Raw genomic sequence first — 57,671 nt, forward strand, 5'->3', positions numbered from 1 at the left:
GAAACACAGATATAGCAGTTAATCTCACAAGCAGATTAGTTGCTTTTTTTGTAATAAAAACTATGCTTATAAAGAAAGACTAATGTTGTATTGTAAAGTCAGCCACTAAGAATCAATCTATTTGTGAAAAATTTATTTGTCATTATTTCGATTTTTTTTAACGCTGTTTTATTACTTCAGACAACTTTGCGAATTTCTTTCGAGTATAAACAACGAGAAATGAGGGAGAGCAATGGATATTGTGACACTAGCACGCATTCAGTTTGCGATGACAACAGTGTTTCACTACTTTTTCGTACCATTTTCGATTGGTACGGGATTGATCGTAGCCATTATGGAGACGATGTATGTTATTAAGAAACAAGATATTTATTTAAAAATGGCGAAATTTTGGGCGAGTATTTTCTTGCTAAGTTTTGCAGTTGGTGTTGTAACCGGCTTAATCCAAGAATTCCAATTTGGAATGAACTGGTCAGACTACTCTCGATTTGTAGGAGATATTTTTGGGGCGCCTTTAGCAATTGAAGCGCTACTTGCTTTCTTCTTGGAATCAACTTTTATTGGATTATGGTTATTTACGTGGAATAAAGTCAGTCCAAAACTACACGTTACTTTCATGTGGTTGGTGGTTTTTGGAACATTTATGTCTGCTTTTTGGATCTTAGTAGCCAATGCCTTTATGCAACATCCAGTCGGTTATACGATTAATAATGGGCGTGCAGAAATGACCGATTTTGTGGCGTTAATTACCAGTCATCAAGTTTGGTATGAGTTCACTCACGTGATTTCAGGTGCGATTATTATGGGTGGTACAGTGATTGCAGGTATGGCAGGTATTCAATTGTTAAGACAAAAAACAATGAGTGAAATCACACGCGATATTTATAAAAAATCAATGCGTATTGGTTTTATCGTTGCGTTAGTCGGTTCACTGGGTGTCTTAGGTACTGGTGACTTACAAATGAAAGCGTTGGTTGAAGATCAACCAATGAAATTCGCTGCAACAGAAGGATTATATGAAGACTCGGGTGATCCGGCTGCTTGGACAGTCATTGCTTGGATGAATACACATGAGAGAGAACGCGTATTTGGGATCGAAATCCCTTATATGTTAAGTATTTTATCTTATAACAAGCCATCGGGTTATGTTAAAGGGATGAATACAATCGAGGCAGAACTGGTTGAAGAACATGGTGAAGGAAACTATTTCCCACCAGTTAATACCTTATTCTGGACATTTAGAATTATGGCCGGGATTGGCATGTTAACATTACTTGTTTCAAGTGCAGGACTATTCTTTACAAGGAAGAAAAAACCAATCCTTTATGAAAAACGCTGGATGTTATGGGTGGTTTCATTAATGACTATCACGCCATTTTTAGCGAATACTTCTGGTTGGTTAGTGACTGAATTAGGTCGCTTCCCATGGACGGTTTATGGTTTATTTAAGATTGAAGACAGTGTCTCACCGAATGTTTCGGCGACGTCCTTACTGATTTCGAATATCACTTACTTCACGTTATTCTTAGTTTTAGGTGGTGTGATGATTTACTTTGTGAATCGTCAACTACATAAAGGACCGGAACATGCGGAAGAACTTGAAGCAATCGAAAACCAAGCAGCAAAAGATCCATTTGATGGAGGTGGCTACTAATGAGTGGTTTACAATTATTTTGGTTCGTTTTAATCGGTATTTTATTTTCAGGCTTTTTCTTCTTAGAGGGCTTTGACTTTGGTGTTGGAATGTCGACAAAAACATTGGCATTTAATGAAGAAGAAGAAAATCAAGTGATTGCGACAATTGGTCCAGTTTGGGATGGAAATGAAGTTTGGCTAGTCACTGCCGGTGGCGCGATGTTTGCATCTTTTCCGTTTTGGTATGCGTCACTCTTTAGTGGTTATTACTTAATCTTATTATTGATTTTAGTTGGTTTAATTATTCGTGGTGTTTCTTTTGAATTCCGTGGGAAAAGTCAAAAGCATAAATCACTATGGACATGGACGTTAGCCATTGGGAGCTTTATGGTACCATTTTTCTTTGGTATTTTATTTACGAGTTTAATTCAAGGCATGCCAATCGATGCAAATGGTGATATGATGGCAACCTTTACGGACTATATTAACCCGTTATCACTAGTCGGTGCGATTGCTTTAACATTGCTTTCATACTTACATGGAATGAATTACTTAGCGCTTAAAACAACAGGTCCTGTCCGTATTAAAGCAAAAAATCATGCGCAAGCATTGTATTGGGTTTTATATGCAGGCTTAGCCTTGTTCAGTATTTTATTGTACTTCAATACTGATTTCTTTGAAAACAACTTCATGCTAACAACGGCTTTCTTGGTTGTGATGGTTGCTTTAACAGTGATTGCGAATGTGGCGCTTAACCGTCACAAAGAGCTCTTAGCATTTATCGCAAGTGGTTTTACGATCGTTGCGTTAGTCGCATTACTTTTCACTGGTTTATTCCCACGTGTGATGATTAGTTCCATTTCGCCGGAATATGATATCTTGATTCAAAATGCGACATCGACACCGTATACTTTAAGAATCATGAGTATGGTTTCGTTAACGATATTACCGTTTGTACTAGGCTATATCGCATGGTCTTACTATATCTTTAGAGGGCGTATCAGACATGATGAGCCAATGGAGGAGCATTATTAATGATGGATAAAGCTTTAATGGGCTTATCCAAGATTAAACAAATAATGGGGATGCTTGCAGGACTAGCCGTTTTGCAAGCTCTCTTTATTATTGGACAAGCTTATACGTTAGCAACAGTGATTACCCACCTATGGGAAGGCAACAGTATGCAAGGACAAGGTATTTGGTTAGCAAGTTTCTTCGTCATCTTTCTAGCGCGTCATGGCGTGACTTGGATACGAAACCACCTGTTAGATCAATATGCAGCGAAACAAGCACAAGTGTTGCGCAAGCAATTATTAGAAAAGATATTTCGTGTGGGTCCAAGTATTGTACAAGATAAAGGTACAGGAAATATGACGACAATGGCACTTGAAGGTGTGAATCAAGTCGAGAATTATATTCATTTGATTTTAGTTAAAATGATGAATTTAATGATTATTCCCTGGATTATTTTAGCCTTTATTTTTTACTTAGATATTCGCTCAGGCGTGATTTTAATTTTTATTTATCCGCTAATTATTTTATTTATGGTTATCCTAGGCTACGCAGCACAAGCCAAAGCGGATCGCCAATACGCGTCTTTCCAAATTTTGGCCAATCATTTCATTGATTCATTACGTGGAATGGATACGTTAAAAATGTTTGGTATTAGTAAACGCTATGGTAAAAGTATTTATAAAACAAGTGAGGCTTTTCGTAAGTCCACGATTAGTACTTTAAAAATTGCTATTCTTTCGAGTTTTGCCCTCGACTTTTTCACGACACTTTCCGTAGCGATTGTGGCGGTTATGTTGGGCTTGCGCTTATTGAATGGTGTGGTCTTTTTATTTCCGGCACTAACCGTGTTGATTTTGGCACCTGAATATTTCTTGCCGATTCGTGATTTCTCTGCGGATTATCATGCAACACTCGATGGGAAAAATGCGATGGCCGCGATTCGTGAAGTGTTAGAGACACCAGAAACGGTGACTGAGCCAATTGAAGTCCCTTTATGGGATGAATCCTCAACATTAGGACTGGAGCAAGTGAGTCTGGATTATGATGGACAAAAAGCGCTTGAATCGATTCAATTTACAGCAAAAGGCTATCAAAAAATTGGCGTCATCGGGATGAGTGGTTCCGGGAAATCAACGTTGATGAATATTTTAAGTGGCTTTTTAATGCCAAAATCAGGCAGTGTGATGTTGAATGACCAACCATTAGCGAATTTTGCACAAGAAGATTGGCAGAAACAATTACTCTATATTCCGCAAAATCCTTATATTTTCCAATTATCTTTACGTGAAAATTTAACGTTTTATACCCCAGATGCAACGGACGCAGAAGTGCTACAAGCCGTGGAAGTCGTTGGGTTAACCGCATTGGTAGCCGAACTACCAGATGGTTTGGAGACGCAACTCGGAGGTGGGGCTCGAACATTAAGTGGTGGGCAAGCACAACGGATTGCTTTAGCGCGTGCTTTTTTAGACCACTCACGTAAAGTGTTAGTTTTTGATGAACCGACTGCTCATCTAGATATCGAGACAGAGATTGAAATTAAAGAAGGAATGTTACCTTTGATGGAAAATCGCCTCGTATTCTTTGCCACGCACCGTTTGCATTGGATGCATCAGATGGATCAAATCATCGTTTTGAAAGAAGGTAAAATTGTAGAAATGGGAACGTTTGACGAATTAGTTCAGCGACAAGATCACTTCTATGATTTAACGAAACAAATGAGGGGGGATAGCGATGTTTAAAATTCCACTCCGTGAGGCTTTTGCCCAAGATACATGGGTGAAACCTTTTATGAAAAAGTATAAAAATGCGCTGATTTTAGCATTAGCTCTTGGATTTCTAACATTCTTGAGTGCCGGTGGTTTGATGTTTATTTCAGGTTATTTAATTACTCGAGCCGCTTCACGTCCAGAAAATATTTTGATGATTTATATTCCGATTGTCTTTACACGTGGGTTCGGAATTAGTCGCCCAGTCTTTCGTTATTTAGAACGTTTAGTGAGCCATAATTGGGTTTTGAAGATGACCTCGAAATTACGTTTGAAATTGTATCAAACGCTTGAAACCGATGGTGTGTTCTTTAAACGAAATTATCGTATGGGTGATATTTTAGGTATGCTAGCGGAAGATATTAACCATATTCAAGATCTTTATTTACGGACGATTTTCCCAACGGTTATCGCCTGGCTGTTGTACATTGCGATTGTGATTGCTCTAGGATTCTTCTCGTTATGGTTTGCGTTAGTGATGGCGTTGTTATTATTCTCTATCGTGGTAGTCTTTCCACTATGGTCATTGATCATCAATGGCGCACGACAAGAAAGAGAAAAACAATTAAAATCAGCACTTTATAGTGAATTAACGGACAACGTATTAGGTGTTTCCGACTGGATTTTTAGTCAGCGGGGCACAGAGTATGTGGCGTTACATGAAGAAAGTCAGGCACAATTACTTAATCTACAAGAGAAAGTTCGACGCTTTAATAATCGTCGTGATTTCTTAGTTGAAAGTGTTTTTGGTGTGATTGTTGTTGCACTCGTACTTTGGACGAGTCAAACATTTATCGGAAACCATGGTGGTCCGGCCAACTGGATTGCAGCATTTGTCTTAAGTGTCTTTCCTTTAGTGGATGCCTTTAATGTTCTACCCTCTGCGGCAGAAGAAACGAATCGTTACAAAGACTCGTTGGTACGCTTGAACGAGGTGCCAACGAGAACAGAAGCACAATTAACAGAAACGTTTAATGGTATACCAGAAATTCAAATTCAAAATGTTTCTTATACCTATCCAAATACCACAAAAAAAGTTTTAGATAATTTAAGTCTTCGTTTACCAGTTGGTCATAAACTAGCTATCTTAGGTCGTAGTGGCTCTGGTAAAAGTACGTTAGCAAGCTTAATCCGTGGTGATTTAGCACCAAGTGAGGGAGAAATCACACTTGGTGGCATCGAAACGAAAGCATTTGGTGATGCCATCTCTGAGCAAATTGGTGTAATTCAACAAACCCCGTATTTATTTAATACAACGATTTTAAATAACTTACGATTAGGTAACCAAAAAGCCAGTGAAGAAGAAGCTTGGGATGTTCTTGAAAAAGTCGGATTAAAAACACTCGTTGAAAGCTTACCAGAAGGTTTACTTACAATGGTTGATGAAGCCGGCTTACGATTTTCAGGTGGTGAACGCCATCGTTTAGCATTAGCGCGTCTATTATTAAAAGAAACGCCAATCATTTTATTCGATGAGCCAACAGTCGGACTCGATCCAATCACAGAACAAGCCTTAATTGACACCTTCTTTGAAACACTAAGTGACAAAACCATTATTTGGATTACTCATCATTTACAAGGAATCGAAAAAATGGACCAAGTCATTTTCATTGAAGACGGCCAATTAGAAATGTCCGGCAACCCAAGAGAACTCGCAAAAACCAACCCAAGATATAAAAAACTAAAAACGATAGATGAAGGAAGGTTGTAATTGAAGCGTTCAGTGTCGAGTAATAAGCAAGAAAGTGTTTGAAAGTGTTCTTTACTTTCAAAAAACTTTTAGCTTATTACCGAGACGCTGCTTTAATTGCACCGTTTATCTCAGAGGTTGTAATTGAAGCGTTCAGTGTCGAGTAATAAGCAAGAAAGTGTTTGAAAGTGTTTTTTACTTCCAAAAAACTTTTGGCTTATTACCGAGACGCTGCTTCAATTGCACCGTAAATCAGAGGTTATAAAAAGAGTGCTCAGCGATAAGCGATAAGAGAGCATTAGAAAAAATCGCTTTTTGATTTTATTCTAGTGATCACTTATCTCCGCCATCGCTACTCTTTTTTCACTGTTACAAATAGTAAAAAATCCCACGGCGGAAATTTCCGCCATGAGATTAATAAGTACGTATTAAGAGTTGTGTCGTTAATTTTTTTAAGGCTTTGCGTGTATCGCTTTTTGGTAAACGATCAATGCTTTCCAGAGCATCATTGGTATAGCGTTGGGCGTATTTCTTTGCCTGTTTTACACCACCATGCTTGATAACCAGTTTCATGACTTCTTCTGCTTCTGCCAAAGTCACTTGACTGCCTTTTTCAAAGTAAGGTGAAAAGACGTCAGGTTGTGCTTCTTTGGCTAGGAGTAGCGGTAATGTGTAAACCCCTTGGACAAAATCTTCCAAGACCGGTTTTTTGAGTTCTTTTTTATCAGCAGTGTAGTCTAAGATATCATCAAATATTTGAAAGGCCATACCGATATTTCGGCCAATCTCAGATGCTTGCGTGGCAATTTCTGGTGACGTTTGTCCAAAAGCTGCACCTTCTAAACAAGCGAGTGAAAAGAGTTCAGCGGTTTTGCCATTAATATTATTTAAATAATTTTCGACGGAACCCTTACTGTTATAACGGCTAGCCATTTGATTTAATTCACCGAGCAATAACTGTTTCATTGCTAAAGCGTTAACCGCCATATACTCTGAAGCATTCATTGTTTCAATAATTAAATCAAAGAAAACCGTAAATAGTAAATCACCTGTATAGACAGCAATGTCTTTTCCAAAGCGTGATTGAATCGTTGAGACGCCTCTGCGTAAAGGAGAGTCGTCAATAATGTCATCGTGAACAAGTGTGGCCATATGTAAAAGCTCTAAAGAAGCAGCAATTTTAATCAGTTGGTCGGAATCTTGTTTTTCGGGATTTCCTAGATCCGAAAAGAAAAAGAAAAAGGCTGGGCGTAAAAACTTCCCACCTGCTTGAGTCATTTCGATCAAGGCGTCTTGAATATCAGGGTTTTCAACTTTTAGACGTTCCTCAATTAATGAGCAAACGGTTTGGAGTTTATTTTGAATCGTGGGATAATTGTTCCAGTAAGTAAGCATCAGATGTATCCTTTCTTAAAAGCATTCTTTATTATTTTAACGCATCTCATAGTAAAAAGGCAATCTTATGCCTTCCAAGTAAAGGAGTTCACATGTCAATTAAGATTTTTTTCGAATTAGTCGAAATAAAAGCCAAAACAGCGAGCGTCCTACCCTTTTTAATCGGCTTATGTTACAGCTATTATCACTATGGCATCCTACATTTAGGTTATGTAACGATTTATTTTATCGCGATGTTCATTTTTAATATGGCCGTCGATATTTTAGATAACTATAATGACTACTTAAATGCGACCGATGTCCATGATTATAAAGATAAAACCAATGTCATTGGGCGCGAAAATTTATCCTTGTCTTTGATTCGCTGGATGATTACACTAATGGTAATTGTTTCAGCAGGAATTGGTATTTGGTTAGCTTCACAAGTTGGCTGGCCATTACTTTGGATGGGGCTGTATTGTTATTTAGTCGGTATTTTTTATTCTTCGGGTCCAAAACCCTTATCCAGTTTACCATTGGGAGAATTTTTCTCCGGTTTTACAATGGGTATGATGATTGCGTTAATTACCGTTTATCTCAATGCATTTGAGGTATTCGAATGGCAAGCACAAGAACTACTGAATATTGCAGTGATCGCCTTACCGAATACGATGTGGATTGCGAATCTTATGTTAGCGAATAATATTTGCGACCTAGAAGAAGATCGCCATAACAAGCGATATACGTTAGTCCATTACTTAGGGAAATCAAAAGCACTACAGCTTTTTATCGTCCTTAACATCATTGCATTTATTAGTATTGGTGCGTCCGTTGTACTTGGAATTGCACCCAAAACCGTTTTACTTAGTTATTTAATTGTGCCATTTGTTTGGAAACAAACGACGATTTTTTTGAAAAAACAAGAGAAACTAGTCACTTTCCAAACGGCCATTAAAATATTAGCAATTGGTTCCACCGTTCAAGTATGTACCTATTTTTTAGGTATCATTATTTCCAGATAAAAAAGAAAGAAGATGACAATTATGAAAAAAGTAATGATTTTAGGGGCAGGTTACGCAGGGTTACGAGCATTACGAGAATTACAGAAAAAAACTGAAGGTTTTGAAGTAACCATTGTTGATCGTAATAGTTATCACTTTGAATCAACAGATTTACATGAAGTAGCTGCAGGAACACAACCCTGGGAAAAAATTACTTATGAAATTAGCGATGTGGTGAATCCACGTATGACTACATTTATCCAAGATGAAGTGTTAAAAATTGATACTGAAAAACAAGAAGTACAATTAGAAAAAACAGGGACTCACAGTTACGATTATTTAGTCGTGGCATTAGGTTTCCGTTCAGAAACATTCGGTATTCCTGGGGCAGAAGAATTTGCATTAGAAATGGTTGATATTGTTTCTGCGAGAAAAGTTTATGACCATATTTTAGCGTCAATGGATAAATACAAAGAAACAAATGACCGTAAATACTTAAACATTGCTGTCTGTGGAGCTGGTTTTACAGGTATCGAATTAGTCGGATCACTTGTTGAAAATAAAAAAGCATTTGCCGATCGAGCAGGTGTCAAAAAAGACGACGTAACGATTTATTGTGTCGAAGCAGCACCAAGTATTTTGCCAATGTTTAATGATGAATTACGTAAATATTGTTTAGATAATTTAGCAAAATGGGACGTTGAATTAATGACCGGTAAAGCGATCAAAGGGCTAAAACAAGACACGGTTATTTATGCTGACGGTGAAGTTGAAAAAGAACTACACGCCGGTACAATTATTTGGACAACGGGTGTTAGCGGAAGTGAAATTATTGGGAAATCTGGTTTTGAGGAGCGTCGCGGTCGTGTGATGGTAAAACAAAACTTAACTGACCCAGCGCATGATAATGTGTATTTAATTGGTGACGTGAGTGCAGTAATGGATCCAGAAAATAATCGCCCATACCCAACAACCGCACAAATTGCTTTAAAAATGGGTGCTCATGCAGGTAGAAATATCTTACTACAGATCGCAGGACAACCAACGAAAGATTTTAAATTCCAATCATTAGGATCTGTGGCATCAATCGGTAATGCCCATGCATTCGGCTTAGTTGGTAAAATGAACGTTAAAGGTTACCCAGCATCATTCGTTAAAAAAATGATCATGAACAAATCGTTAATGGATACCGGTGGCGTTAAAGAAGTCATGGCCAAAGGCAGATTTGATTTGTATAGATAGAGGTTATGAGGTGAGCGTTTAATGACGAGTAATAAGCAAAGAATCGTTTGAAAGTGTTCTTTACTTTCAAAAAGATTCTGGCTTATTACCGAGTCATTGCTCATATCATACCGTTTGGATAGAGGTTATCAAAAAATCGTTTAACGACGAGAAATAAAGTGAAATCTGGAGTAAAATGAAATGGTTGTTTCATTTTATTCCAGATTGTTTATTTCCGAGTCGTTGATTTTTTCATACCGTTTAGATAGAGGTTATAAGGGGAACGTTTAGGCACGAAAGATAAGAAAATCCTACGAAAAAATGGCTTTTTCATTTTTATCGTAGGCGTCTTATCTCTGAGTGACTGTTCATCTTATACCGTTTAACTAGAGGTTATCAAAAAGAACTTCCAAGTAACAGATTTAACTGTTACTCGAAAGTTCTTTTTTGTTATTGAATCGCTTGATCTAAGTCAGCAATTAAATCTTCAATGTCTTCAATCCCACAAGAAAGGCGGACGAGTGTTGGTGTTACGCCCATTTTTAGGCGTTCCTCTTCTGGCATTGCCGCATGCGACATCAGCCATGGTAGAGACAGAATCGACTCGACACCACCGAGACTAACGGCTACGATTGGGACTTTACAGTTTTTAAAGAGCGCTTCGACTTGGTCTTGAGTCTCAAGATCAAAGGAAAGGACCGCGCCACCATTTTTAGCTTGTTGCTGATGAATCGCATAACCAGGGTGGGTCGGAAGTCCTGGATAATAAACGTGCTTCACTTGTTTTTTTGTTTGTAGAAATTCGGCTAATTGTTGCGCATTTTCAATCGAGCGTTCCATACGTAAGCCCATCGTTTTGACGCCACGCAATAAGAGCCAACCTTCCTCGACGGCTAAAACACCACCAAGTGCTTTTTGGTGAATTTTTAATTGTTTGTGCAACGCTTCATCGTTCGTTGCTACCAGTCCAGCGATGACATCGCTATGGCCATTAATAAACTTGGTACCGGAATGAATCACAATATCAATGCCGATTGGTAATGTTTCTTGTCCAAGTGGTGTCATAAAGGTGTTGTCACAAGCCACAAGAATATCATGTTGTTTCGCCAATTTTGAGACCGCTTTTAAATCAGTAATGGTCAAAAGTGGGTTAGAGGGTGATTCTAAATAAATCATTTTAGTATTTGGTTGAATCGCAGCTTCCCAAGCGCTTACATCGGATTCGTCAACCATTGTATATTCAATACCGAATCGGACGAGAAACTCCTGGATTGTTTGGAATGTACCACCATAAATATTTTTTGCTAAGATAAAGTGATCCCCTTGTGAAAGTAAAAAAAGGACCGCATTAATTGCCGCCATTCCAGAAGAAAAAGCAAGCCCATATTTTGAATCTTCCAAGGTTTTAATGCATTCTTCAATTGCTGTAATGGTTGGATTACCAAAGCGAGTATAATTATAACCCTCGTGATTAAAGGCATCCGGTTGATGGAATGTTGATGCTTGGAATTTAGGAATGGATGAAGCGCCTGTTTCTTTACAAATAACAGGATATGCATGTAATAATTTTGTATTCATTTTCATGATAAATCCTCCAGGTTGTCCATATTCAAAAAAAATATAATAATATAATAACGTATCGCAAAAGTAACATAGTTTGAAAGGGCTTGTCAATTAGTGTTTTTAGAAAGAGAAAGACAATATAAAAAAAGTTTTATTTTGACGAGTTATAAAATATCTAAATAAGAGTTAGATGATAAATAACAAAAAAGAATTGACGGAAAGGAGGGGAAATGGTAAGTTTTTGGTGTCATATGCCTGTATGACTTGTTCTTTTGGATAAAATGACAGCGTTTCCTTTTTTGTTTTTTAATGAAATTGTCCAAAAAAAGAGGAATCTTTTCCAAAAAACAGTAAGAAACGGTACAATAAAAAAAGTGGAAAATAACAAGGGAGGAAATTAAATGGAAATAGTCATCATTGGAGGAATTGCGGCTGGAATGAGTGTCGCAGCAAAGGCTTCACGTACGAATAAATCAGCAAACATTACTGTCATTGAGAAAGAAAAATTTGTTTCTTTCGGCGCATGTGGGTTGCCGTATTATTTAGGTGATCAATTTGATGATCAAAGAGAGATGTTTGCTCGCACGCCAGAACAAATCGAAAAAAGTGGGATTAATCTTTTCTTAGAACATGAAGTGACGAACGTTGATTTTACAAACAAGGTCATTACATTTACGGATTTAACGAGTGGAGAAAGCAAAACAAAGCCATACGATCGTTTGATGATTGCCACGGGTGCCAACCCAATCGTGCCACCAATTCCAGGAATCGATGCGAGTAATGTCTACACGATTACCAAACCTGGACCAGTTGCAGAACTGAAACATCGTTTACCTGAGATTCAAAACGTTGTGGTCATTGGCGGAGGATTCATTGGTGTCGAGGTCGCAGAGCAATTGAGACACCAAGGAAAAGAAGTCACATTAATCGAAGCCGATACGAAAGTAATGGGCGGTCCTTTTGATGCTGAATTCTCAGATAAATTAGCGATGGCAATTGAAGAAGCCGGCGTTCAAGTGAAATTGGAAGAACGTGCTGAACAATTTGTAACAACGAACGATCAAGTAACAACGGTCAAAACGAATAAAGGCGAGTATGCGGCAGATGTTGTGATTGTAGCAGTCGGTTTTAGACCGAACACGAAATTCTTAGGTGAACAACTAGAAATGCTTGGAAATGGTGCGATTATCGTAGATGCCTATGGTCAAACATCGATTCCAGACGTGTTTGCAGCAGGCGATTGCGCGAGTGTTCCGCATCGTTTAGCCGGAGACGTTTACTTACCATTAGCCACAGTTGCCAATAAAATGGGGCGTTTAATTGGAACGAATATCGCCGTTGAAAATCCAGAAGAACGTTTAGCATTCCCAGGTGCACTCGGATCAAGTGCAATTAAAGCTGGCGAATATGAAGCGTTCAGTACAGGTGTAACCGAAAAACAAGCGACTGCGTTAGGTTTTGATTTCAAAACAACAACGATTGAGACGTATAACCATTCCAACTATTACACGGTGCAAGAAAAAATTATGGTAAAACTGATCTATGATGCAAAAACATTTGTCTTATATGGCGCTCAAATGTTTGGTAAAAATGAAACAGTCTTACGTGGAACCGGCTTAACGACGGCCATTCATGCAGGAATGACAACAAAAGAATTAGGTTTTGTCGATTACGCCTATGCACCACCATTTGCTTCGACTTGGGAAGTAATCAATGTGGCAGCAAATACGGCTAAATAAAGGGGAGAAAGCAAATGATTGATTCAGCATTTTTTACGCAGTTTTTAAAAATTAGTAACTTTTTTACTTTGATTGCTATTATTGTTTTTATTGGCGCATTAATTTTCTTAAAAGTATTAAAAGATAAACGAGTAAGTTTCTCACAACGAATGATTATCGGTTTAGTCATTGGTTTAATTTTAGGAATTAGTATTGATTTAATTGGTAGCTCGAATCCGATTTTTGTCGATTATGGACGGACGGAAATTTCGGTTTGGTACGGTTTAGTCGGAACCGGTTTCCTAAAACTGGTTCAATTACTTGCAGTGCCAGTCGTTTTCTTATCGATTATTAAAGTGGTTGTTGATGTTGAAGGCGACCGAATTAAGAGTTTAACTGGTCGAACATTTGCAACATTATTAGGAACAACAGCGATTTCTGCTTTAGTTGGTATTTTGGTGGTTAAGCTATTTAACTTACAAGGTGCAAGCTTTGCGGCAGATTTAACCGATTCAAAAGCGGACTTCATGGGAAATATTGCGGCTCAAAGTTTCCCAGAGTTTTTCTTAAAATTAATTCCAAGTAACATGACGCAAGTAATGAGTGACAACGGCAGTATCGTTTCGGTTGTAATCATCGGTGCGATGTTTGCGAGTGCGATTCGTTTCTTGAAAGTCAAAAAGCCAGCAGAAGTGGCACCGTTTGTGACATTACTTGAATCATTAAAAGTAACCATTAACTCAGTGTTAACAAACGTTATCAAATTAATGCCTTATGGTGTAACAGCGTTAGTTGCGAATACCATCGTTTCAAACGGTGTAGCGGCGATTATGGGAATGTTAGGCTTTATCTTAGCACTTTACACAGGTGTGATTATTATGTTACTCGTTTATGTGGTGATGTTAGTCGCAATGGGCTTAAACCCAGTGACATTCTTTAAAAAATCCTTTACGACATTAGTCTTTGCCTTTTCTTCACGTTCAAGTGTTGGGACATTACCATACACTTTAAAAACGTTGCAAGAGAATTTAGGTGTTTCAGGTGAAACGTCTAACTTTGTTGGAACGTTAGGAACGTCAATCGGAATGAATGGTTGTGCGGGTGTCTTTCCAGCGATGTTAGGAACATTAATCGCAGGTGCCGTTGGTGCTGAATTAAACCTTTCATTCTACGTATTAGTAGTCGTTGTTGTAACAGTTGGTTCAATCGGGATTGCCGGTGTACCAGGAACTGCAACGGTTGCTGCAACAGTGACATTGAACGGTTTAGGTTTCGGTCACACAATCTCAAGTATCGGTGCGATCTTCGGAATTGACCCAATCATTGATATGGGTCGTACAATGTTAAACGTTGCCGGTGCAATGGTATCAGCAATTGCTGTTGACCGTTGGGATGGCACATTTAACCGTGAAGCGTACGATGCGCCAATGGTTGCGAAATCAGACGACGAATAATTTATAATAATGAACCTTTCTTTACTTTGGTGAAGAGAGGTTCATTTATATTAGCGGGAGGAATGATTTTGAAAAAAGATCAAATACTATTAGTTTTAACAGAGAACTGGAATGATTGGGAAGCCAGTTATGCGATTGCGGTAGCTAATTCTTTTACTGACTATAAGGTACAAACAGTGGCGATTGACAAGATGGATAAAGTTTCAATGGGTGGAATCCGTGCTAGAGTCGATTTGACTATGAATACTTTTAATAATTTTACGGACTTAGCAATGGTAATTTTACCTGGTGGACTTTCGTGGATGGAAAAAGATTACCATGAAATTGCTTATTTTTTAAAGAAAGCCAGTAAACAGGAAGTCCCGATTGCAGCAATTTGCGGAGCGACAGAGTTCCTATGCAAGCAAGGATTTTTAAATAATATTAATCATACAGGAGATTCATTGGAACAATTTCAAACAATTAAAGGTTACACTGGAGAAGAACACTATGTCCAAGCACAGGTAGTTGTCGATCAAGGTTTTATTACGGCTAATGAAACGGCAGCTGTAGCATTTGCTTATGAGATTTTCAAAATATTAGCAGTCGATAGTGAAGAAGAAATGGCGGAATGGTTTGATAATTTCATACACGGTGCGATTCGTTGAGGAGTGAGGATAGATTGATAAAACAAATAGGAACTTTAAAAGTGGTTCTTATTTCTGGGTATTTCAAAATCATGGAACATTTAACTATGAAATCTATGGTATATTCATCGTTATGAAACCCGACGATAATCAATCAAAGGAGATCAATATGAATAAGAACAATGAAACTGCTAGAGCGATTTATTTAACAGGCTCATTTTTTATGTTTTTGTGTATTCACTATTTATTTAGCATCAATTCTAGTGCCTTCTCGTGGGGACTTTACATCTTTCCTATCACTTTATTCGTTTTAGGAATCGTGGTAAATAAAAAAAGCGATGAGAAACAATAAGGAATTTGTCTAATGCTCCACAACAGAAGCGGTTCTCGGCTTTTTTTACGTCTCTTTTGGCTGTCAATGCTGGGGGAATCATCCTAAACGCGCTCGATTTGATTTTTTTGCATCTGAAAAGCTAAGATATTCCATTGAAAGGGCTTTTATCGGATGTTAAGCTAAAATCAACAATCGTTAGGAGTGAAACAAATGACGAAACAACCGAATATTATTCTAATGGTCGTCGATCAAATGCGTTTTGATGCGATGGGCGCCAATGGTAATCCGATTATTTCAACCCCGAATTTAGATATGATGGCAGAAAATGGGCATAATTTCCAAAATGCCTATGCGGCTGTCCCGAGTTGTATTCCTGCTAGAGCGGCACTGATGACGGGCTTGTCGCAAGAAAATCATGGACGTGTTGGTTATGAAGATGGTGTGTATTGGGATTATGAACAAACGCTCGGTAGCACCTTTAAAGAAGCGGGCTATCAAACCCAAGTCATTGGGAAAATGCATGTTTATCCCGAGCGTAACCGAATTGGTTTTGATCATGTTGAATTGCACGATGGCTATTTACATGCCAATCGGAACCAAAATAAAAAACATTTAACCCAATATACAGGTAGTGATGATTATTTGCGTTGGTTAAAAGAGAAAAAAGGTGTGGCAGCTGATATTATCGATGATGGCTTGGATTGTAATTCGTGGGTAGCGCGTCCTTTTATGGAAGAAGAAGCTTTACATCCAACGAACTGGGTAGTGACGAAAGGGATTGAATTTTTAGAACGCCGTGATCCGACAGCGCCATTTTTCTTAAATCTTTCCTTTGTTCGACCGCATTCACCACTGAATCCACCCCCTTTTTATTACGACATGTATAAAGATTTGCTGGCGGAATTTCCTGAAATAACAATTGGTGAATGGGCCAGTGAGATTGGGACGAATGAACGAGCATCGGTTATGGCTTTTAAAGGGCAATTGAAAAAGCATGAGCTCGATCGCATGCGTGCGGCTTACTATGGACTCGTGACACACATTGATCATCAAATCGGGCGCTTTTTAATGGCGCTCGGTGAACATGAATTAGCCAATAATACGGTGATTGTTTTCTTATCCGATCATGGTGACCAACTCGGTGATCATCATTATTTCCGTAAAGCGTTACCTTACCAAAGTAGTATCCACGTCCCGTTTTTAATCTATGATCCAGGAAATTGTTTGAACGGTTCGATTCGTCAAATTGAAGAAATTGTGGAATTGCGCGATGTCTTACCAACGCTCGTTGATGTGGCAACCGGTCAAACACTTGAAAATGTCGATGGGGTGTCTTTAAGAGAAACATTAACAAATCCTGATTTTTGCACACGTGAATTTCTTCATGGGGAGCATAGCTTTGGCTGGGAATCGAATCAATATATTTTAACCAAAGAATGGAAATACATCTGGTTTCCAATCCAAGGAAAAGAGCAACTCTTTGATTTGAAAAATGATCCTGATGAACGCCATGATTGCTTAACCGAAGTTCCAGAGAGGGCGCAACAACTGCGTCAGATTTTAATCGGAAAATTAATTCATCGCGAAGAAGGCTTTGTCAAAGACGGACAACTCGTGAAATTAAATCATACGAAAGTATCGCTAGATTTTCTTAAAGCGCGTATTCAAGGAGGAAACAACGCATGACGCAACCCAATATTTTATTTATTTTAACCGACCAACACCGGAAAGATACGTTAACGGCTTATGGCGATATTCCGTGTTTTACGCCCAATATCGATCAGTTAGCCGAAGAATCGACCGTGTTTGAACAAGCCTATGCCAGTTGTCCGATTTGTACACCGGCGCGCGCATCGATTCAAACAGGACTCTATCCGATGCATCATGGGATGATTACCAATTCATATAACTACGGTAACATGGTGCAAGAATTGCCAGACACACCAGAATTATTGAGCCGTCGTTTGACCGAATACGGTTATCAAGCCGGATTTACCGGGAAGTGGCATTTAGGTTCAGGTGCGGATAATGTTCGAAAGGACGCCTATATTCAAAAGTTTATGGGAGGCATTGAATTTCCGGAATATCAATTACAAAACGATGCCAAACCAACGACTCGTGGCTATGTGGGCGATGACTTTTTAGGTCATGGTTTTGGCGGTCACTATTATCCGCAATTCCAAAATGCTCTAAAGGAACAAGGCAAGGACTTCAAAATCGAAAATATTATTAAAGACTTCTATCAACAACATCAAGCCGGCGTGGTTACGACAGGGGCGGATTCGACGATTGAACATTATTTAGTCGATCGAACGATGACGGTGATTGATGATTTCCAAAAAGAAGACAAGCCTTGGTATTTCCAATTAAATTTCTGGGGACCGCATGAGCCATATTTTGTACCAGAAGAATATTTAGCGTTATATGATGACGTCGAGTTGCAACCATGGGAGAATTTCCGTGAAATAGCTTCCGATAAACCACGTATTCATGATGTTAAACGCGGTGACTTTACGTCCTGGCAAGAAATCGAACCGGTTGTGAAGCATTATTTGGCCGGTATTACCCATATCGATGCGCAAATTGGGCGTCTGATTACCTATTTAAAAGCCAACGACCTATACGACAATACGATTATTATTTTTAGTGCCGATCACGGAGAATCATTGGGGATTCATGGCGGTTTGTGTGACAAAGCGATTTTCATGTATGAGGAAACCAATAGTATTCCACTTTTCTTAAAAGCGGCGAACCAAACCAATTCGCAACAAGTTAGCCAATTTATTAACACGTGTGACATTTATTCGACGATTTTAGATTACGCAGGGGTCGAAAAAACACTACGTGATCGCGATGGACAATCGTTTCGACCACTGGCAGAAAACCAAGCCGTTGATTGGCCCGAGACCGTTGTGACGGAGTGTTCAGGAATCGGTAGTATATTATTCTCGCAACGCATGATTCGTAAAGGCGATTGGAAGTATGTCTTTAACTGTGGCGATATCGATGAGTTGTACGATTTAGCGAGTGACCCGTATGAACTGGATAACAAAGTCGATCAAGCAACTTACAGCGAAGTGCTCTTAGACATGCGTCATGCCTTACGTGAGTGGATGGTTGAGCACAATGACAATTTAATTTTTGAATACGATGCCTTACGCATGAAGAAAGCAGGGCGAGCAAATGATTAAAATTCCCGCAGGTCAATACACGATTGGAACGAATGATGGGGTGGGTTTTTCGGGTGATTTAGAAGGCCCACAAGTCCAAGTGACGCTCGAGGCTTTTGAAATGGGAGCAACCCCGGTGACGAACGAAGAATTCTCGGCATTTGTTGCAGCGACAAACTACGTCACCGAATCCGAAAGGTTTGGTTGGTCGTTTGTTTTTGACTATTTCATCCAAGAGTTAGACGAACAATACAAACAAACCGTCCCCAATTTAAAATGGTGGAAAGGCGTGCATGGCGCGAACTGGCGTCATCCTGAAGGACCGGGATCGAACATCGCGGAACGCTTGGATCACCCAGTTGTGCATGTCTCACGAAATGACGCGATTGCCTATTGCCAATGGGCAGGCTTACGATTACCGACAGAAGCCGAATGGGAAGTCGCAGCAAAAGGCGGCACGGACTATGAGTGTTACCCGTGGGGCGAGGAATTTTTAGCCGATGGACAATACCAATGCAATATTTGGCAAGGAAATTTTCCAGTTGAAAACACGTTAGCAGATGGCTACAGTAACACCGCGCCGGTTAAAACATTTGAACCAAATGGTTACGGCTTGTATCAAGTCGTCGGGAATGTTTGGGAATGGTGCGTCAATCCAAGAGGCATCCCACTCAGTGCCTTTAATCAGCTTCAAGGCAACGAGTTTTGGAATAAGTTGCAAACGATTGATGACCAACCGTATGCCATTAAAGGCGGCTCTTTCTTATGCCACGATTCCTATTGCAATCGTTATCGGATTACTGCTAGAAATGGCAATACCGGGATGTCAGCAAGCAATAATATGGGTTTTCGATGCGCACGAACAATCTGAAAAACCCCCGATTCTTTTCGCTGAGATGAAAAGAATCGGGGGTTTTGAATGATTAAAAAAAGAAGTCTGCCAATTTTTAAAATCAAACACTCTCTAATTGCTGGTATTGCCGGATTTATCACAGGTATGTTGCTTTCATATATTGTTTGGCGTTTGAGGTGAGTCAAATCTTGGCTAAATCGAGGGGCTATTTCTCGTTTTTGAATAATCATTTACAACAAACAGAGCAAAGAGAACATGCAGGCATGTCCTTTTCGCTCTGTTTGTTTATGGAGAAATTCGGAAGAAGCCTCTTCCTCTGCCTTTTTCTTTTTGTTGCGTCACTATTTTCAGTAAGAGAAAGAAGATGAAACTGAAGAGAACTAAAGCAATATACATCTGATAAATCGTAGTCGTTTGATTTACTGCGATGAATTTCGGCATTTGAAAGAAATTTCCAGGATAGAACCCACTAGCTGCAAGCCTATCATTCGAAAGCCAAGTGCTAAGCAACGAGAAACCAAAGGCGATTCCAAGCGTCAGTGGATAGTTGTGACAAATCGCTGCGATCAAGGCACACAGCGAAGTTAAAAAAATCATTAAAAGAAATGTTCCGAAGAGCAGTTGCAACAAGTATTGACCGGCCAATTTCATTGCAACGTTTTGTTGCTGATCGATAAAAAATAAAGGATACTGACGGTCACCCCATCCATTCCAAATCCCAATCGCACCCGAAACAGCGCCTAGTGGTAATAAGAGGCTAAGCTGTATCCACAGCCCATAAATCAAACTTTTTTGTTGCAAAATGTTAAAGGGATTCCTTGGAACAAGCCAATTCCACGCAATGGTTTTATCGGTAGACTCATCCGTAAAAAATTTACTTAGAAAGAGAAGTGCGATTCCCCAAACAGCGACAAAAGGAATCATCTGACTGAAATAGAGGAGATAATTAACCAATGGCAGTTGCTGTGAATGAAGGGGATCAAAGATTGTCATGTCGTTTTCGATAAAGTAATCAAGTTTTGCTACTAGAATTTTTTGCTCATCAACAGAGGGTCCGCTTTGCTTCGAGGCGAACATCTCCTCGTAATCGATTTTCGCGATTCGACTTTCTGCCTGTAACTGATTTCGATTATTATATTGTTCTATAGCGTCAAGTTGTTGCGTATAGAGTACCGATTTCTCTTCTAGTGTTTCGATTCTGTTTTGATTGCCGTTATTTTGATGGAGTCGCTCGATTTCTTGTTCGTTCGCTACTCGGGTCGCTTCAATATTAAGCGCTCTTTGCTCCTCTCGGCTATTTTGTGAGAGCGTTAATTGCATCGCGCAAGGAATTAGCAGCAGTAGCAAAAATAACAGCGGTGGTAGAGCGTTTATTTTTTTACTTCGTAGTTTTTCTATTTCCCATTTCATACGCTCACCTACTTATCGCTGGCTGATTTTGATATACTTCCGTTCGCTTCATAACGACGCGATTGAACATAAAGACGAGTCCGATACTAAAGAGCATTAAGAAAATCCCCTTTTCGAAAGTAATTGTCGCGGCATCCCAAGGGTTATTTCCTAAAATCAATCGAGGGAAATCCCAATAGTTTGTAGGTAACCATTTAGCAATTGAGACAGGAATAAAGTCACTCATGCCACCTAATGCTAGCGGGAAAATGCAGAGTAGTAAAAATAAAAAATTGAAAAGGAATTGTTTGAAAATATTTTGCAGTAAATAACCGATTAGTGTTAGTAAAAAGAAAAAGAGTAGCGTACTAAAAAGCAGGAGCAATAAATAATGACCGATCGTTGTTTGATGAATGAGCTGCTTCGAATCTAAATAGAAAATAGGATAATTAAAACTTCCAATTCCACCTTTCAGTGCAGAAATTAGAAAAATTCCCAACGTCCCCGTGATTAGAAATCCTGAAAGTGCGACCATCATGACACCGATTTTTTTCCACATGATGTTGCTTTGTTTTTGAGGTGTGCTACGCATAAAGTTGACCGTGTCCTTGCGGTGTTCATAACTACAAATCAAAGCAATCAATAACGCACCCATACTTAGTAAGAGAGGATAGGATAGTTGTAAAAAAGTATTCAGTAAAAAATGACTCGCAGGTAGAACGGCTGTAAAAAAGGGATCAACCCATTGAATCTCTGAATGTTCAAAAAACGCAAGTTCCTTAACTCTTAGTTCCAATTCAGGAATGGTTGCACCGAGTAAATTGCCGTTTTTGGCTTTTTCAAGTTGAATCTTCGCAATGTCTGATTCCGCTTTTATCTGCTTTTGCTTATTTTTTTGAGCAATGCCGCTTAACCCTTCTTGATAAGCAGCCAATTCTTTCTCACTGGCTACAATCAAATCATCCGGTGCCTCTGTGGCTTTCATCGAATGAACGGCGCTTTGTAATAAGTCATAGTTTTCTTGATAATAGTGCTCTTTTTGGTTGTCGCTATTCGTTTGATTGGTCTTATTTTGTAGCAATGGTAAAGTACCAATCCCAATAAAAAAAGTGATTAGGATGAGCACAAGCCAACGATTCAGTTTCAAAAATTCATATTTCATTAAAAAAATACCTCCGCAGCGTTGAAGAGTTGATTGTATTGCTCTTGGAGATTTTCGGTGACACTATTTGTTTCGTGCAATTGCCCCTCATGTAAAAAAGCCACTTTCGTACATAATTCAGCAATGTTCCCTAAATTATGAGAGGACATCATCATCGTTTTGCCACGTTTGACGAATGATTGAATCAATGAATTGAAAAGTTGAATATTCGTAGGGTCCAAACCATTTAAAGGCTCATCAAACAAGAGCACTCGGGCATCGCTGATATAATATAAAGAAAGCAGTAATTGTTGTTTCATCCCTAATGACAGTTGTCGTACTTTCTTATGTTCAAAACGGTCGATATGGAAAATAGTTAATGTGTCGGTGACCGATAAATCGGATTGCCAAAGGTCTTTAACCATCTCTAAGTGTTGTTGAACCGTTAAATCAGGGTACAAGTTTTGAGAACTTTCAAGGAAAAAGACTTCTTTTAAATAGGCCTCTCGCTGTTTTTCATAAGCAATCGAATCATTCAACACGAAAGAACCCGATTCTCGAGGAACTAATCCGACGATACTGTTGAGAAAAGTAGTCTTCCCAGAACCATTCGGCGCAATTAATCCTAAGACTTCGCCTTCGTTCAATTGGAGCGTTAAGTGATTCAATACTTGCTGTTTTTTATAACGGACCGTTAAATTCGATATTTCTAACATATGTACCTCCCTAAAATCGCTGATGTTGTTTTTTTACTTATTGTTAAATATATCAATCTTTTATCGTAATGAAAAGATAAAAACTGACTTCGTATAACGAAGCCAGTTTTTATTACCAAACATTATAAGTGTTTTGTCGTCTCCATATCGTTGAAGTGCCCGAGGATGTTTGACTGATATTATTATAGCCAGTATGCTGGAAGTTAGTGTTGTAACGTAAGTCTCGAGTTGTTTTATCACGTTTTGGAGAATATGAACCATCTTTGTATTGAGTTACAGTAAAGTAATCTTCAACGACAGCAATTTTAATTCGGGGTGTTGGTGTTTGATCGGCAGAAACTTTAATATTACTAGTGATGCCAATGGGGATAAAACTTAATGCAAGTAGAGATGAAATTACAATTTTTTTCATAATTATTACCTTCCTCGTATGATATATTTAATATTTAAATTGCGATATTAAACCACAACAATATTTAAGGTCTATAAAAATATCGTTGGATATAGTTTACTTACCTAGCATACCAAGGGAAATTTACTAAAAAATCTACAATATAGTTCATTTTTGTCACTCCTATTTTTTTATTTATTGATTATAATCTAGAAATTAAAAAATGGAGTAATGAAACAATAATTGAAGAGTTTCTTTGGTGTATAGAATTTTTAATATATATTTTAATGCATAATGGATAAAAATATAGGAATACAAGACTTGATTGTGATAGAATAAGTTGAATAGAGTAATCAAAGTATGGCTCTAAAAAATACACAGAGAAGTAGTTGAAAGGGAGGCAACTAAAATGAAATCAAATTTAGGAAGAAAGATACGATTAGCCAGAGAAAATCAAAAATTAACGCGCGAAATGGTTTGTGAAGACGAATCGAACATCACCATTCGACAGCTAGCTAGGATAGAATCAGGGGCGTCACTGCCAACTTTAACGAGACTCACCTTTCTAGCAAACAAGTTAAATCTCTCCTTAAGCTACCTCATTGATGAATCGTATATCACAGTACCAAAAGAATACCTCTTATTAAAAAATAAAATCATGAAGCAAACGATGTACAAAGATCCGACGCGAATAGAGAGGGTTAACCTATTGTTTGATCAAATGTACGATAAATTTTATGATCGCATTAGTGAAGAAGAACAATTGACTATTGATATTTTGAGAGCAACTACAGACATTTTAGTTTTTAATAACATTCAATTTGAATCAGGATTGCTAAAAGAATATTTTCCACAAATGTTATTAAAAAAAGAACTACGAGAACTTGATTTTCTACTGATTTACCTATATCTCTTGTACACATATGGAAAAAGCACCTCTTATAAGTTGACGAGTACGACTAATGAGGTATTACAAAAAATAATCAATAACTCGAACAATTCGAATGATTCGAATGCATACCTTGCAATCAGGGTTCATATTTTTGCATTGCACTTTTTATCTAAACTAAAAGACTATGAAACGTACAAACAATTGCTAGATATTTCCAAGACGATTTCTGAGGAGAATCAAGAATTTCAAAAGAAGCCCATCTTACAAATGATGGAAGGAAAGTACCTATTGTTTCATATGGGTGATATAAAAAAAGCGAAAGAAATGTATAGGATTGCTGCTAAAACAGCGAGGTTGCTAGGCGATAATATCGCGCACGATCACATATTATTAGAAATGGAAAAAGATTTAAAACGCTTATGAATGCTAGTGAAAAAAGTTATTTATCAGCCGGTAGTTAAAATACGGGGACATAATAAGAGTACGGAGCCAATAATCAGGATGCTAATCTAATTATTGAAGCTGTGTCGTTATTTGTTTGTACGCTAAGTGAATTTGATTTGTCCAAGGAAAATAATTTTCTAATAAATCAGGTATTCTAAAGAAATCCCAATTAGGTAATTGTTCAATACAAAGTATCCTAAAAACATTTTAATCCCAATATAAAACTTGAAAACGATCCGTTTTTCTACTGCAAATAAAAAGAGAGCATCATCAAATAGATCTAAATTACAAGTATCAGATATAACACTCGCAAGACCATCGATTCCTCGACACATACCTATTTTCCCGCAAACAATAAAATATGTCTTATATAACTATAGTTAATCATAATGATTGACTTTTGCCTAAATACTCATTAAATTATATTGGTTAGCCTCGTTATAAATATGAAAGTCTGATCACCAATTTTTAACTGACAGGCTATTTTGGGTTTCTGTGCAGTATTCGATGGTAGTGATAGTACACTATCCGTAAGGATAACTAGAGGTCGTATGTATTTATATCCGTGTTATTATTACCAACTTACATTAGTTTTCATCTAAAAACTAATGTATATAAATAGAAAAAGCAGTATCCAAGGATAGTCAAACTGCTCTTGGATACTGCCATATTAACATTTTGTGACCTTCCACCATCAATCAAAAACTTTTGTATCGGATTTACAAAGGATTAAAAGAAGTTCAGTCTACATCAGACTCGATATTTTAATTTAAATAGTGGAGTGGATTTCCCAATTACACATAATTCGTGATACAACCAGAGATGTATATTAGAATCTAATATCTGTTTAGTGTATATGTAATTGTTTGTCATTTAAAGTATAAACGTTATCGCAAATATTAGCGACAGCTGGATCGTGTGTGACCATTACAAAACTAGTATCTATCAATTTAATTTTTTGAAAAATATCTAAGACAATTGCCTCCGTTTCAAAATCTAAGGATCCTGTAGGTTCATCAGCTAAAATAAGTTTTGGCTCAGTAATCAAAGCACGAGCAATTCCAGCTCGTTGTCTCTCCCCACCGGATAAAAAAGTGGGTTTCTCTAATAACAAATCCTGAATAGCCAGCTTTTCAGCTAAATGATGTACCTTATTTTCTATCATTTTTTTTTCTAGTCTGAGGTATTTTAAGGGCAATGCTATATTATCTAAAATATTTTTACTGGCAATCATCGGGTTGTCTTGAAAAATAAAACCAATATTCTTGAGACGGTGTAAACTTAATTCATTCGCAGTCATATTTCTTAAATCATTTCCTTCGAAAAGGATCGTTCCTTTGTCAGTCTTGATTAATCCGGAAAGGGCTTTTAATAAAGTTGTTTTTCCACTGCCACTTTTCCCCATAATTGCAATTTTTTGACCAGCATTTAAACAGAGATTGAGATTCTGAAATAACTCTTTGTTGTTGCGACCGTCTTGTATAGTGAGTGAAAGATTTTTTACACTAATCATTTATCATTCTCCATTTCTTTAAAGTGATTGTAGATGTTAAAAAGAAAATTAAGAAAAGACTGAAAGATACACCTAGTAAAGTAAATAGAAAGGTAAATGTAATTTTACCCAAGTAGTGAACGATACCTAAATTTAGGAAGAAAACAATAGATAAAATTACTAACTTTTCTATTAAAAAGTAATTTCTTAAATCTTTGTTTGTTGCACCAAATAATAAATGTAGTTGATAATTTTTTTTATCACGATGTAGCTCTAAATAAGAGAAAACCACAGTCATTGTCATTAATAGCATGATTGAAAAATAGACAACTATATTTAAAATTTTACGATTTTTAGAAATCGTAAAAAGAGCAGATGAGATATGAAAGGGAGAATTTCCTATCAATTGAATAGTCCCAACTTGATAAGTATCGGCCATTTCATTGACAATCATATAGAGCTTTTCTTGTGATAATGAATTCGCAACTTGATAGTACCCATTAATGCCATTTAATAAATGCCTTTGAAAAAACAGAAAGTCCTCTTCATTCATTTGTTGAGGAATACTTTCAATAAATGGTAAAATAATATAAGTATCTAATAGATAATCGGTATTTTCATCAAACGTCAAGCGTTCCCCTTGTTCAATAAAACCGATAACTTCTCCTTCGAAGTTCTTGAAAAGATAAGATAGTGGAATTTTATCGCCTAAAGAATAAAATTTAGAATAATCATTCCCTAAAAGAATCGGAATGTTATTTTTGTATTGATAGTCTGTTTTTTGAAAGCTTCTCCCAGCTATTAATCTTGGTTTGAAACGGTATAATGTTTTCTCGTTTACTTGTAAAGAGTTATACATAAGTTGTTCTTTTTTGAGAGTGTCAATTTTATCAGCTATATTTTCGTAGTTAGCAATAAATTCAGTTCCTAAGTCGTTAGGTTCTAAAAGCCAAACTCCTTGACTGTTCATCACTTGATAGCTGCCGATAGGATTTTCTGATAATTCATGATACATTCCGTGAAGATATCTGGTACTCTGAAGGTTCCTTAAAAAGATTTCTTCTGTTTCTCCTATCAAAGAGTCTACTAATTTATATGTTTCAGTATCTTCTAAAGATTTTCTGTCGATTTCACTCGTGTATTCTTGAGACAAGATATTAGAAATAGATAAGAGTGCAAATGAAAAAAATAAAAATAATGTATAAAGAAATAAGGAATTTTTTTTTCGTTGAAAGGCTTCGACAATTTCTAATAAAGCATCACTTAATTTCATCAATACCCCTCCAATTTCGTAAGAAAACCCAGATGAAAATACCTGTAGCACTACCGACTATAACTAGCTGCGAGAAGAAAAATTGAGTAGTAAATGTTGTAATGGAATCATAGATCAATTTTTTAAACGGAAAATAGAGAATACTAAAGGTAAGTATACTTTCGACAAACCAAATAAGTAACAAATATTTCAATTCTTCTACTAAAACAATTTGTTGAGGAATTCCTATCATTTGTTTTAAATATTGTGTCGATTTTGATAAAGAGAGATAGAAAGATAGGCAGATTCCAATTCCAAATAAACATAATAGTTGAAATGAATAACGTAAGATATTGTTATTGTTTTTTTTGTTTTTAGGATTATACACCTTGGAATCATCGGAGTAAGTGATAGCCGAGATATTATCGTTGAGTGTCTCTTGCAACATGTTCATCGTGGTTTGATTTGAATTTATTTGATAAACACCCAAGGTTTGATTTTTTGTCAAGGAATTTAGATTAACTAAGGCCATCCTAGATAAATTTTTTGAGTAATCACCATTTAAAATACCGATAATTTCATATTCTTTTCCTTCAATCTGGATGCTCTGATCAACCATGTTTTCTTTAAGTAATTCGGCGCCAATAATTGCTCGGTTTTTTCCATCAAAAAAATCGGTATGGATAAAGTTTCTCCCTTTTATAAGAGGAAGCTCCCACTTGTAATTAGTATAAATTGCTTTGGAGTAAAAATTTGATTCTAGCGTTTTAACCACGAGGATGTCTTTTTGATTACTTAATAAATCTCCCCACATTTTGGAATCTAAATCCTTGTTAACCATTAAACGTACAGATTCTTTTGAAACGAAATTATTTGAAATAAAATCTAGATTTTTTTGATGGAAAAAATAAAACAATGAAAAAGCATTGATAATCGTTGCAATAAGAAAAATAAAGTTTGTCACAAAAAAAAGTTTTTTTCGCAATAAAATTCGCCTCAATTCTAAAAATATTGATAAAGAAGTATACCCGATATTTAAGTCTGGTATACTTCTTTATTTAGAGCTGATTTTTTAGAAATATTAACTTCCCCAATAACTATATGCTACTAAATCAGGAACTCCAGAAGCTTCAGCATATGAAAGCTCGTAACCATATTGTCTACCAGAGTCTACTCTAACTGTTCCGATAAATCGTAATTTTAATTGTGCACGTGAATAATGATAAACATTTCTCCAAAATGTTTGTGCATAAGCTGTTTTATTACCAGTTGTATTGTCTTTAGTACCGCCATTATGCCAAAAATCGTTTGAAGCTGTGGAAATATTCAAAGAATTATGGCTGACTGGCTTATTTCCAAATTCGCCTTCCCCTTCTATCCAACCACCAGAAAATACAGAGTTAATAGTATCACTCGACTCACTTGCTCTAGTTATCTGTGGCTGAAATGAAAGTATTCCGATAACAAATACCCCCATTAAAAAGAAACCTGTAATACTTTTCTTTAAAAGCATTCTTATCCCCCTTTCTTTTTTAATACTCACTAATAGTACATGCACATCATTATAAAGTAATATTAGTGATTGGATACATATTATATTAAATAAGGCGAAAAAAACATGACATTAATGTCATGTTTTTTTCGCCTTATTTAATATAAGAGTAAGCTATAGGATTAATGTTTAAAAATAAAAAGTAGAAAATCATAAAATTATTCAACAATCGTAAATGGGATGTTTTTAATCTCGCTGATCTTTTGGAGTATAATTTTCAACTACCATGTATTGGGTCACTTGTTTCTTTTTTGTTTCAGTAATTGTAAAATGAGCATCGATTTTATTGAAATAAACATTAGGGACTTGTTTGGAGTCGAGATTAGATGCTTGGATTTGAGCGGCTGAAAGTAACCCTATCCCAGTTTCAATTGCGATTGGCTGGTCGTAACGGTTGCTGTAAGGGTGATGTCTATGACGCTTTTATTTTCCAGTTCTAAATATCGGTGGTGTTCCCTGCAGTTGAACAGGAAGTTAAGAAAAAGAATAAAACGAAAATCGCGAAGAAATTCTTTTTTTTTTCATGGTAGATATCCCTTTCTTTCTATGAAGGAATCAAGTGTGTACTATCTATGCAATCATTTTTTTGTTAAAAAATACTCGATGTCATCTTTAGCGGAAGTAGCTTCTTTCTATTCTTTTTAACGGTTTGGAATCTATCTATTGACAAGTGTAATCGAAAGGTTTATAGTAAAGAAGAATTAATGATTACGTTCGTAAACGAAATTAAAAATTAGGAGTGAAGAATGATGGAAAAAACATATACAGTAGCAAACATGAAGTGTGAGGGTTGTGCGAGTAATATTCGTAAAGCATTGAGTGAAGTCGCAGGTGTCAATGAATTAGCGATCGATGTGGCAACTAAAACAGTCAAGGTTCAATTTGATGAAACAACGGTCAATGAACAAACGATACAATCAGCATTTACAACTGCCGGCTATCCAGCAGTTTAAGTCAGAGAGATAGGGGAGAGTGTTTAAATGAAGAAGGAAAGTTTTGCGGTGGTAGGGATGACGTGTTCATCTTGTGCCCAAACGGTTGAAAAAACAGTACAAAAATTAGCGGGTGTGAAAGAAGCATCAGTCAATTTAGCAACAGAAAAATTAACCGTTTCATATAATGAAGAAGAATTAACGGTTCAAAAAATTAGCGAGGCAGTTCACCAAGCAGGTTACGAAGTCGTTCAGCCAACGCAAGAAATGACGTTTGCCATTGAGGGCATGACGTGTTCATCTTGTGCGCAAACGGTTGAGAAAACAGCGAAGCATTTATCAGGCGTGAAGGATGCAGCAGTCAATTTAGCGACAGAAAAATTAGTCGTTCAATTCAATCCAGGTGCGATGCAAGCCCGTGAGATTATTACAGCCGTTAAAGAAGCGGGTTACGATGCGAAAATCTTTACTTCAAGTAAAGAAGCAACGGCCGAAGAAGCCGATAAAAAAGCCAAGCATTTAAAAGATATTTGGACGCGCTTTGTCGGTTCAGCGATTTTTACGGTGCCCTTACTTTACTTAGCAATGGGTGACATGGTCGGCTTGCCAACACCAGCCTTTTTAAATCCAATGGAAAATAGCGTAACGTTTGCGACATTGCAATTATTATTAACCATTCCAGTGATGTATTTTGGTCGTAGCTTTTTCATCGTGGGATTCCGTACGTTATTTAAAGGACATCCGAATATGGATTCACTGGTTGCTTTAGGAACGAGTGCGGCTTTCTTATATAGTATTTATAGTACGGTTTTAGTCTATCAAGGTGATGCACATGCGGCAATGAACTTATATTATGAATCAGCTGCTGTTATTTTAACGTTGATTACATTAGGGAAATACTTTGAATCGGTATCCAAAGGGAAAACGTCGGAAGCGATTAAGAAATTAATGGGTCTCGCACCAAAAACAGCCAATATCATGCGTGACGGAGTGGAAGTTGAAATTGCAATCGAAGAAGTTCAAACAGGCGATATTTTAGTCGTTCGTCCAGGTGAGAAAATCCCAGTTGATGGAACGATTGTTGAAGGAAGTTCAGCGATTGATGAGTCGATGTTAACCGGTGAAAGTTTACCGGTGGAGAAAAAAATCGGAGATCATGTGGTTGGAGCAAGTATCAACAAAACCGGTTCATTTAAATTTGAAGCAACAAAAGTCGGCGAAGATACGACGTTATCACAAATTATTCATTTAGTTGAAGAAGCACAAGGTTCAAAAGCACCGATTGCGCAATTAGCGGATAAAGTTTCGGGAATTTTTGTTCCAATCGTGATTGTTTTAGCGATTTTAGCAGGTGTCGCTTGGTTCTTCTTAGGTCAAGAGTCTTGGGTTTTTGCTTTGACGATTACGATTTCCGTTTTAGTCATCGCTTGTCCGTGTGCCCTAGGTTTAGCAACACCAACAGCGATTATGGTTGGTACGGGTAAAGGGGCTGAAAATGGCGTCTTAATCAAGAGTGGTGATGCGTTGGAAACAACACACAAAATCGAAACGATTGTTTTTGACAAAACTGGAACAATCACAGAAGGTAAGCCAGTTGTAACGGATATGTTGACGTATCAAGGGATGACAGAAGAAGGGTTGTTAACTTTAGCTGCAGCAGCAGAAGTCGGTTCAGAACACCCGCTTGCACAAGCGATTATTGAACGAGCGAAAGAAAAAAATCTTGTTTTACCAGAGAGCAAAGATTTTAACGCGATTCCAGGACACGGAATTGAAGTCTTTGTTGACGGTCAAAAAGTGTTATTTGGAAATCAAAAATTAATGACTGAAAACAACATTCCATTAACGAATGAAGTATCCGATGCACAAAAATTGGCGATGGATGGGAAAACACCGATGTACTTAGTATTAGAAAATCAATTAGTCGGAATTGTAGCCGTAGCCGATACAGTTAAAGCTAGCAGTAAAGCAGCGATTGCACGTCTACATAAGATGGGCTTAGAAGTGGCAATGATTACTGGAGATAACCACCAAACAGCGCAAGCAATTGCCAAACAAGTTGGAATCGACCGTGTATTCAGTGAAGTGTTACCAGAAGATAAAGCCAAAGAAGTCAAAAAATTACAATCCGAAGGCAAAAAAGTCGCGATGGTTGGTGATGGGATTAACGATGCACCGGCTTTAGCCCAAGCCGATGTCGGTATTGCGATTGGAACAGGAACCGACGTAGCGATTGAATCAGCCGATGTTGTCTTAATGCGTGGCGATTTAAATGATGTACCAACAGCAATCGAATTAAGTCGTGCAACGATTAAAAACATTCGCGAAAACTTATTCTGGGCCTTTGCCTATAACGTTTTAGGTATACCCGTTGCAATGGGTATTTTATACGCATTTGGTGGACCATTATTAAGTCCAATGTTTGCAGGCGCAGCGATGAGTTTCAGCTCGATTTCAGTTGTACTAAATGCCTTACGTCTCAAACGATTTAAACCAAAACAAATTTAAATCAAAAAGTGTCGTTCATTCATTGTGAACGGCACTTTTTTTGTTTGTTGTTAAGGTAATTCAATAGTGAGACGTCTAATTTTTTAGAACGATTTAATTCATTGACAACGTTCAATCCGATACCAAGTTAATTGATCTTTGGCAGATAATGAATGGGTATTTTTAGATGTTCTTTTCACAATGAAAGCAGAGAATAAAAGAGTAAAAAAGCAAGAGTATTCGAGAGAAAGGGTCTTTTTTATTGCTAAAGTATGTTTCATTATTGTGGGAAAGTATTGTGTAGCATGAATGTTACATATTAAAAAAACAGCTAAATTTAATACCTATTTCTATTCAAACGACATTAATTTAGGGTATAATACTTGTATAAAAAGGAGGGGATTTAATAATGTTCATATTGAGTTTTGTCAGTCTAGGGATTGGTTTAATCCTACCGGTTATCGCATTGTTTCAACGTCAAAAAGAGGCGATTTACTCAAACTTGAGTTTGATCGCTTGTGCCTTTGGTATTTGGCTACAGTATTATGCTGTTAAAGCGATGGTCCTAGAAGAAGATTTGAATGCTTTATTTGATACAGTACCGACGATGCAAGCGGTCTTGGGTAGTGTCTTATTAATAACAGTTTTATTAAATGCTTTTCTTTGGTGGCGTACGAAAAAAGTAAACAAATAACAAGTAAAAACCATCCGAACCGATTCAAGGTTTGGATGGTTTTATTCATTATTCGCTCGATTTTTTCATTTCGTCCTTTTCGGCTTCTTTTTTTACTAATTGGACAAAGTTTTCGACAACTTCATCATTTTTCTTTTGTGAGCCGATTTTTAACATCGTTTTACCTAAAAAATTCACCCCTTCATTTTTCCCACGATAAATAAATAAGGTTTCCGTATCAGTTATTTTTTTGAGTTGGAATTCACCCATGGAGTGAATCATTTTGGCGATGGTAAAGTCAAAGCTTTTATGTTTTTCAGTCGGTGTATCAAGTAAGATGATTTCCGTTAATAAGTACGTTTCTTCGCGCTTTCCTTCGGCGTAAGTCTCTTCGTAAATATTAGTCCTAGTAATAGGGTCCGTTGATACCAGTTTATGCGCAACAACTTGCGGCATAATACGTTGCATGTTTTCCTCAGTAAATAGTTGCCAAACCGTTTCAATGTTGGCGTGAATCGTCATTTCGCTTTCCCAACTCATAGTCATAGACTCCTTTATCATTCAATTTTCCAAAGCGTAACACTTTCAATCGTTCACCGTCAAATTTCATGATTAGGAAATAACTCAGTCTGCGTTGTTGGTTACTTTTAACGATTCTGTTTTTTACTCGTCACTAATCAATCGTCCCATGACCTCTGAATAGAAGCTTAGGAGGTCTTAATCTTTCTATTTTCAAACCATCCAACTTTTTAGAGATTCCAACCGTATGCTTTCCTTGGATATAAAAAAACTCCTACTCACGATAAAATCATGTGTAGGAGATTAAATGAATTAAATAACGATCGTCGCTTCGACTGGGAAGTGATCCGACGGGAATTGATTATCAACACTGTCGGTTAATGTACCCATTTTTTTAACGGTAACGTCTTTTGAAACAAAGATAAAGTCAATTTCAACGAGTTCGCTCCAAGGGCAATCATAGCGGAATTCATTAAATGTACCGCGTGGACCGTAAGCAAAAACACCGTCAACGTAACGGCTATCATTGAGTTGCGTTGTTAATAATTGATAAGCGCGTTCTGTCGGTTCAGCATTGAAATCACCGACTAAAATGGTCGGATATTGTTTGAATTTCGATAAGCCATTTTCAATAATCACTTGAGCGCCTAGTTCACGTGCTTCTTCTGAAACGTGATCTAAATGGGTATCGCCAAAGACAAAACGCTGACCAGTCTTTTTATCTTCGAATAACCCAAGGACGCATAAGCGGTGACACCCAGCAGTTGGATGAATACTTGGCACATCAGGTGTTTCAGATAACCAAAACGTTTTTTCTTCAAGGCACTCAAAACGCTCTTTTTTATAAAACACGCCATTGTATTCACCAGAGTCGATGCCGTCTTCACGAGCTGTTCCGATAAAAGCGTAATCGGTCAGTGTTTTTAAATCGATTAATTGATGCGGCAAGGCTTCTTGTACGCCGAATAAATCCCAATCGTGATAAGTAATGAGCGCAAGGACATGTTCTTTACGCGCGTTCCATCCCCAGTTTCCATCTTCTAAAGCATCCATGCGAATATTGTACGTTGCAACACGTAATTCTGTCATTTTCAAAAATCCCTTTCAAGCTTTCTAGAGCGTTAGTTATTTTTTTTCAATACAAAATAATATTGGTGGCTGATTCTTTTGATTAATGAATTGATAATTCAGAACATTGTAAGCTTCTTGTGGCAGTTGTTCACAGTAATTGCGGACGGTGAGCAATTCTTCTTCGCCGCCTTCATGACCGTAATAAGCGACAAGCACAATTCGACCTTTTGGTGCTAAGCGTTCCAGTAAAGCATCGAGGGCTTTTTTTGTTGTATTGGGCAAGGTAATCACGGATTTATCACTTTTTGGTAAATAGCCTAAATTAAAAATTGCCGCTTTAATGGTTGTTTCTTTCGGTAAATAAAGTGCGAGATTTTGATGGCCGTCAAAAATTAATTGCACCCGTTGTTCAAAAGGCGTATCGGTTAAGCGTGCTTTGGTGTTTTCAATTGCTTGTGCTTGAATATCAAAAGCATAAACAAAGCCCGTCTTGCCGACACATTCAGCCATAAATAACGTATCATGACCGTTACCCATCGTTGCATCGACCGCAGTATCACCGGGCTGCAAGACTTCTTGTAACAGTTGTCGACTAAAATGTAAGGCGGTTTTTAACATGAGGGGACCTCCTGATGGCGCACGTTGAATTTCCCTTGATAAGAATCTCGACGTAAAAGTTCTTGGTCAATCGCATTTAAGACTTCCCATTTCTTCAAGCTCCACATGGGACCCACGATCGTATCACGTGGTGCATCGCCCGTTAAGCGATGGATAATCACTTCTTGTGGAATCATTTCAAGCTGATTACAGACAATTTCGGTATAATCGGTTTGCGAAAGTAACTGCAAACGACCTTCATGGTAGTCACGCAACATCCGGGTGTTTTTCATTAAATGAAGCAGGTGTATTTTTATTCCTTGAATATCAGAATCGAGAATCGTTCGACGCACATTTTCTTCCATCATTTCTTTCGTTTCACCCGGTAAGCCATTGATTAAATGGGTACAAACACGAATGTTGTGTTTGCGTAATTTTGCGACACCATCGACGTACGTTTGATAATCATGGGCTCGATTAATCGTTTTACTCGTTGATTCAAAAGTCGTTTGTAAGCCAAGTTCGACCCATAAATACAAGCGCTGATTGAGTTCAGCCAAGTAATCAACGACGTCATCCGGCAAGCAATCCGGTCGTGTGCCGATCGATAAACCAACAACACCTGGTAAGTTAACGACTTGCTCAAAGCGTTCTTTAATCACCGAAAGTGGGGCGTGAGTATTGGTAAAGTTTTGGAAATAAACGATGTATTGTTCAACGTCCGGCCACTTGCGATGCATGCGATCGATTTCTTTATGAAATTGAACCGGAATCGGATCTTCTGGTGCGACAATCATATCGCCGGAACCAGAAACACTACAAAACGTACAACCACCATGAGCAACCGTTCCGTCACGGTTCGGACAATCAAATCCACCATCAATGGGCAGTTTAAAAATTTTATCGCCAAAGACTTGTCTTAACGCGTAATTCCAAGAGTGGTAGCGTTTGTTCGGATCTTCGGTATAAATAAAAGACATGTTTTTTCAGCTTCTTTCTTAGTTTTGTTTGCTTTGGAAACGCCAAATGAATCGTTTCTCTTGATAGATAGGGAAAGACCATAATAACCAACCGAGCGCAAGTGAGTAACCACCGATAATATCTGTTGGATAGTGAACACCTAAGTAAATACGACTTAACCCAATTGTGAAAATCACAAGACCAAGTAAAATTTGCAATCCGAGACGTAATGTTTTATTTTCGATAAAAAGGGGTAATAAGAAAATCAATGAGCCGTATAAAATCATACTAGCCGTTGCGTGCCCACTAGGGAAACTCAGACTGTGTTCCGAAACCAAATGTTCTAAAGCTGGACGCTCCCGTCCAAATGCCAATTTCAAAAGTGGATTGATTACACCACTAATCCCAATCACGCTGAGACTCAACCAAATCGCTTCCGCATATTGTTTACCAAAAAGTAAGACAAATAAAATAGCGAGAAATAAGATAATAATTGTCAGTGGATTGGCAAATTGGGTAATCCAAAGAAAGAAAGGAGTGAGGGTGTCATTTGCGTTGTAAACCAATCCAGTCACCCATTGATCGAATGGTTGGAGGACTTTTGGAAAGGACTTAACGAAATAGCCTAACACCGTTAAAATCAGTAAAAAACAGCTACCAGCAAATTGATAATAAAGTTTATTTTTCATATAAAAGGTCCTTTCGAATGATGGACTATAAAATAAAAGCGTTTTACAGTCGATTATTCAGTATAGTGAAATCTTTTTTAGTATACCGTAGCTAGCTAATTTCGCAAGAGGATTTGCGAATGTAAATAAGATGTACAACGTGTTACAGCAAGATTACAATTCAAAAAAAATGGCGGTTAAACTTTTCTTAAGAAAAAGGAACAGGTATACTAGATTTAGAAGTTTTTTTAATTTTATATCGGAGGTAAGGTAATGGGAGAGTCTTTGTCACGTAAAGAGCGTCGAAAAGTTGAAGAACAACGGACTTTTTATCGCAATATGAAAAAAAGTGCGGCTGTTTTAGGAACAACAATCACGACAATTTCAGCAGTTGCGCCACTATCACCAATGGTAACAGTGCTGGCGGATGAAACAGATATCGCTGTGGAGGAAGCAACAGCACATTCAATCGACACGTCAAATCAAACGTCTACGGAAGCAACAACAGTTGTGGAAGAAACAGACGGATCAATCGAAGAAATTACAACTGAAACTGAAATAGAAGTAGAAGTCACACCAGAATCATCGGAAGTCATTGAAGATATTTTGGAACAACCAGCAGTCGTACCAACAGAACCAGTCGTTGTTGAACCGGAAATCACGGAACCAGAGATTGCAGAACCAGAAATCAAAGCACCAGTCGATATTCAAGCACCGTTTGCGGCTCCTGCTGCGGCACGTTCACGTATGTCTGCAATGGACCCACAAACGTTTATATCAACGGTTTCCCAGTATGCAGTTCCAGTAGCGAATGCCAATGATTTATACGCTTCAGTCATGATTGCTCAGGCAATTATTGAAAGCGGTTGGGGTGGCAGTACGTTATCACAAGCACCGAACTATAACTTGTTTGGGATTAAAGGGAGTTATCAAGGACAAACGGTTTACATGAGTACTTTGGAGTATTTAAACGGCCAATGGGTGACGAAAAATGAACCTTTCCGTAAATACCCATCCTTTGCGGAGTCGTTTGCAGATAATGCCTACACGTTAAGAAATGTTTCGTTGCAACCAGGGGTCTATTATTACTCAGGTGCTTGGAAGAGCAACACAACAAGCTACCGTGATGCCACTGCATGGTTAACGGGTCGTTATGCAACCGATCCAAGTTACGCTTCAAAATTAAACAATGTGATTGAATCTTATCAATTAACTCGTTTTGATACATCGGCAACCGGAAAGCCATCAACACCGAATGTACCTGGACAACCGGAAACACCAAGTACACCGGGAAATAATACGGGAGCAGCAACCTATACCGTGAAATCAGGCGACTATCTTTCGTTAATTGCCCAAAATCATGGGATTACCGTCGCTCAATTACGCAGTTGGAATAACTTGAAGGGTGATTTAATTTATCCAGGTCAAAAATTAATTGTTAAAAAGACTGCAACCGATGAATTAACGCCAACACCACCAAAACCAGATCCAAATCCACCAACGAATACGGGAACGGGGCAGAAACCTTCGACGAGCAATCAAACGTATACCGTAAAATCGGGTGATTCGGTTTGGTTAATCGCCAATAATCATGGGATTACGATGGATCAATTACGTAGTTGGAATAATCTAAAAGGTGATCTAATTCACCCAGGTCAAAAACTAATTGTTAAACAAGGAAGCGTTTCGGAGTCTAAGCCGACGCCACCAACAAACCAAGTGAAACCAACACCGCCATCAACAGGTGGTTCGACTCAAACACCATCAACGGGTAATCAAACGTACACGGTGAAATCGGGTGATTCGGTTTGGTTAATTGCCAATAATCATGGAATTTCAATGGATCAATTACGTAGTTGGAATGGTCTAAAAGGTGATTTAATTCACCCAGGTCAAAAACTGATTGTTAAACAAGGTACCGGTGGGACAACGAACCCAACGCCACCAACGAATCAAGTGAAACCAACACCGCCATCAACAGGTGGTTCAACTCAAACACCATCAACGGGTAACCAAACGTACACGGTGAAATCGGGTGATTCGGTTTGGTTAATTGCCAACAATCATGGGATTTCAATGGATCAATTACGTAGTTTAAATAACATCAAAGGTGATTTAATTCACCCAGGTCAAAAATTGATTGTCAAAAAATCAGCAACGAGCAACAATAATACAGGCAATCAAGCATCAAATAAACCCGCAGCACCATCAAACGGTCGATCACATAAAGTTGTGAGTGGGGATAGTTTATGGGCTTTATCGGAACGTTATGGCCTGTCCGTCCAACAATTAAAAGCGACTAATAATTTGAAGTCCGATACGATTTATGTTGGTCAAACATTAAAAGTTTAACAAAAGGATTGAAAAGACCAGTAAAATTTGCTAGTATACACGTAAGTTCAAATATTAAACACATTTGAAAAGGAATAGTAGAAAGCCCTTCTGATTTAGAGAGTACATGGTTGGTGGAAATGTACATAGAATCTTTTGAACTCGCCTTTGAGTGAATATCCGATTGAATGCCAGTAGATTGGATACGGTGACGACCGTTAACACGTTGAGGCTAGTTTTTACTAGTAAATTTAGGTGGTACCACGTCTTTAACGTCCTATAAAGAGCAAATCTGTTCTTTATAGGGCTTTTTTTATTATTTTGAAGAGGAGAATGTTATCGTGAACTACAATCACAAAGAAATTGAAAAAAAATGGCAGAAGTATTGGGCGAAGCATAACAGCTTTAATACGACTGACAGCTCAGACAAACCAAAATTTTATGCGCTAGACATGTTCCCTTACCCTTCAGGTCAAGGGCTACACGTAGGGCATCCAGAAGGATATACGGCGACAGATATTTTATCTCGTATGAAACGTAGTCAAGGATATAATGTTTTGCACCCAATGGGATGGGATGCGTTTGGTTTACCGGCAGAACAATATGCATTGGATACTGGAAATGATCCTGCAGAATTCACGAAAAAAAATATTGAAACATTCCGTCGTCAAATCAATTCATTAGGTTTTAGTTACGATTGGAATCGTGAAATCAATACAACGGATCCAGAATATTACAAATGGACGCAATGGATTTTCACTAAATTATACGAAAAAGGCTTAGCTTATGAAGCAGAAGTTGCCGTTAACTGGGTACCGGCTTTAGGAACAGTTATTTCGAATGAAGAAGTGATTGATGGAAAAAGTGAACGTGGTGAGCACGAAGTTATTCGTAAACCGATGCGCCAATGGATGCTAAAAATCACAGAGTACGCTGATCGTTTATTAGATGATTTAGATGATCTAGATTGGCCAGAAAGCATTAAAGAAATGCAACGCAACTGGATTGGCCGTTCATACGGTGCAAATGTGACGTTTAAAGTAGCGAATCATGATGCAGACTTTACGGTCTTTACTACACGTCCTGATACGTTGTTCGGTGCGACTTATTGTGTCCTTGCACCAGAACTTGATTTGGTTCAAAAAATTACGACACCTGAACAAAAAGAAGCAATTGAAGCATACATTGTCGAAGCAAGTAAAAAATCGGACTTAACACGTACAGAATTAGTTAAAGAAAAAACAGGTGTCTTCACCGGTGCTTACGCGATTAATCCAGTTAATGGGAAAGAAGTGCCAATCTGGATTTCAGATTACGTACTGGCTTCTTATGGAACAGGTGCGATTATGGCTGTTCCAGCACACGACGAACGTGACTACGATTTTGCCAAAACATTCGGTATTGAGATTATTCCAGTGCTTGAAGGTGGTAACATTGAAGAAGCACCTTATGTGGGCGACGGCGCACATATCAACTCTGATTTCTTAAATGGTATGGATAAAGAAACAGCCATCCAAACAATGAATGAGTGGTTAGAAGAAAATGGTATTGGTAAAAAAGAAGTTAGCTACCGTCTACGTGACTGGTTGTTCTCACGCCAACGCTATTGGGGTGAACCAATCCCAGTGATTCATTGGGAAGATGGCACAACAACAACCATTCCTGTGGAAGAACTGCCATTACGTCTACCAATTACGGATGACATCCATCCAAGTGGAACAGGCGAATCACCACTAGCGAATATCACAGAGTGGGTGAATGTCGTTGATCCAGAAACAGGAATGAAAGGTCGTCGTGAAACCAATACGATGCCACAATGGGCAGGAAGCTCATGGTACTTCCTACGCTTTATCGATCCACATAACAAAAATGAAATTGCGAATTACGAAAAATTAGAGCGTTGGTTGCCAGTTGATATTTATATCGGTGGGGCAGAACACGCAGTATTACACCTATTGTATGCACGTTTCTGGCATAAATTCTTGTACGATATCGGTGTGGTTCCAACAAGCGAGCCTTTCCAAAAACTTTATAACCAAGGGATGATTCTTGGTGAAAATAACGAGAAAATGTCGAAATCACGTGGCAACGTCGTTAACCCAGACGATGTCGTTGAGAAATATGGTGCAGATACACTAAGACTTTATGAAATGTTCATGGGACCATTAGACGCAGCCATTGCTTGGAATGAAAATGGCCTAGAAGGTGCGCGTAAATTCCTTGACCGCGTATGGCGTTTAATTGTTGATGAAAATGGAAAAATGCGTGATCGTGTCACAACGATTAACGATGGTAAATTAACAAAAGTTTACCACCAAACGGTTAAGAAAATAACAGAAGATTATGCTGCACTACGCTTTAATACAGCCATTTCTCAATTAATGGTTTTTGTAAATGAAGCCTACAAAGTCGATGCATTACCGTTTGAATACTTAGAAGGATTTGTCCAAATGTTAGCACCAATTACACCACATATCGGTGAAGAGCTATGGGCAATTTTAGGACACGAAGAAAGCTTAACTTATGTTCCTTGGCCAACATACGACGAAGCAGCACTAGTCGAAGACGAAGTCGAAATTGTGATTCAAATCAACGGAAAAGTACGTGCGAAAATGATGGTACCAGTTGAAGCAACACGTGAAGAACTCGAAGCATTAGCAACAGCTGACGCAGACATTCAAGCACAACTAGAAGGCAAAACAATCCGTAAAGTCATCGCCGTACCGAAAAAACTAGTAAATATCGTAGCGAATTAAGAGGCTATAATAAAAAGCGTTCAATGACGAGTAATAAGTAAGAAATCTTTCGAAAGGGTTCTTTCCTTTCGAAAAGATTTCAGCTTATTACCGAGTCATTGCTTTTTTTATGCCGTTTCAATTAAGAGGCTATAAATGAAGCGATTAGGGGTGAGTAATAAGCAAGGAATCTGTTTAAAAGATTCCTTGCTTATTTATGTCGTTTCGCATAAAGAGGGCTACATTTATAGGCGAAATATAAGAATCGTTTCAGGAAAAGCATGGTCTCTATAAATGGTAAGTAAGGAGATTTAGTCGTTTTTCAGATTATATTCCAAGGCAATTCCTTCATTAGCAGCTACAAATCCATTTTTTGTATAAAATTTCGCGGCTTGTTCGCCACCAGTCATAAGAAAAATTCGATTAATCTTTTCATTTTTCAGTGTATTTGAAACAAAGAGTAATAGATTTTTACCTATACCCGAACCTTGAGCGGAAGGCATAACATTGAATTCATCAATACAAAACTGACTCCAATTTCCGTAGTAATAATCAATTCTACCTAGACACATAGAGACAATTTCGTTATCTTTTTCAATGACATATCCTATAGAATTAAATCCGCTCATTGTCGATTCAATTCTAAGAAGTGCCTCTTTTTTAGTCCAAGTATTATTCCAAGGTTCACCATTATAAGCTGCTACTAAAATATTCGCACATGTAGAAAAGTCTTCGCTTTTTATTTCTCTAAAATATAAGACCATGATCATTTCCCCCTTATTTAATGTGGTAGATTATTATAACGATAGTTTTATTTGTGGTCAACTAGATGATCCGTATTTTGATTTTTGATATAACCTCAGTAATCCAGATGTTTTTGTGTTTATATTAATAATAAGCGGTATCATAGTAAGTAGGAATCATATATAAAATAAAAAGTGTGTTAATTTGATTTTTGGAATGAAGTTTAGAAAATAAAAGCGATGAGTAGTTGTATTCGATGAGATACCGGTAAAAAATGAATCAATAATTGATACTATAAAAAATAAGAAATACAGGTATTTTTTCTTGAAAATTCGAAAGATAAAGAGGAGTGTTTTTTTGTTAAATAAAGTGGCAGAATCCATTAATTTTTTAAGTGCTTTTTGTGGTAAGCGTGATTTAAATCATCTAACGAAGCAAGAATTGAAGCAAAAATACGGTATTGAGAAAATCGATGTGATGGTTTTATTTGGTGGTAGTGTCCTGAGTGGTGGCGGTCTTTTTGCAGAAGCGATGAAGGCGAATCTTGCTAAACACTATATTATTGTGGGTGGCTATGGACATACAAGTTCGTTTTTATTTGAAGCGGCTGAAAAAAGTATTCCCGGTTTGACGATGGGAATTACTTCAGAAGCTGAATTATTTCAAAAATATTTAAAAGTAAAATATCATTTAACCGCGGATTACTTGGAAACAGCATCGACTAATTGTGGGAATAATATCACAAATCTGCTAGCGTTACTGAAAGAACAAGGAATTGCGATGAGCAATATTTTGATGATTCAAGAAGCGGCGATGCAACTCAGAATGGAAGCCACGTTGAAAAAATATGTATTCGATGAATTATTGGTTTTAAATTATGCAGCAACTCAGGTTTCGGTGTCAGTGAAACACGAATCCCTCATTTTTGATCAATTGTTACCGAGTTTTTGGGAGATGGAGCAATACATTCGTTTGCTGATGGGTGAAATTCCTCGCTTACATGATACAGCAGAAGGCTATGGACCGAAGGGGAAGCAGTTTATTGATCATGTGGAGGTTCCAAAAGAAGTTCTCAAGGCTTATGCTGTTTTAAAACAATTTTATCCAGATTTGACTCGAGTGGGAAATCCGGCATACGCCTCAAAGTAAAAAATAGCTGCTTTCTATTCTTTTGTTTGTCTAGATAACAACAAGTGGTACAATATTACTAGGTATTACATAGAAGGAGCTGACAGGAGTGCATTACCTAGACAACAAGTTATTAGGGAAGTATTTTAAAAGTAAAAGCGCGAAAGTACGTGGCATTATTCCAGCCAATGGGCGTTATATTGAATATGTTGTTATTGAAGGAAAACCAGAAGAAGGTAGTATGTTGGAGATTTTTTCGATTGAAAATGGGACGGCGTTTGTACGTGTGAACGATTATTTAATTGAAGAAAGCGAAGATTATATTGTTGTTTAATAAAAGGAGGAGAAAAAATGGTTATTGTACAAATGATTTTAGTTATTTTTGTTTTAGCAATGGTGGTTTGGCTCTTATCAAGTATTGCAGTCGTTGTTCATCAAGGAGAGGTAAAGGTTGTTGAAAGTTTTGGACGTTTTGTAAAAACATTGGATCCAGGATTGCACTTTTTAATTCCGATTTTATATACGGTTCGTCAGCGCGTTTCTTTGAAACAAGTGCCATTAGAAATTCCACCACAAAGTGCGATCACGCGTGATAACGTAATTGTTCAAATTGATGAGGCGATTAAATATCACGTGACCGATGTTCGTGCGTTTGTTTACGATAATGAGGACTCTGTGACTGCGATGATTCAAGATGCACAATCGAATTTACGTGGCATTATCGGTAAAATGGATTTGAATGAAGTGTTAAACGGAACAGAAGAAATCAACGTCGCACTTTATGAATCAATTAAAGACATTACTGCAGGATACGGTTTAGCGATTGATCGTATCAATATTGGTGAAATTGTTGTTTCAGACGAGATTATTAATTCAATGAACAAATTAATTACAGCATCACGCGATAAAGAATCGATGATTACCTTATCCGAAGGTCGAAAACGTTCAGTGATTTTAGATTCAGAAGCTTCTGCCTCTGAAATGGAAATTGACGCTGAAGCACGTGCGAAACAAACAAAAATTGATTCAGAAGCACGAGCAGCGCGCATGAAAATCGATGCAGCAGCAGAAGCAGAAAAAATCCGTGTGATTACAGAAGCAGAACAAAATCGCATTCGTACCTTAAACGAAGCGATTAACAGTAGTTCTCTAACGCCAGAAGCCCTGCAATACCTAGGTTTAGAAGCGTTCAAAGAAGTCGTGAATAGTTCGACGAATACTGTGATTATCCCATCGAATATGACAGAGCTGGGTAATGTTCCAGTGATGAAAACATTGTGGGATACTACGGAAAGTAAATAGTTAAATATCCCAAAAGGTTCCTTTCGATGTTTCGCATCAAAAGGAACCTTTTTCACTGGATAAAATTAGCAATGATCGCAATGAGCCATAAATGGGCGGGGTAAAAAAAGTAAAAGAGGTATTTAAAGAAGAGTGATTGACTGCCTCTTTCGCCATTGTACAAAGCGATAAAGGGAAGTACGGTAATAAATAAAAAGTCAGAGTTATATGCGAGCATCTGTAAAGTGGTTCCCAGTTCACCTAACCATTGGAAATTCATGAAGAATAGCAAAAGGGACAAGATCAGGTAGAGACGATTACACAAGGTTTTATGATTCTGTGTTAAGAAAGTGATTAACATAAAGGGAAGTATAACCAATCCGCCTTCTGTGAACATCGAGCCAACTAGTAGCAGAACGATCAGTGTCACGAGGAGTAAGCCTTTCATGACAAAGGGAATGGTCTCTTTTAATTTTTTTGTCACACCTAAGAGCGTCACCCCGACTGCGAGGGTTAAGAAAATGTTGTTGTAAAGCATCGTTTTAGGGTTGTTTAAGAGGTTGTTTAGGATGGTATTACCTGTCATCATAATGATTGCCCACACGTACAGACGGGCGTTATAGCGGTAGAAATTGCGGGTATACTTGACTCCTTCGACAGCCATATAAGCAAAGAAAACACCGACGCATCGTGTGATTACGTGAAAAATAAGACTGAGTTCAGGTGGAATAAAAGAAGCAATATGATCAAGGACCATTAGTCCCATCATAAATAGTTTTAGCTGATTGGCATTCATTCGAGTTCTCCTTTGTTTTTTTTTGAATGTTTTTATCATAACTTTTTTGTGAAAAGGGGGCAACGAACAATCTTGTCACCTTTCTAACAGAAAGGGAAAAATAAAAACAACCAACTGAAAAAAATCAGTTGGTTGTTTTTATTTTTTTATAAGGTATCGTAGACAATCGTTTCTGCTTTTGGAATCTCTTCATCGATGAAGAAAACTTTATACCATGTTAGGAACGAGTAAACGGCCCAAATTTTACGTTGGAGATCGGCTGTACCATTGTGATGATCTTCGACTAATTGAATAATTTTGTCTTGATCGAAAAATTCACGTACGAAGTCCATTTCGAATAAAGCTTTGACTTGTTTGTAACCCAAATCTTCACGTAACCAGGCTTTGATTGGCACAGGGAAGCCTAGTTTTTCACGATTTGCCCATGCTTCTGGCAAGTGACGGTTCGACGCTTGACGGAAGACGTCTTTCGTATTGTTTTGGTTAATTAAATATTTTGTCGGAATGCTTTGTGCAAGTTTCATCATTTCGATATCAAGTAATGGAACACGTGATTCTAAAGAACTCGCCATTGTGAGTTTGTCTGCTTTTAACAAAATATCTTTTGGCATCCATTGATGAACGTCTAAATATTGCATTTTATTGACTTCTTCATGAGCGAATTGGTCGGCTTTATCAAAGTGTGGTCCAACAATTTCTGCAATGCTTGGCGCATCTTGGAATGCTGGTGTGACAAAACTGCTCGCTTCGGTTTCACTAAAGATTTCTGCATGCCCGATAAAGTATTCTCTAGCGGGTGCCGTTGCGGCATATAAGTGCATGCGTCCTTGGAAGTTTTTCATTTTACCTAGGGAACGACCGATCGTATAACGAACACCCTTTGGTAATTTGCGTAAACCTTGAGCGACGACACGTATGACTTTTGAGTTGGTGTGTAAGCCATAAGCGTTATAACCGGCGAATAATTCATCGGCACCTTCACCCGATTGTACGACACGAACGTATTGTGCCGCTAAGTTTGATAAGAAATAAAGTGGAACACACGATGGGTTAGCATCGGGTTCATCCAAATGGTATTGAATTAATGGAAAAGCTTTAAACGACATCTCGCCATTAATAATCGCAGCAACGTTATTTAAGCCGAGGGTTTCGGTTAATTTACGTGCTTCAATTGCTTCGTTGTACGTTTTATCGTCAAAGCCAATCGAGAAAGTATGCTCAGGTCTTAAAATCGAAGCAACGTAACTTGAATCGACACCACTTGATAGGAATGATCCGACTTCAACATCGGCATTTTTATGAATCGCAATCGACTCTTGTACCGTTGCATCAATTTTATCGACCCATTCTTTTTCAGAAAGGTTTTCTTTTTGACGGAAATCCGCATCCCAGTATTCTTTGATGGTCATTTTGCCATCTTTATACGTAAAGTAGTGGCCTTCTTGTAGGCGATGCACGCCTTTAAAGAAGGTTTCACCGTTTAGTGGTGAATATTGGAAGGTTAAATAAGGTTTCAATGCTTGCGTATTTAAGGCTTTATTGAAATCTGGGTGTGGTAAGAAACTCTTGATTTCAGATCCGAACATCAATGTCCCATTCATCTCTGCGTAATAATAAGGCTTGATTCCAAAATGGTCACGCGCACCAAAAAGTTCTTGTTTTTCAATATCCCAAATCGCAAAAGCAAACATGCCGCGAATTTTTTGTAATAAATCAACGCCCCACTCTTCGTAACCGTGTAGTAGGACTTCAGTGTCTGAATTTGTTGTGAAAAGATGGCCTCTTTGGATGAGCTCATCTCTCAAACGTTGGTAATTGTAAATTTCACCGTTAAAAATAATGACTTTGCTACGATCTTCGTTATAGATCGGTTGCGATCCGCCTTCAAGGTCAACGACGGACAAGCGTCTAAATCCTAAAGCGATTTGATCGTCAACGTATTTTCCGGCACTGTTTGGCCCACGGTGAACAATTCTTTCCATCATTGCTTCAATGACTGTTTCTTTTTGTTGCTGTGAGTTGATAAACCCAACAATACCGCACATAATGTCACTTCCTAATCATTTAATCTCAATTTTGAATCATACGCTTATCATTCTAGCATAAAATAAAGGTATCTAAAAATAGAATCGATGAATTTTAAAAAAAACCAAGGAAAGATTTCGTCAGTCGAAATCTTTCCTTGATTGATTGATTAATTTCTTTTCCAAGATAACCCAAGTAACAACGTAATTGTTGCTAAAAGTGGTACTAGGAAAACTAAAGCGACACTGTAAGTACCACCGCCAGAGCGGGTGTAGCTTTTAGGTGCCAATTGATTCAGGTGAATAATATTAAAGTTCACGAGTAGTTTCCAAAAAATAACTAAAGCAAGTACGCTAGCTAAACTGATGCCAGCAATCATCAAATATTTTTTATGCGTTTGTTTCATGTAACTGACCCCTTTGCAACATCTTCGAACATATTATACCGAATGTTTGTACAAAAAAGAGCAATGTTTTGATAAAGTAATTTTTGTTACATAAATGAAACAAATTAAGCCTTAGTATTTTCTAGCCATTTTTTGGTGTAGTAGCCATCACCTAAGTAGTCGGCATTTTTGCCTTCGATTTTCATCCCTGCTTCTGTTCCTTTTCCAGCAATGATTACAACATCTTGTGCCGTTGCAAGTGAAAGTGCCAGTGTGATGGCTTTTGCTCGTGACATTTCTCGAAAGACTTCTACCTCAGGGTTGGTAATTGCTGCTTGAATTTCGTCCGCAATCGCTGCCGGACTTTCAAAATCGGGATCATCTTCAGTTAAGACGACGATGTCATAACTTTCAGAAATGGCCTGTCCCATGTCTTTGCGACGAGAAAGGGCTTTTCCACCAGCACTACCAGTGACTAAGATGACTTTACCATCTGGTCGTAAATCTTGAGCAAATGTCCCTAACGCAGAAAGGCTCAAATAATTATGAGCGAAATCAACGAAAGCGTAAGCGCCATTTGGTAACTCGAAGAAATTCATACGTCCAGGGATGGTGCACTGACTGACGCTATTTTTTAAAGCTTCTTTAGGTGCTTCAACTAAAGCCGTTGCAATTAAAGCAGCAGCAGCATTTCCATGGTTGAAATGACCAAACATAGCTAAATGATAATCGCCATTTATTTGTAAAAAATCTTCGGTTGCCTCTAAGTGAAACTCGCGGCGATCGGGTCCATCGATCACAGGATAGTCCGCATTTGAACTGCCATAAGTGACAGTCGGAATGTCGTGTGTTAAACAAAGAGCTTCTAAGACGTCAAAATGGTCGGATTGATCGTTCAAGACGACTTGTTGACTATTTAATAGGAGTTGTTGCTTACAAGCAAAATAATCTTCAAAGGTTGGGTGTTCAATTGGACTAATATGATCAGGGCTAATGTTGATAAAGACACCGACTTCAAAAGTAATGCCAAAGGCGCGCTTGGTTTTGTATGCTTGCGAAGAAACTTCCATCACAAGATGAGTTACACCGGCTTCAACCGCTTCAGCCATTTGTTTGTATAAAACGAGTGCTTCGGGTGTCGTTAAAACGGATGAACGATACGTTTTGCCATCGGTTGTCGTTTCTTCTGAAGAAAAGAGGGCCACCTTTGAATCAAAAGCATCTCGCAAAATATGATGAATTAAATAGGCGACACTGGTCTTTCCTTTGGTTCCAGTAATGCCGATTTTGATTAATTTATCTTGTGGGTTTTGGTAGAAAGCTTGGGCAATAATCGCCATCGTTTCACGAATATCGGTTACAAGAATTTCCTGTTCAGGAAAGCCATAAGAAATTTCAGAAATGTAAGTTGTTACGCCCGTATTTAAGACATCAACAAGCCATTCTTTTTTGAAGTTGGCTCCTTTACAAAAAAATAAGGTTTGCCCTTCGATTTCTTGTGAATTATATGAAAGTGTATCAAAAGCTTCGTTTGGATGACTCATAAAATCTTTTTGAGGTGTGACGAGTAAGTTGTGTTGGCTTAATAATTGGTGAATTTCTTCGATAGTAATGGTATACATCGCATATTCCTCCTTTAATGGGAAATTTCATTGTTTATTATAGCATAGTCATTTCAAAAAAAAGAAATAGATTGCTACTGATGAGATTAAGCATTAAAATAGGAGATATGTAAAAAAAAGAAAGTTGGGAACGACGGAAATGGCGAATCGAGTGAATTTAGAAGAACCGGCATTAACCAATGAAGAAAAAATGGCCCGAGGTTCAGCGTGGCTGACAATTGGAAACATTGGTTCACGGTTAATCGGTATCATCTATATTATCCCATGGTATTACTGGCTAGGTGCAAATGCGGAAGCCTCCAATACTTTATTTAATATGGGATACAATATTTATGCCTTGTTTATTATGATTTCTACCGCAGGGATTCCGGCAGCTATTGCAAAGCAAATTGCTTTCCATAATTCCAGGGGAGAATATCGAACGAGTCGCAAACTCTTCCATACAGCCGCAAAAGTCATGCTGGGCTTTGGAGTAGTCAGCGCGATCATTATGTATATGGCCTCACCGCTACTATCAAACGGTGCAGGGGGCGGCAGTGATTTAGTGCCGGCGATGCGTTCGTTAAGTGTAGCAATTTTAGTGATTCCATTTATGAGTGTTTTACGAGGTTATTTTCAGGGAACACAAAATGTGGCACCTTATGCAATTTCACAATTAGTAGAGCAATTCTTTCGTGTCATTTACATGTTATCGGCAACCTTTATTATTATGCGTTTAGGTAGTGGCGATCATGTGGCAGCAGTGACACAATCAACTTTTGCAGCATTTATTGGTGCATTAGCGGGTGTCGGAATCTTATTGTATTATTTTAAAAAAGAAAAAATTAAAATGGATATTTTGGCAGAAGAAAGCCAAGAAACAGTCCAAATCAACAGTGCAGCATTACTGACGAGTGTTGTCCGTGAGGCGATACCATTTATTATTATCGGCGCTGCAATTACTATATTTAAGCTTGTTGATCAATATACCTTTATTCGTATGATGAGTGGTTTTACGGAGTACACGAATAATCAGTTAATGAGTTTAATGGCACTATTTGGTGGGAACCCGGATAAATTAACGATGGTGGTTATTGGTCTAGCGACAGCGATGGCAACAGTCGGCTTGCCGCTTATCACCGAAGCTTACGCACAAAAAAACAAAAAAGATTTGAGTCAATTAGTAACGAGTAACTTACAGTTGTACTCATTCATTATGTTCCCTGCAACTTTTGGGATGGTGATGTTAGCTTATCCATTAAACACCTTATTTTATACACCAAATGTTTTGGGCAGTCGTTTATTGATCGTCGCTTGTTTGTCTGGTTTAGTCCTAGGACTGTACATGATTACGGCAAGTATGCTCCAAGGAATTTATGAAAATTCGGCAGCACTTGTCTTCTTTGGAATTGGCTTATTAGTAAAAGTTGTTTTACAAGCGCCAAGTATCTTCTTACTAGAAGCATACGGTCCACTGATTTCGACAACAATTGGTTTTGCGGTAGCGTCGTACTTTAACCTACGTAAGCTTCATCAAAAAACCGGATTTAATATTAGCTTGGTTGTCCGTCGAACACTTTTAATTATTATTTTGACGGTCGTTATGCTCCTAGCAACTTGGTTGACTCGACTTGGTTTAGGTACCTTCCTAAGTGTAGAAAGAAAATTCAGTGCTTTCCTCTTAATTATGGGCGTCGCTGCAGTTGGTGGCTTTGTCTATGTGTATTTAGGATTGAAAATACGTTTAGCAGATAAACTATTAGGACCAAATGTTATTCGTTTGCGTCGTAAATTACGAATTAAATAAAACAAAGAAGAAAGAGTTGGCTGATTCAAAGTCAGCTCTTTTATCTTTTTGAACAGAAGGAGAAAATCATGCGTTTAGATAAATTTTTAGCCGATATGAATTTCGGTACAAGAAGAGAAGTCAAAGGGTATATCAAAAAAGGACTGGTGACTGTGAATGATCAGATCATTAAGTCTGATAAATTTCACGTTAATGAGTACGAAGATAGGGTTTTATTTGATGGCGAACCGGTCCACTATCAAAAAAACTTCTACTATTTACTTCATAAACCAGGTGGAGTGATTTCAGCGACGGTCGATAACTATGATGAAACCGTGCTTGATTTATTTGAGGATCAAGATTTTCGTGATGATTTATTCCCTGTAGGTCGCTTAGATAAAGATACAGAAGGGTTATTGTTAATTATGAATGATGGGCAATTAGCGCATCGTTTGTTATCACCTAAAAAACACGTCGACAAAGAATACTATGCGCAAGTCGCAGGTATCGTGACGGCAGAAGATCAAGCAGCCTTCAAAGCAGGACTAACGATTGATGGCGATGAAGTTTGTCTACCAGCACAATTAATAATTGATGCGGTTGATGAGGAAAACCAAACATCGGAGATTCGTTTAATTTTACATGAAGGAAAATTCCATCAGGTCAAGCGAATGGTTCAAGCCGTTGGAAAAGAAGTCACCTACTTAAAACGCCTACGAATGGGACCAATTGTACTTGGTGAACAATTGGCTTTAGGTGAGTATCGTCCACTAACACCAGAAGAACTTGCATTACTTCAAAATTAAATCACAGCATTTTTGTAATCGCCTTGTTACATAAGCCTTCATTTTCATGAAAATGAAGGTTTTTTGTCATACAAGACTTTGGAATGATACGAACTTGTAGCTGTTTTGTTACCCCCACGCTAGTGAAATCATGTTACAGTAGCGAAGGATTAAATAAAGGAGCGTTTTAGTTTTGAAGAAAAAATCAATTTTAGTACTTGCAAGTTTAAGTTTACTCTTTTTCTTGCCACAAGCAGCACAAGCCGATGAGATGTCACAAAAGATTCAAGAACAAACACAAGTAGTGAAGCAACTTGAAAAAGAAGTAGCGACAATCACTGATAAACAAACAGCCGTTAAAGAAGAAATCAAGGCGTTTGATACACGAGCAGTCACCCTAGAAAATGAATTAACGACTTTACATAACGAAAAAGAGGCAATTGAAAATGAGATTAAACTACAAGAAATCCGTTTAGTCACATTAGAAGAAATGGCATCTTTACAAACCATTTCTCAAGTTACAACCGTTAAAAATAATAGTGTCGAGAATCAAAAAGAACGAATTGACGCTTTAAGAAAAGAAGTTACTGAAGTAGAAGCAAAAATCGCAGCGACAAACAAAACAATCGCAGCAGAAGAAACAAACAAAGAACAAAAAGTAGCTGAACAAAAAGAGTTAGAAAAAGCAGCGAAAGCCGTTCAAACAAAAATGGCGAACGAAGAAGCGGCGATTGAACGTTTAGAAGCTGAAGCAGCAGCCGCAAAAAAAGCAGCAGCTGAAGCGGAAGCAGCTAAGAAAGCCGCTGCTGAACGTTTAGAGCGTGCGGGCTTCATCTCACCATTGGCTCGTTCATATTCAATTAGTAGTGGATTTGGTCAACGCGTGGATCCTACTGGTTATTCTGGTACAGGACACGATGGAATTGATATTCCAGGAAGCGCCGGTGAAGCAATTTTAGCTGCCCGTTATGGAACAGTCGTTGAAGCAGGTTATCATAGCAGTGCAGGTAACTATGCGATTGTCAAACACGATAATGGCTACTATACTTATTACATGCACATGACTGAAAACTTTGTCAGTGTCGGTCAAACATTAGAAACAAGCCAACAAATTGGTACAATGGGCACAACAGGAAACTCAACTGGCGTTCATTTACACTTTGGGATTGCGACAGGTGTTTGGAGCGGATTTGTGAATCCAACAAATTTTATTTAAATTAATGAAGAATAATCTGGCCAAATAGCACACTTGCTGTTTGGCTTTTTTATTTACTTAATAAGATAAAGTGTAAAAAAGCAAGCCGAATTGAGCTTGCTAAAAGGATGATGAGTGAGTGGCCTATAATAACCGGCACATTTATTTTTTTGATTTTATTCGCATTTAATATTCATGTCAATTAATTTCAAAATTGCTCTGTTTTTTCGCTTGTACGATCATTATTTCTTTTGTAAATGGGTGGGTGAGGTGCATTTCGGATGCGTGGAGCATTAGGCGTTTGGCTTTTTTATTTTGATATAAAGGATCGCCAACAATTGGGTGGCCCAAATAGGCTAAGTGGACGCGGATTTGGTGTGTGCGTCCGGTTTCTAAGACGCAAGAAACCGCTGTGGTTCGTTCGTTGATATGTTCGATCGTCACGTGAGTAATCGCGATTTGACCGTTTTTTGGGTCAACGACACGTTTACGTCTATCGTGGCGGTCGCGTCCAATTTTTTGACGAATCGTTTGATTTTTGGTTAAACGTCCATGAACAATGGCGTCGTATTTGCGATAGATTTGTTTGGTTTCTAAGAGTCGTCCTAAAATAGGTAAGACAAAAGGGTTTTTAGCAAATAACAAGGCGCCGCTTGTTTCTTTATCGAGCCGATGAACGACGTAAGGACGCCCGTTTAAATAAGCCGCTAGATGGTTAAACATTGTATCTGTTTCATCCGGTTGATTTGGATGGGTTTTAATACCATATGGTTTATTGACGACAATTAGATGCTCATCTTCGTACAACACGTCAACAAGTGTGGCATCGCCAAAATGAATGTCTTGATAGGTATAATCGCTTTCCTCTAAATGCAAAGTAATTTGATCGCCGGCTTGGACTTCTTGATGGAACATCGCCACATTGCCGTTGAGTTGGACGTCTTTACGCGTACGTAAAAAATGACGGACTTTTCGTGGGACGAGCCATTCTTTTTCGAGTAAATCGCGAATTGTCATTGGTTGTTGGGTTTTGGGTAAGGTAATGGTAAAGTCCATTGTTTTGTCACACCTTTCATTGATTCTACTTAATTATAGCAGACGGTTTAGAGGATTTAGAAGAAACTTAAGAAAAAAATCAACGCTTTCTAATAATTGGGTGCTAAAATAGGGAGAGTTTTCAGCAAAGTCCAACTTGAGACCTAGGTTGTGAACAAAAAAATTTGTTATACTCATAGAGATAAGGAGGAGTTTCATGGACTTTAAAGCATTACTACAAAAGATAAAAGTGCACATGATTCGCTTTTGGCATTGGATAAAACCTTACTTAGCCGAATTTCGTCAAGGACTTGGACGCTTTTGGAAAAAATACCATTTAAATAAAATTATCTTACTACTAATGTTAACAGCTATTTTAATTACGAGTATTTATTTATTCTATGTGGCAAAGGCAACGAATGTGGAAGATTTGTCTTCAGGTTTGAAAGATTCAACGGTCATATATGATGGGGTCGATGAAGAGGCGGGCCGTTTTCGCTCAGAAAAAGGCAATTATGTCGATTTTGAAGAGATTTCCCCAGCAGTCGTTGACGCGGTGATTTCAACAGAGGACCGCCGTTTTTACGAGCATCATGGGTTTGATTTAAAAGGAATTGCCCGAGCGGCGGTTCGCATGGTAGTTAACCGCGGGAGCACGAGTGGCGGAGGGGGAAGTACGATCACCCAACAATTGGCGAAAAATGCGTACTTAACCTTAGATCAGACGTTCACACGAAAAGCCAAAGAATTGTTTTTAGCCATCGAGATTGAAAAGAAATACAGTAAAGAAGAAATCATGGCGATGTACTTGAATACTTCTTATTACGGGAACGGTGTTTGGGGCGTTCAAGATGCTTCGATGAAGTACTTTGGTGTCTCTGCTAGTCAATTAACGACTGAACAAGCAGCAACCTTAGTGGGTCTCTTAAAAGGCCCATCGATTTATAATCCAATTGATAGTTTAGAGCAAGCGACGAATCGTCGAAATACCGTCTTACAATTGATGGCTGACAACGGGAAAATTACACAAGAAGCTGCACAAGCAGGGCAACAAATTGCCATTGCCGATCAATTATATGATGCGTATGATTCTTCGCAAACGAATTACCAATATCCTTATTATTTTGACGCGGTTATTGATGAAGCGGTCAATAAATATGGTTTAGACGCAGATGATGTCATGAAACGTGGCTATAAAATTTACACGTCACTTGACCAAAATTACCAACGTAACATGCAAGAAGTTTATAAAAGAGATGATTATTTCCCACCAGATTCGACAACGGGAGACATCGTACAGTCAGGTTCGGTCGCACTGGATCCGAATACTGGTGAAATTCAAGGATTAGTTGGTCGTCGTGGCGAATATACCTTCCGGGGTTTTAACTTTGCGATTGCGACAAAACGTTCACCAGGTTCTACGATTAAACCGTTGAGTGTCTATGTACCGGCACTTGAAGCAGGTTATCGTCCGGATTCGATTTTAAAAGATGAACCATTGTCTTATTACGATGCTAAAAACTTTGATGGAACCTATCAAGGAGAGGCAACGATGTATCATGCGGTCGCTCAAAGTTTGAATTTACCAGCTGTTTGGTTGCTACATGAGATGGGAATCAACAAAGGTTACAATAAAGCTAAAGAGTTTGGTTTACCATTAGCTGCTTCTGATAAATATTACGGCTTAGCTTTAGGGGGATTAGAAACAGGAACGTCTCCAGCTGTGATGGCAAGTGCTTATGGTGTCTTTGCCAATGGTGGTACGCTGTATGAGCCGCACTTAATTCGAAAAATTATCGATTCAACGGGTGCCGTAATCGTAGATAATACGAAACCAAAAGGCAAACGAATTATTTCAAAAGAAACAAGCGATGAAATGACTAGTATGTTACTCGGTACGTTTTCAAATGGAACAGCTGCTAACGCGAATCCATATGGTTATACCATGGCTGGAAAAACAGGTTCAACTGAAAATGTCCATGATATCAGTAAATCGTCGGATCAATGGTTGATTGGTTATACGCCCGATGTTGTAATTTCTAGTTGGATTGGCTTTGAAACAAATAGTGCTGAGAATGCGATTGCGGGAACAAATGGTGCCAATATGAGCCTGATGTTTAAAGCGCAAGCAGAAGGCATCTTACCTTATACACAACAGACACCATTTACCGTGGCTGATGCTTATCTAACAGATGGCAAAGTTATGGCAGTTGAAGATGTACCGATAACAGAAGAAACGACTCCTCCTGCGTGGCAACAAGAACTTGATAAGTTCACTGATAAAGCCAAAAAAGAAGTCAAAGATGTCGGCGGAAAAGTTTTTGAGAAAACGAAAGATATCTTACGTGGATTACGTGATCGATTGCCTGAAATCGGTCGCTAAGTCAGAATAATCATGATACAATAACAAAGTAATAACTATTTAGGAGGATGAATTATGTCAGCAAACTTATACGATACAGCCAACAAATTAGAACGTGAAATCCGCGAAGATGCCGCATTTAAAGCGTTAAGCGACTCATTCAATCGTTTAAAACAAAACGAAGAAGCATTTGGTTTCTTTAAAGAATTCCAAATGTTCCAACAAGAAATGCAACAAAAAATGATGTCAGGTGAAGAACTATCAGATGCCGATGCTGCTAAAGCGCAACAATTAGCTGAAAAAGTTCAAGAAGAAGGCCTAATCAATGATTTAATGCAACACGAGCAAGCATTCAGTGTTGTCGTAAATGATTTAAACCGTATCATCATGAACCCATTAAGAGAATTATATAACGCAGAATAATCTGTTTGAGAAGCGATGCCTAAGGGTGTCGTTTTTTTGTTTACTCAGAATGAGAATATGAAAAACATCGTTGTATTTTTTAAAATCTCTGTTACTTTTATTTATTTCAATGTATTTACTTAAAAATGAAATTGTTATATGTTATAATTATTTTTATAAATTCTTTTAACTTATAAAAAATGTTGATTCATCATCTATTCAATCAATGTAATCGACAATACATTGCTGTGAGTTTGTAAAAAATAATTTGTTTAATCTTTTTGTTTTTGGTTGTCCTCACTATTTATGAAACTCACAAATTTCGGAGTATGCAAATTCAAGTTGGAAATATTTTATTTTGCATTAAAATTATTACATAGTCCTGTGAAGGTTAGAATTAATTTTCTTTTATTAATCTCCCTTGATATCAGTTTCTGTTGTTAATAGTATCCGATTGATTTTTTTAATCTGTTTATGTGATA

Annotated in this window: 48 protein-coding genes and 1 other annotated feature; of the genes, 26 read left to right on the forward strand and 22 right to left on the reverse strand. The window is 37.9% G+C overall.

Annotated features, from left to right (window positions below):
• Positions 1 to 232 precede the first annotated feature (232 nt).
• Genes IEV09_RS05395 through cydC form a run of 4 tightly spaced genes read left to right on the forward strand, consistent with a single transcriptional unit; the run spans position 233 to position 6,129 of the window.
• Complete coding sequence (locus tag IEV09_RS05395) at positions 233 to 1,654, forward strand: cytochrome ubiquinol oxidase subunit I (protein WP_188367246.1); 1,422 nt, start codon at positions 233 to 235, stop codon at positions 1,652 to 1,654.
• Positions 1,654 to 2,670, forward strand: coding sequence for a cytochrome d ubiquinol oxidase subunit II (cydB, locus tag IEV09_RS05400; RefSeq protein WP_188367247.1), 1,017 nt, complete (start codon positions 1,654 to 1,656; stop codon positions 2,668 to 2,670). The genes IEV09_RS05395 and cydB overlap by 1 nt, the downstream gene beginning before the upstream one ends.
• Positions 2,670 to 4,391 carry a thiol reductant ABC exporter subunit CydD gene (cydD, locus tag IEV09_RS05405; RefSeq protein ID WP_188367248.1) on the forward strand — a complete coding sequence of 574 codons (1,722 nt, stop codon included), beginning with the start codon at positions 2,670 to 2,672 and terminating at the stop codon, positions 4,389 to 4,391. Before cydB ends, cydD begins: the two co-directional genes overlap by 1 nt.
• Entirely contained in the window at positions 4,384 to 6,129 is a 1,746-nt protein-coding gene (gene cydC, locus IEV09_RS05410) for a thiol reductant ABC exporter subunit CydC (protein ID WP_188367249.1), read from the forward strand. Before cydD ends, cydC begins: the two co-directional genes overlap by 8 nt.
• A 393-nt stretch (positions 6,130 to 6,522) precedes the next feature.
• Here cydC and IEV09_RS05415 read toward each other — a convergent pair whose 3' ends face one another.
• The gene (locus IEV09_RS05415; RefSeq protein ID WP_188367250.1) at positions 6,523 to 7,503 is read right to left on the reverse strand and encodes a polyprenyl synthetase family protein; all 981 of its coding nucleotides are present in this window, start codon (positions 7,501 to 7,503) and stop codon (positions 6,523 to 6,525) included.
• A gap of 92 nt (positions 7,504 to 7,595) precedes the next feature.
• On the opposite strand from IEV09_RS05415, the gene IEV09_RS05420 reads away from it, so the two are divergent.
• Positions 7,596 to 8,504 carry a prenyltransferase gene (locus IEV09_RS05420; RefSeq protein ID WP_188367251.1) on the forward strand — a complete coding sequence of 303 codons (909 nt, stop codon included), beginning with the start codon at positions 7,596 to 7,598 and terminating at the stop codon, positions 8,502 to 8,504.
• A 21-nt stretch (positions 8,505 to 8,525) separates the two neighbouring features.
• Complete coding sequence (locus IEV09_RS05425; RefSeq protein WP_188367252.1) at positions 8,526 to 9,725, forward strand: NAD(P)/FAD-dependent oxidoreductase; 1,200 nt, start codon at positions 8,526 to 8,528, stop codon at positions 9,723 to 9,725.
• Positions 9,726 to 10,154: 429 nt separating this feature from the next.
• On the opposite strand, the gene IEV09_RS05430 is transcribed toward IEV09_RS05425, so the two are convergent.
• Positions 10,155 to 11,288 carry a trans-sulfuration enzyme family protein gene (locus tag IEV09_RS05430; protein WP_188367253.1) on the reverse strand — a complete coding sequence of 378 codons (1,134 nt, stop codon included), beginning with the start codon at positions 11,286 to 11,288 and terminating at the stop codon, positions 10,155 to 10,157.
• Positions 11,289 to 11,668: 380 nt separating this feature from the next.
• On the opposite strand from IEV09_RS05430, the gene IEV09_RS05435 reads away from it, so the two are divergent.
• The 6 genes from IEV09_RS05435 to IEV09_RS05460 all read left to right on the forward strand — a co-directional run bounded on the left by IEV09_RS05435 (position 11,669) and on the right by IEV09_RS05460 (position 19,440).
• Positions 11,669 to 13,006 carry a CoA-disulfide reductase gene (locus tag IEV09_RS05435; RefSeq protein ID WP_188367254.1) on the forward strand — a complete coding sequence of 446 codons (1,338 nt, stop codon included), beginning with the start codon at positions 11,669 to 11,671 and terminating at the stop codon, positions 13,004 to 13,006.
• 14 nt (positions 13,007 to 13,020) lie between these two features.
• Entirely contained in the window at positions 13,021 to 14,439 is a 1,419-nt protein-coding gene (locus tag IEV09_RS05440) for a cation:dicarboxylate symporter family transporter (RefSeq protein WP_188367255.1), read from the forward strand.
• A 62-nt stretch (positions 14,440 to 14,501) separates the two neighbouring features.
• Positions 14,502 to 15,086: a DJ-1/PfpI family protein gene (locus IEV09_RS05445; RefSeq protein ID WP_188367256.1), complete on the forward strand. Its 585-nt coding sequence runs from the start codon at positions 14,502 to 14,504 to the stop codon at positions 15,084 to 15,086.
• A 523-nt stretch (positions 15,087 to 15,609) separates the two neighbouring features.
• A complete protein-coding gene (locus tag IEV09_RS05450) occupies positions 15,610 to 17,085 on the forward strand; it encodes an arylsulfatase (protein ID WP_188367257.1) in 1,476 nt (491 codons plus the stop codon).
• Positions 17,082 to 18,590, forward strand: a complete 1,509-nt coding sequence (locus IEV09_RS05455) for a sulfatase family protein (RefSeq protein ID WP_188367258.1) — start codon at positions 17,082 to 17,084, stop codon at positions 18,588 to 18,590. The genes IEV09_RS05450 and IEV09_RS05455 overlap by 4 nt, the downstream gene beginning before the upstream one ends.
• Positions 18,583 to 19,440 (forward strand): formylglycine-generating enzyme family protein, encoded by an 858-nt coding sequence (locus tag IEV09_RS05460; RefSeq protein ID WP_188367259.1) that lies wholly within the window; start codon positions 18,583 to 18,585, stop codon positions 19,438 to 19,440. Before IEV09_RS05455 ends, IEV09_RS05460 begins: the two co-directional genes overlap by 8 nt.
• Before the next feature lie 267 nt (positions 19,441 to 19,707).
• On the opposite strand, the gene IEV09_RS05465 is transcribed toward IEV09_RS05460, so the two are convergent.
• The 4 genes from IEV09_RS05465 to IEV09_RS05480 all read right to left on the reverse strand — a co-directional run bounded on the left by IEV09_RS05465 (position 19,708) and on the right by IEV09_RS05480 (position 23,080).
• Complete coding sequence (locus IEV09_RS05465; protein WP_188367260.1) at positions 19,708 to 20,832, reverse strand: hypothetical protein; 1,125 nt, start codon at positions 20,830 to 20,832, stop codon at positions 19,708 to 19,710.
• A gap of 4 nt (positions 20,833 to 20,836) precedes the next feature.
• Complete coding sequence (locus IEV09_RS05470) at positions 20,837 to 21,973, reverse strand: ABC-2 transporter permease family protein (RefSeq protein ID WP_188367261.1); 1,137 nt, start codon at positions 21,971 to 21,973, stop codon at positions 20,837 to 20,839.
• Entirely contained in the window at positions 21,973 to 22,668 is a 696-nt protein-coding gene (locus IEV09_RS05475; protein ID WP_188367262.1) for an ABC transporter ATP-binding protein, read from the reverse strand. The genes IEV09_RS05470 and IEV09_RS05475 overlap by 1 nt, the downstream gene beginning before the upstream one ends.
• Before the next feature lie 112 nt (positions 22,669 to 22,780).
• Entirely contained in the window at positions 22,781 to 23,080 is a 300-nt protein-coding gene (locus IEV09_RS05480) for a hypothetical protein (protein WP_188367263.1), read from the reverse strand.
• 388 nt (positions 23,081 to 23,468) lie between these two features.
• Here IEV09_RS05480 and IEV09_RS05485 point away from each other — a divergent pair, with 388 nt between their 5' ends.
• On the forward strand, positions 23,469 to 24,374 hold the full coding sequence (locus IEV09_RS05485; RefSeq protein ID WP_188367264.1) for a helix-turn-helix domain-containing protein: 906 nt from the start codon (positions 23,469 to 23,471) through the stop codon (positions 24,372 to 24,374).
• A gap of 158 nt (positions 24,375 to 24,532) precedes the next feature.
• Here IEV09_RS05485 and IEV09_RS12845 read toward each other — a convergent pair whose 3' ends face one another.
• The 5 genes from IEV09_RS12845 to IEV09_RS05510 all read right to left on the reverse strand — a co-directional run bounded on the left by IEV09_RS12845 (position 24,533) and on the right by IEV09_RS05510 (position 28,652).
• Complete coding sequence (locus IEV09_RS12845; RefSeq protein ID WP_373281475.1) at positions 24,533 to 24,751, reverse strand: hypothetical protein; 219 nt, start codon at positions 24,749 to 24,751, stop codon at positions 24,533 to 24,535.
• Between the two features lie 491 nt (positions 24,752 to 25,242).
• Positions 25,243 to 25,908 (reverse strand): ABC transporter ATP-binding protein, encoded by a 666-nt coding sequence (locus IEV09_RS05495; RefSeq protein ID WP_188367266.1) that lies wholly within the window; start codon positions 25,906 to 25,908, stop codon positions 25,243 to 25,245.
• Entirely contained in the window at positions 25,901 to 27,160 is a 1,260-nt protein-coding gene (locus IEV09_RS05500) for a hypothetical protein (protein WP_188367267.1), read from the reverse strand. Before IEV09_RS05500 ends, IEV09_RS05495 begins: the two co-directional genes overlap by 8 nt.
• A complete protein-coding gene (locus tag IEV09_RS05505; RefSeq protein WP_188367268.1) occupies positions 27,147 to 28,124 on the reverse strand; it encodes an ABC transporter permease in 978 nt (325 codons plus the stop codon). Before IEV09_RS05505 ends, IEV09_RS05500 begins: the two co-directional genes overlap by 14 nt.
• A 96-nt stretch (positions 28,125 to 28,220) precedes the next feature.
• On the reverse strand, positions 28,221 to 28,652 hold the full coding sequence (locus IEV09_RS05510) for a hypothetical protein (protein ID WP_188367269.1): 432 nt from the start codon (positions 28,650 to 28,652) through the stop codon (positions 28,221 to 28,223).
• A gap of 788 nt (positions 28,653 to 29,440) precedes the next feature.
• On the opposite strand from IEV09_RS05510, the gene IEV09_RS05515 reads away from it, so the two are divergent.
• From IEV09_RS05515 to IEV09_RS05525, 3 genes are all read left to right on the forward strand, one after another.
• Entirely contained in the window at positions 29,441 to 29,644 is a 204-nt protein-coding gene (locus tag IEV09_RS05515; RefSeq protein ID WP_188367270.1) for a heavy-metal-associated domain-containing protein, read from the forward strand.
• A 27-nt stretch (positions 29,645 to 29,671) separates the two neighbouring features.
• Positions 29,672 to 32,131: a heavy metal translocating P-type ATPase gene (locus tag IEV09_RS05520; protein WP_188367271.1), complete on the forward strand. Its 2,460-nt coding sequence runs from the start codon at positions 29,672 to 29,674 to the stop codon at positions 32,129 to 32,131.
• A 388-nt stretch (positions 32,132 to 32,519) separates the two neighbouring features.
• Positions 32,520 to 32,804 carry a hypothetical protein gene (locus IEV09_RS05525; RefSeq protein ID WP_188367272.1) on the forward strand — a complete coding sequence of 95 codons (285 nt, stop codon included), beginning with the start codon at positions 32,520 to 32,522 and terminating at the stop codon, positions 32,802 to 32,804.
• Between the two features lie 48 nt (positions 32,805 to 32,852).
• Here the strand turns inward: IEV09_RS05525 and IEV09_RS05530 are convergent, their stop codons facing one another.
• The 5 genes from IEV09_RS05530 to IEV09_RS05550 all read right to left on the reverse strand — a co-directional run bounded on the left by IEV09_RS05530 (position 32,853) and on the right by IEV09_RS05550 (position 36,619).
• A complete protein-coding gene (locus IEV09_RS05530; RefSeq protein WP_188367273.1) occupies positions 32,853 to 33,323 on the reverse strand; it encodes an SRPBCC family protein in 471 nt (156 codons plus the stop codon).
• A gap of 291 nt (positions 33,324 to 33,614) precedes the next feature.
• Complete coding sequence (locus IEV09_RS05535; protein WP_188367274.1) at positions 33,615 to 34,391, reverse strand: endonuclease/exonuclease/phosphatase family protein; 777 nt, start codon at positions 34,389 to 34,391, stop codon at positions 33,615 to 33,617.
• Positions 34,392 to 34,427: 36 nt separating this feature from the next.
• A complete protein-coding gene (gene mnmM / locus IEV09_RS05540; RefSeq protein WP_188367275.1) occupies positions 34,428 to 34,991 on the reverse strand; it encodes a tRNA 5-(aminomethyl)-2-thiouridylate-methyltransferase MnmM in 564 nt (187 codons plus the stop codon).
• Positions 34,985 to 35,950, reverse strand: a complete 966-nt coding sequence (mnmL, locus tag IEV09_RS05545) for a tRNA modification radical SAM protein MnmL/YtqA (RefSeq protein WP_188367276.1) — start codon at positions 35,948 to 35,950, stop codon at positions 34,985 to 34,987. The genes mnmM and mnmL overlap by 7 nt, the downstream gene beginning before the upstream one ends.
• Before the next feature lie 18 nt (positions 35,951 to 35,968).
• Positions 35,969 to 36,619: a phosphatase PAP2 family protein gene (locus IEV09_RS05550; protein WP_188367277.1), complete on the reverse strand. Its 651-nt coding sequence runs from the start codon at positions 36,617 to 36,619 to the stop codon at positions 35,969 to 35,971.
• Positions 36,620 to 36,871: 252 nt separating this feature from the next.
• Between IEV09_RS05550 and IEV09_RS05555 the strand changes: the two genes are divergently transcribed.
• Both IEV09_RS05555 and leuS read left to right on the forward strand, forming a co-directional pair.
• Positions 36,872 to 38,950: a muramidase family protein gene (locus IEV09_RS05555; protein WP_188367278.1), complete on the forward strand. Its 2,079-nt coding sequence runs from the start codon at positions 36,872 to 36,874 to the stop codon at positions 38,948 to 38,950.
• 54 nt (positions 38,951 to 39,004) lie between these two features.
• Positions 39,005 to 39,212 (forward strand) — a binding site (T-box leader).
• A gap of 58 nt (positions 39,213 to 39,270) precedes the next feature.
• Positions 39,271 to 41,685: a leucine--tRNA ligase gene (gene leuS / locus IEV09_RS05560; RefSeq protein WP_188367279.1), complete on the forward strand. Its 2,415-nt coding sequence runs from the start codon at positions 39,271 to 39,273 to the stop codon at positions 41,683 to 41,685.
• Positions 41,686 to 41,975: 290 nt separating this feature from the next.
• Here leuS and IEV09_RS05565 read toward each other — a convergent pair whose 3' ends face one another.
• Positions 41,976 to 42,428 (reverse strand): GNAT family N-acetyltransferase, encoded by a 453-nt coding sequence (locus IEV09_RS05565; RefSeq protein WP_188367280.1) that lies wholly within the window; start codon positions 42,426 to 42,428, stop codon positions 41,976 to 41,978.
• Between the two features lie 337 nt (positions 42,429 to 42,765).
• On the opposite strand from IEV09_RS05565, the gene IEV09_RS05570 reads away from it, so the two are divergent.
• The 3 genes from IEV09_RS05570 (at position 42,766) to IEV09_RS05580 (ending at position 44,838) form a co-directional block, all read left to right on the forward strand.
• Positions 42,766 to 43,557: a YdcF family protein gene (locus tag IEV09_RS05570; RefSeq protein WP_188367281.1), complete on the forward strand. Its 792-nt coding sequence runs from the start codon at positions 42,766 to 42,768 to the stop codon at positions 43,555 to 43,557.
• Positions 43,558 to 43,645: 88 nt separating this feature from the next.
• On the forward strand, positions 43,646 to 43,870 hold the full coding sequence (locus IEV09_RS05575) for a hypothetical protein (protein ID WP_188367282.1): 225 nt from the start codon (positions 43,646 to 43,648) through the stop codon (positions 43,868 to 43,870).
• A gap of 17 nt (positions 43,871 to 43,887) precedes the next feature.
• Entirely contained in the window at positions 43,888 to 44,838 is a 951-nt protein-coding gene (locus tag IEV09_RS05580) for an SPFH domain-containing protein (RefSeq protein ID WP_188367283.1), read from the forward strand.
• Positions 44,839 to 44,890: 52 nt separating this feature from the next.
• Here the strand turns inward: IEV09_RS05580 and IEV09_RS05585 are convergent, their stop codons facing one another.
• From IEV09_RS05585 to murE, 4 genes are all read right to left on the reverse strand, one after another.
• Positions 44,891 to 45,613 (reverse strand): TraX family protein, encoded by a 723-nt coding sequence (locus tag IEV09_RS05585; protein WP_188367284.1) that lies wholly within the window; start codon positions 45,611 to 45,613, stop codon positions 44,891 to 44,893.
• Between the two features lie 146 nt (positions 45,614 to 45,759).
• The gene (asnB, locus tag IEV09_RS05590) at positions 45,760 to 47,658 is read right to left on the reverse strand and encodes an asparagine synthase (glutamine-hydrolyzing) (protein WP_188367285.1); all 1,899 of its coding nucleotides are present in this window, start codon (positions 47,656 to 47,658) and stop codon (positions 45,760 to 45,762) included.
• A 149-nt stretch (positions 47,659 to 47,807) separates the two neighbouring features.
• Positions 47,808 to 48,044: a hypothetical protein gene (locus IEV09_RS05595; RefSeq protein ID WP_188367286.1), complete on the reverse strand. Its 237-nt coding sequence runs from the start codon at positions 48,042 to 48,044 to the stop codon at positions 47,808 to 47,810.
• Between the two features lie 104 nt (positions 48,045 to 48,148).
• Positions 48,149 to 49,645 (reverse strand): UDP-N-acetylmuramyl-tripeptide synthetase, encoded by a 1,497-nt coding sequence (gene murE, locus IEV09_RS05600; protein WP_188367287.1) that lies wholly within the window; start codon positions 49,643 to 49,645, stop codon positions 48,149 to 48,151.
• Positions 49,646 to 49,784: 139 nt separating this feature from the next.
• On the opposite strand from murE, the gene IEV09_RS05605 reads away from it, so the two are divergent.
• The 3 genes from IEV09_RS05605 to IEV09_RS05615 all read left to right on the forward strand — a co-directional run bounded on the left by IEV09_RS05605 (position 49,785) and on the right by IEV09_RS05615 (position 53,411).
• Complete coding sequence (locus tag IEV09_RS05605; RefSeq protein ID WP_188367288.1) at positions 49,785 to 51,431, forward strand: putative polysaccharide biosynthesis protein; 1,647 nt, start codon at positions 49,785 to 49,787, stop codon at positions 51,429 to 51,431.
• Between the two features lie 68 nt (positions 51,432 to 51,499).
• The gene (locus IEV09_RS05610; protein ID WP_188367289.1) at positions 51,500 to 52,216 is read left to right on the forward strand and encodes a pseudouridine synthase; all 717 of its coding nucleotides are present in this window, start codon (positions 51,500 to 51,502) and stop codon (positions 52,214 to 52,216) included.
• A 172-nt stretch (positions 52,217 to 52,388) separates the two neighbouring features.
• The gene (locus IEV09_RS05615) at positions 52,389 to 53,411 is read left to right on the forward strand and encodes a M23 family metallopeptidase (RefSeq protein ID WP_188367290.1); all 1,023 of its coding nucleotides are present in this window, start codon (positions 52,389 to 52,391) and stop codon (positions 53,409 to 53,411) included.
• Between the two features lie 177 nt (positions 53,412 to 53,588).
• Here the strand turns inward: IEV09_RS05615 and IEV09_RS05620 are convergent, their stop codons facing one another.
• Positions 53,589 to 54,446, reverse strand: a complete 858-nt coding sequence (locus IEV09_RS05620; protein WP_188367291.1) for an RluA family pseudouridine synthase — start codon at positions 54,444 to 54,446, stop codon at positions 53,589 to 53,591.
• Positions 54,447 to 54,642: 196 nt separating this feature from the next.
• On the opposite strand from IEV09_RS05620, the gene IEV09_RS05625 reads away from it, so the two are divergent.
• Entirely contained in the window at positions 54,643 to 56,808 is a 2,166-nt protein-coding gene (locus IEV09_RS05625) for a PBP1A family penicillin-binding protein (RefSeq protein ID WP_188367292.1), read from the forward strand.
• A gap of 54 nt (positions 56,809 to 56,862) precedes the next feature.
• Positions 56,863 to 57,210, forward strand: a complete 348-nt coding sequence (locus tag IEV09_RS05630) for a YlbF family regulator (RefSeq protein WP_188367293.1) — start codon at positions 56,863 to 56,865, stop codon at positions 57,208 to 57,210.
• Positions 57,211 to 57,671 lie beyond the last annotated feature (461 nt).

Origin of the sequence: Enterococcus alcedinis, assembly GCF_014635985.1 — a bacterium.
Lineage (GTDB): Bacteria > Bacillota > Bacilli > Lactobacillales > Enterococcaceae > Enterococcus_I > Enterococcus_I alcedinis.

What these genes read in the sequence shown, in the direction of transcription:
- IEV09_RS05585 (WP_188367284.1), bottom strand. Translation starts at nt 45,613, where the DNA reads ATGAATGCCAATCAGCTAAAACTATTTATGATGGGACTAATGGTCCTT.
- asnB (WP_188367285.1), bottom strand. Translation starts at nt 47,658, where the DNA reads ATGTGCGGTATTGTTGGGTTTATCAACTCACAGCAACAAAAAGAAACA.
- IEV09_RS05430 (WP_188367253.1), bottom strand. Translation starts at nt 11,288, where the DNA reads ATGAAAATGAATACAAAATTATTACATGCATATCCTGTTATTTGTAAA.
- IEV09_RS05610 (WP_188367289.1), top strand. Translation starts at nt 51,500, where the DNA reads ATGCGTTTAGATAAATTTTTAGCCGATATGAATTTCGGTACAAGAAGA.
- IEV09_RS05435 (WP_188367254.1), top strand. Translation starts at nt 11,669, where the DNA reads ATGGAAATAGTCATCATTGGAGGAATTGCGGCTGGAATGAGTGTCGCA.
- cydC (WP_188367249.1), top strand. Translation starts at nt 4,384, where the DNA reads ATGTTTAAAATTCCACTCCGTGAGGCTTTTGCCCAAGATACATGGGTG.
- IEV09_RS05630 (WP_188367293.1), top strand. Translation starts at nt 56,863, where the DNA reads ATGTCAGCAAACTTATACGATACAGCCAACAAATTAGAACGTGAAATC.
- mnmL (WP_188367276.1), bottom strand. Translation starts at nt 35,950, where the DNA reads ATGTCTTTTATTTATACCGAAGATCCGAACAAACGCTACCACTCTTGG.
- IEV09_RS05525 (WP_188367272.1), top strand. Translation starts at nt 32,520, where the DNA reads ATGTTCATATTGAGTTTTGTCAGTCTAGGGATTGGTTTAATCCTACCG.
- IEV09_RS05495 (WP_188367266.1), bottom strand. Translation starts at nt 25,908, where the DNA reads ATGATTAGTGTAAAAAATCTTTCACTCACTATACAAGACGGTCGCAAC.
- IEV09_RS05565 (WP_188367280.1), bottom strand. Translation starts at nt 42,428, where the DNA reads ATGGTCTTATATTTTAGAGAAATAAAAAGCGAAGACTTTTCTACATGT.
- IEV09_RS05530 (WP_188367273.1), bottom strand. Translation starts at nt 33,323, where the DNA reads ATGAGTTGGGAAAGCGAAATGACGATTCACGCCAACATTGAAACGGTT.
- IEV09_RS05475 (WP_188367262.1), bottom strand. Translation starts at nt 22,668, where the DNA reads ATGTTAGAAATATCGAATTTAACGGTCCGTTATAAAAAACAGCAAGTA.
- IEV09_RS05620 (WP_188367291.1), bottom strand. Translation starts at nt 54,446, where the DNA reads ATGGACTTTACCATTACCTTACCCAAAACCCAACAACCAATGACAATT.
- IEV09_RS05580 (WP_188367283.1), top strand. Translation starts at nt 43,888, where the DNA reads ATGGTTATTGTACAAATGATTTTAGTTATTTTTGTTTTAGCAATGGTG.
- IEV09_RS05470 (WP_188367261.1), bottom strand. Translation starts at nt 21,973, where the DNA reads ATGAAATATGAATTTTTGAAACTGAATCGTTGGCTTGTGCTCATCCTA.
- IEV09_RS05420 (WP_188367251.1), top strand. Translation starts at nt 7,596, where the DNA reads ATGTCAATTAAGATTTTTTTCGAATTAGTCGAAATAAAAGCCAAAACA.
- IEV09_RS05460 (WP_188367259.1), top strand. Translation starts at nt 18,583, where the DNA reads ATGATTAAAATTCCCGCAGGTCAATACACGATTGGAACGAATGATGGG.
- IEV09_RS05440 (WP_188367255.1), top strand. Translation starts at nt 13,021, where the DNA reads ATGATTGATTCAGCATTTTTTACGCAGTTTTTAAAAATTAGTAACTTT.
- IEV09_RS05445 (WP_188367256.1), top strand. Translation starts at nt 14,502, where the DNA reads ATGATTTTGAAAAAAGATCAAATACTATTAGTTTTAACAGAGAACTGG.
- IEV09_RS05465 (WP_188367260.1), bottom strand. Translation starts at nt 20,832, where the DNA reads ATGAAATGGGAAATAGAAAAACTACGAAGTAAAAAAATAAACGCTCTA.
- IEV09_RS05500 (WP_188367267.1), bottom strand. Translation starts at nt 27,160, where the DNA reads ATGAAATTAAGTGATGCTTTATTAGAAATTGTCGAAGCCTTTCAACGA.
- IEV09_RS05395 (WP_188367246.1), top strand. Translation starts at nt 233, where the DNA reads ATGGATATTGTGACACTAGCACGCATTCAGTTTGCGATGACAACAGTG.
- cydB (WP_188367247.1), top strand. Translation starts at nt 1,654, where the DNA reads ATGAGTGGTTTACAATTATTTTGGTTCGTTTTAATCGGTATTTTATTT.
- IEV09_RS05455 (WP_188367258.1), top strand. Translation starts at nt 17,082, where the DNA reads ATGACGCAACCCAATATTTTATTTATTTTAACCGACCAACACCGGAAA.
- IEV09_RS05625 (WP_188367292.1), top strand. Translation starts at nt 54,643, where the DNA reads ATGGACTTTAAAGCATTACTACAAAAGATAAAAGTGCACATGATTCGC.
- IEV09_RS05535 (WP_188367274.1), bottom strand. Translation starts at nt 34,391, where the DNA reads ATGACAGAATTACGTGTTGCAACGTACAATATTCGCATGGATGCTTTA.
- IEV09_RS05595 (WP_188367286.1), bottom strand. Translation starts at nt 48,044, where the DNA reads ATGAAACAAACGCATAAAAAATATTTGATGATTGCTGGCATCAGTTTA.
- IEV09_RS05450 (WP_188367257.1), top strand. Translation starts at nt 15,610, where the DNA reads ATGACGAAACAACCGAATATTATTCTAATGGTCGTCGATCAAATGCGT.
- IEV09_RS05605 (WP_188367288.1), top strand. Translation starts at nt 49,785, where the DNA reads ATGGCGAATCGAGTGAATTTAGAAGAACCGGCATTAACCAATGAAGAA.
- mnmM (WP_188367275.1), bottom strand. Translation starts at nt 34,991, where the DNA reads ATGTTAAAAACCGCCTTACATTTTAGTCGACAACTGTTACAAGAAGTC.
- IEV09_RS05555 (WP_188367278.1), top strand. Translation starts at nt 36,872, where the DNA reads ATGGGAGAGTCTTTGTCACGTAAAGAGCGTCGAAAAGTTGAAGAACAA.
- IEV09_RS05415 (WP_188367250.1), bottom strand. Translation starts at nt 7,503, where the DNA reads ATGCTTACTTACTGGAACAATTATCCCACGATTCAAAATAAACTCCAA.
- murE (WP_188367287.1), bottom strand. Translation starts at nt 49,645, where the DNA reads ATGTATACCATTACTATCGAAGAAATTCACCAATTATTAAGCCAACAC.
- IEV09_RS05515 (WP_188367270.1), top strand. Translation starts at nt 29,441, where the DNA reads ATGGAAAAAACATATACAGTAGCAAACATGAAGTGTGAGGGTTGTGCG.
- IEV09_RS05510 (WP_188367269.1), bottom strand. Translation starts at nt 28,652, where the DNA reads ATGCTTTTAAAGAAAAGTATTACAGGTTTCTTTTTAATGGGGGTATTT.
- IEV09_RS05550 (WP_188367277.1), bottom strand. Translation starts at nt 36,619, where the DNA reads ATGAAAAATAAACTTTATTATCAATTTGCTGGTAGCTGTTTTTTACTG.
- IEV09_RS05480 (WP_188367263.1), bottom strand. Translation starts at nt 23,080, where the DNA reads ATGAAAAAAATTGTAATTTCATCTCTACTTGCATTAAGTTTTATCCCC.
- IEV09_RS05520 (WP_188367271.1), top strand. Translation starts at nt 29,672, where the DNA reads ATGAAGAAGGAAAGTTTTGCGGTGGTAGGGATGACGTGTTCATCTTGT.
- IEV09_RS05425 (WP_188367252.1), top strand. Translation starts at nt 8,526, where the DNA reads ATGAAAAAAGTAATGATTTTAGGGGCAGGTTACGCAGGGTTACGAGCA.
- IEV09_RS05485 (WP_188367264.1), top strand. Translation starts at nt 23,469, where the DNA reads ATGAAATCAAATTTAGGAAGAAAGATACGATTAGCCAGAGAAAATCAA.
- cydD (WP_188367248.1), top strand. Translation starts at nt 2,670, where the DNA reads ATGATGGATAAAGCTTTAATGGGCTTATCCAAGATTAAACAAATAATG.